The 57,671-nt window shown below is 45.4% G+C and carries 45 protein-coding genes and 1 tRNA gene (1 of these 46 running past the window's edge); 25 read left to right on the forward strand and 21 right to left on the reverse strand.

Annotation, left to right across the window (positions count from 1 at the left end; translation table 11 throughout):
• The first annotated feature begins 47 nt into the window (after window positions 1-47).
• From O3C43_04405 to O3C43_04420, 4 genes are all read left to right on the forward strand, one after another.
• Window positions 48-464: a HupE/UreJ family protein gene (locus tag O3C43_04405; GenBank protein ID MDA1065725.1), complete on the forward strand. Its 417-nt coding sequence runs from the start codon at window positions 48-50 to the stop codon at window positions 462-464.
• Between the two features lie 61 nt (window positions 465-525).
• Window positions 526-1,635 carry an ornithine cyclodeaminase family protein gene (locus tag O3C43_04410; protein ID MDA1065726.1) on the forward strand — a complete coding sequence of 370 codons (1,110 nt, stop codon included), beginning with the start codon at window positions 526-528 and terminating at the stop codon, window positions 1,633-1,635.
• The gene (locus tag O3C43_04415) at window positions 1,632-2,588 is read left to right on the forward strand and encodes an acyl-CoA dehydrogenase family protein (protein MDA1065727.1); all 957 of its coding nucleotides are present in this window, start codon (window positions 1,632-1,634) and stop codon (window positions 2,586-2,588) included. Before O3C43_04410 ends, O3C43_04415 begins: the two co-directional genes overlap by 4 nt.
• 406 nt (window positions 2,589-2,994) lie before the next feature.
• Window positions 2,995-3,417, forward strand: a complete 423-nt coding sequence (locus tag O3C43_04420) for a hypothetical protein (protein MDA1065728.1) — start codon at window positions 2,995-2,997, stop codon at window positions 3,415-3,417.
• 80 nt (window positions 3,418-3,497) lie between these two features.
• On the opposite strand, the gene O3C43_04425 is transcribed toward O3C43_04420, so the two are convergent.
• Window positions 3,498-4,688 carry a HupE/UreJ family protein gene (locus tag O3C43_04425; protein MDA1065729.1) on the reverse strand — a complete coding sequence of 397 codons (1,191 nt, stop codon included), beginning with the start codon at window positions 4,686-4,688 and terminating at the stop codon, window positions 3,498-3,500.
• 23 nt (window positions 4,689-4,711) lie between these two features.
• Window positions 4,712-5,647 (reverse strand): DUF4198 domain-containing protein, encoded by a 936-nt coding sequence (locus tag O3C43_04430; protein MDA1065730.1) that lies wholly within the window; start codon window positions 5,645-5,647, stop codon window positions 4,712-4,714.
• An 85-nt stretch (window positions 5,648-5,732) separates the two neighbouring features.
• Here O3C43_04430 and O3C43_04435 point away from each other — a divergent pair, with 85 nt between their 5' ends.
• From O3C43_04435 to O3C43_04445, 3 genes are all read left to right on the forward strand, one after another.
• Entirely contained in the window at window positions 5,733-8,066 is a 2,334-nt protein-coding gene (locus tag O3C43_04435; GenBank protein MDA1065731.1) for a M1 family metallopeptidase, read from the forward strand.
• A gap of 114 nt (window positions 8,067-8,180) precedes the next feature.
• Window positions 8,181-8,612: a DUF4399 domain-containing protein gene (locus O3C43_04440; protein MDA1065732.1), complete on the forward strand. Its 432-nt coding sequence runs from the start codon at window positions 8,181-8,183 to the stop codon at window positions 8,610-8,612.
• A 38-nt stretch (window positions 8,613-8,650) separates the two neighbouring features.
• Window positions 8,651-10,516: a DUF4153 domain-containing protein gene (locus O3C43_04445; protein MDA1065733.1), complete on the forward strand. Its 1,866-nt coding sequence runs from the start codon at window positions 8,651-8,653 to the stop codon at window positions 10,514-10,516.
• On the opposite strand, the gene O3C43_04450 is transcribed toward O3C43_04445, so the two are convergent.
• Entirely contained in the window at window positions 10,499-11,713 is a 1,215-nt protein-coding gene (locus O3C43_04450) for an MFS transporter (GenBank protein MDA1065734.1), read from the reverse strand. The two genes, O3C43_04445 and O3C43_04450, sit on opposite strands and share 18 nt — an antisense overlap.
• An 82-nt stretch (window positions 11,714-11,795) precedes the next feature.
• Here O3C43_04450 and O3C43_04455 point away from each other — a divergent pair, with 82 nt between their 5' ends.
• Both O3C43_04455 and O3C43_04460 read left to right on the forward strand, forming a co-directional pair.
• Entirely contained in the window at window positions 11,796-13,214 is a 1,419-nt protein-coding gene (locus O3C43_04455) for a PQQ-dependent sugar dehydrogenase (protein ID MDA1065735.1), read from the forward strand.
• A 9-nt stretch (window positions 13,215-13,223) separates the two neighbouring features.
• Window positions 13,224-14,648 carry a PQQ-dependent sugar dehydrogenase gene (locus tag O3C43_04460; protein MDA1065736.1) on the forward strand — a complete coding sequence of 475 codons (1,425 nt, stop codon included), beginning with the start codon at window positions 13,224-13,226 and terminating at the stop codon, window positions 14,646-14,648.
• A gap of 16 nt (window positions 14,649-14,664) precedes the next feature.
• On the opposite strand, the gene O3C43_04465 is transcribed toward O3C43_04460, so the two are convergent.
• Window positions 14,665-15,786, reverse strand: coding sequence for a redoxin domain-containing protein (locus O3C43_04465; protein MDA1065737.1), 1,122 nt, complete (start codon window positions 15,784-15,786; stop codon window positions 14,665-14,667).
• Window positions 15,787-15,984: 198 nt separating this feature from the next.
• Here O3C43_04465 and O3C43_04470 point away from each other — a divergent pair, with 198 nt between their 5' ends.
• Window positions 15,985-17,292, forward strand: a complete 1,308-nt coding sequence (locus O3C43_04470) for a PQQ-like beta-propeller repeat protein (GenBank protein ID MDA1065738.1) — start codon at window positions 15,985-15,987, stop codon at window positions 17,290-17,292.
• A 9-nt stretch (window positions 17,293-17,301) separates the two neighbouring features.
• Here O3C43_04470 and O3C43_04475 read toward each other — a convergent pair whose 3' ends face one another.
• The 3 genes from O3C43_04475 to O3C43_04485 form a co-directional block, all read right to left on the reverse strand.
• Complete coding sequence (locus O3C43_04475) at window positions 17,302-18,576, reverse strand: hypothetical protein (GenBank protein MDA1065739.1); 1,275 nt, start codon at window positions 18,574-18,576, stop codon at window positions 17,302-17,304.
• 141 nt (window positions 18,577-18,717) lie between these two features.
• Entirely contained in the window at window positions 18,718-19,803 is a 1,086-nt protein-coding gene (locus O3C43_04480) for a hypothetical protein (GenBank protein MDA1065740.1), read from the reverse strand.
• 29 nt (window positions 19,804-19,832) lie between these two features.
• Complete coding sequence (locus tag O3C43_04485) at window positions 19,833-21,317, reverse strand: sulfatase (protein MDA1065741.1); 1,485 nt, start codon at window positions 21,315-21,317, stop codon at window positions 19,833-19,835.
• A 56-nt stretch (window positions 21,318-21,373) separates the two neighbouring features.
• Between O3C43_04485 and O3C43_04490 the strand changes: the two genes are divergently transcribed.
• The 4 genes from O3C43_04490 to O3C43_04505 all read left to right on the forward strand — a co-directional run bounded on the left by O3C43_04490 (window position 21,374) and on the right by O3C43_04505 (window position 28,535).
• Window positions 21,374-22,192 carry a glycosyltransferase gene (locus tag O3C43_04490; protein ID MDA1065742.1) on the forward strand — a complete coding sequence of 273 codons (819 nt, stop codon included), beginning with the start codon at window positions 21,374-21,376 and terminating at the stop codon, window positions 22,190-22,192.
• 274 nt (window positions 22,193-22,466) lie between these two features.
• Window positions 22,467-24,398 (forward strand): cobalamin-dependent protein, encoded by a 1,932-nt coding sequence (locus O3C43_04495; protein MDA1065743.1) that lies wholly within the window; start codon window positions 22,467-22,469, stop codon window positions 24,396-24,398.
• A 327-nt stretch (window positions 24,399-24,725) separates the two neighbouring features.
• Window positions 24,726-26,231, forward strand: a complete 1,506-nt coding sequence (locus tag O3C43_04500) for a sugar ABC transporter ATP-binding protein (protein ID MDA1065744.1) — start codon at window positions 24,726-24,728, stop codon at window positions 26,229-26,231.
• A gap of 9 nt (window positions 26,232-26,240) precedes the next feature.
• Complete coding sequence (locus O3C43_04505; protein MDA1065745.1) at window positions 26,241-28,535, forward strand: substrate-binding domain-containing protein; 2,295 nt, start codon at window positions 26,241-26,243, stop codon at window positions 28,533-28,535.
• Between the two features lie 20 nt (window positions 28,536-28,555).
• Here O3C43_04505 and O3C43_04510 read toward each other — a convergent pair whose 3' ends face one another.
• Window positions 28,556-29,524, reverse strand: a complete 969-nt coding sequence (locus tag O3C43_04510; protein ID MDA1065746.1) for an RDD family protein — start codon at window positions 29,522-29,524, stop codon at window positions 28,556-28,558.
• Window positions 29,525-29,674: 150 nt separating this feature from the next.
• Here O3C43_04510 and O3C43_04515 point away from each other — a divergent pair, with 150 nt between their 5' ends.
• Window positions 29,675-30,604: a gluconolaconase gene (locus O3C43_04515; GenBank protein MDA1065747.1), complete on the forward strand. Its 930-nt coding sequence runs from the start codon at window positions 29,675-29,677 to the stop codon at window positions 30,602-30,604.
• Window positions 30,605-30,689: 85 nt separating this feature from the next.
• Here O3C43_04515 and typA read toward each other — a convergent pair whose 3' ends face one another.
• Window positions 30,690-32,522 carry a translational GTPase TypA gene (typA, locus tag O3C43_04520; GenBank protein ID MDA1065748.1) on the reverse strand — a complete coding sequence of 611 codons (1,833 nt, stop codon included), beginning with the start codon at window positions 32,520-32,522 and terminating at the stop codon, window positions 30,690-30,692.
• 309 nt (window positions 32,523-32,831) lie between these two features.
• On the opposite strand from typA, the gene O3C43_04525 reads away from it, so the two are divergent.
• Genes O3C43_04525 through O3C43_04535 form a run of 3 tightly spaced genes read left to right on the forward strand, consistent with a single transcriptional unit; the run spans window position 32,832 to window position 38,424 of the window.
• Window positions 32,832-33,941 carry an efflux RND transporter periplasmic adaptor subunit gene (locus O3C43_04525; GenBank protein MDA1065749.1) on the forward strand — a complete coding sequence of 370 codons (1,110 nt, stop codon included), beginning with the start codon at window positions 32,832-32,834 and terminating at the stop codon, window positions 33,939-33,941.
• 29 nt (window positions 33,942-33,970) lie between these two features.
• Window positions 33,971-37,078, forward strand: a complete 3,108-nt coding sequence (locus tag O3C43_04530) for an efflux RND transporter permease subunit (protein MDA1065750.1) — start codon at window positions 33,971-33,973, stop codon at window positions 37,076-37,078.
• Window positions 37,075-38,424 (forward strand): TolC family protein, encoded by a 1,350-nt coding sequence (locus tag O3C43_04535; GenBank protein MDA1065751.1) that lies wholly within the window; start codon window positions 37,075-37,077, stop codon window positions 38,422-38,424. Before O3C43_04530 ends, O3C43_04535 begins: the two co-directional genes overlap by 4 nt.
• Before the next feature lie 20 nt (window positions 38,425-38,444).
• On the opposite strand, the gene O3C43_04540 is transcribed toward O3C43_04535, so the two are convergent.
• The 5 genes from O3C43_04540 to O3C43_04560 all read right to left on the reverse strand — a co-directional run bounded on the left by O3C43_04540 (window position 38,445) and on the right by O3C43_04560 (window position 46,529).
• Window positions 38,445-39,089, reverse strand: coding sequence for a tetratricopeptide repeat protein (locus tag O3C43_04540; GenBank protein MDA1065752.1), 645 nt, complete (start codon window positions 39,087-39,089; stop codon window positions 38,445-38,447).
• A 47-nt stretch (window positions 39,090-39,136) separates the two neighbouring features.
• On the reverse strand, window positions 39,137-40,717 hold the full coding sequence (locus tag O3C43_04545) for an arylsulfatase (protein ID MDA1065753.1): 1,581 nt from the start codon (window positions 40,715-40,717) through the stop codon (window positions 39,137-39,139).
• Window positions 40,718-40,843: 126 nt separating this feature from the next.
• Window positions 40,844-44,011 (reverse strand): efflux RND transporter permease subunit, encoded by a 3,168-nt coding sequence (locus tag O3C43_04550; protein ID MDA1065754.1) that lies wholly within the window; start codon window positions 44,009-44,011, stop codon window positions 40,844-40,846.
• On the reverse strand, window positions 44,012-45,109 hold the full coding sequence (locus tag O3C43_04555) for an efflux RND transporter periplasmic adaptor subunit (GenBank protein MDA1065755.1): 1,098 nt from the start codon (window positions 45,107-45,109) through the stop codon (window positions 44,012-44,014).
• A gap of 19 nt (window positions 45,110-45,128) precedes the next feature.
• On the reverse strand, window positions 45,129-46,529 hold the full coding sequence (locus O3C43_04560) for an efflux transporter outer membrane subunit (GenBank protein ID MDA1065756.1): 1,401 nt from the start codon (window positions 46,527-46,529) through the stop codon (window positions 45,129-45,131).
• A 207-nt stretch (window positions 46,530-46,736) separates the two neighbouring features.
• Between O3C43_04560 and O3C43_04565 the strand changes: the two genes are divergently transcribed.
• Window positions 46,737-47,285, forward strand: coding sequence for a peroxidase-related enzyme (locus tag O3C43_04565; protein MDA1065757.1), 549 nt, complete (start codon window positions 46,737-46,739; stop codon window positions 47,283-47,285).
• 45 nt (window positions 47,286-47,330) lie between these two features.
• Here the strand turns inward: O3C43_04565 and O3C43_04570 are convergent, their stop codons facing one another.
• Entirely contained in the window at window positions 47,331-47,804 is a 474-nt protein-coding gene (locus O3C43_04570; GenBank protein ID MDA1065758.1) for a hypothetical protein, read from the reverse strand.
• Between the two features lie 20 nt (window positions 47,805-47,824).
• Entirely contained in the window at window positions 47,825-49,180 is a 1,356-nt protein-coding gene (locus O3C43_04575) for an MBL fold metallo-hydrolase (GenBank protein MDA1065759.1), read from the reverse strand.
• A gap of 194 nt (window positions 49,181-49,374) precedes the next feature.
• Between O3C43_04575 and purH the strand changes: the two genes are divergently transcribed.
• From purH to O3C43_04590, 3 genes are read left to right on the forward strand one after another with little or no spacing between them, the layout of a single operon-like run.
• Window positions 49,375-50,928 carry a bifunctional phosphoribosylaminoimidazolecarboxamide formyltransferase/IMP cyclohydrolase gene (purH, locus tag O3C43_04580; GenBank protein ID MDA1065760.1) on the forward strand — a complete coding sequence of 518 codons (1,554 nt, stop codon included), beginning with the start codon at window positions 49,375-49,377 and terminating at the stop codon, window positions 50,926-50,928.
• Between the two features lie 42 nt (window positions 50,929-50,970).
• On the forward strand, window positions 50,971-51,771 hold the full coding sequence (locus O3C43_04585) for a M48 family metallopeptidase (protein MDA1065761.1): 801 nt from the start codon (window positions 50,971-50,973) through the stop codon (window positions 51,769-51,771).
• A complete protein-coding gene (locus O3C43_04590; GenBank protein ID MDA1065762.1) occupies window positions 51,768-53,138 on the forward strand; it encodes a M20/M25/M40 family metallo-hydrolase in 1,371 nt (456 codons plus the stop codon). The genes O3C43_04585 and O3C43_04590 overlap by 4 nt, the downstream gene beginning before the upstream one ends.
• 56 nt (window positions 53,139-53,194) lie before the next feature.
• On the opposite strand, the gene O3C43_04595 is transcribed toward O3C43_04590, so the two are convergent.
• Window positions 53,195-53,767, reverse strand: coding sequence for an OmpA family protein (locus O3C43_04595; GenBank protein ID MDA1065763.1), 573 nt, complete (start codon window positions 53,765-53,767; stop codon window positions 53,195-53,197).
• A 124-nt stretch (window positions 53,768-53,891) separates the two neighbouring features.
• Here O3C43_04595 and O3C43_04600 point away from each other — a divergent pair, with 124 nt between their 5' ends.
• A complete protein-coding gene (locus O3C43_04600) occupies window positions 53,892-54,734 on the forward strand; it encodes a cobalamin biosynthesis protein CbiX (protein ID MDA1065764.1) in 843 nt (280 codons plus the stop codon).
• On the opposite strand, the gene O3C43_04605 is transcribed toward O3C43_04600, so the two are convergent.
• Window positions 54,731-55,135: a LuxR C-terminal-related transcriptional regulator gene (locus O3C43_04605; GenBank protein ID MDA1065765.1), complete on the reverse strand. Its 405-nt coding sequence runs from the start codon at window positions 55,133-55,135 to the stop codon at window positions 54,731-54,733. The two genes, O3C43_04600 and O3C43_04605, sit on opposite strands and share 4 nt — an antisense overlap.
• Window positions 55,136-55,253: 118 nt before the next feature.
• Window positions 55,254-55,329 (reverse strand) — tRNA-Lys (locus O3C43_04610).
• Between the two features lie 318 nt (window positions 55,330-55,647).
• Between O3C43_04610 and O3C43_04615 the strand changes: the two genes are divergently transcribed.
• Together O3C43_04615 and O3C43_04620 are read left to right on the forward strand one after the other, a co-directional pair.
• Window positions 55,648-56,250, forward strand: coding sequence for a sigma-70 family RNA polymerase sigma factor (locus tag O3C43_04615; GenBank protein ID MDA1065766.1), 603 nt, complete (start codon window positions 55,648-55,650; stop codon window positions 56,248-56,250).
• On the forward strand, window positions 56,247-56,873 hold the full coding sequence (locus tag O3C43_04620; GenBank protein MDA1065767.1) for a hypothetical protein: 627 nt from the start codon (window positions 56,247-56,249) through the stop codon (window positions 56,871-56,873). The genes O3C43_04615 and O3C43_04620 overlap by 4 nt, the downstream gene beginning before the upstream one ends.
• Before the next feature lie 12 nt (window positions 56,874-56,885).
• Here O3C43_04620 and ruvA read toward each other — a convergent pair whose 3' ends face one another.
• Together ruvA and dapB are read right to left on the reverse strand one after the other, a co-directional pair.
• Window positions 56,886-57,506, reverse strand: a complete 621-nt coding sequence (gene ruvA, locus O3C43_04625) for a Holliday junction branch migration protein RuvA (protein MDA1065768.1) — start codon at window positions 57,504-57,506, stop codon at window positions 56,886-56,888.
• Between the two features lie 3 nt (window positions 57,507-57,509).
• Window positions 57,510-57,671, reverse strand: the 3' end of a protein-coding gene (dapB, locus tag O3C43_04630; protein ID MDA1065769.1) for a 4-hydroxy-tetrahydrodipicolinate reductase. The gene runs 570 nt beyond the window's last position; 162 of the gene's 732 nt are visible here — the last part of the coding sequence; its start codon lies off the right edge, out of view; the stop codon is at window positions 57,510-57,512.

Raw genomic sequence — 57,671 nt, forward strand, 5'->3', positions numbered from 1 at the left:
GCTTCTCATTCACATGCACATATTAATTAAAAACCATCATTTAGCACTTGCTCCATGACACAGTTGCTCTTGGTTTGGCGGCATTGGGTTATCTATCCGTATCCGGACGAATTGTTGAATCGATGATTGCCGCATCCATAATACTGGTTGCCGCCAACAATATTTTTCCAAAATTCAAGGAAGGAAGCGCGTTGATTATTTTTAGTTTCGGCCTTTTTCATGGCTTGGGATTTGCTTCAGTTATGGGTGAAATACCTTTCCGCATAAAAGACCTGGTAAAGGTATTAATTGGATTTAATCTTGGAGTTGAAATCGGCCAAATCGTGATAGTGATCTTGGCTTTCGGTATTCTTTATGTCTTCCGTAGTTTTCAATTTTATGTACCGATTGTACTTCGATTCGGTTCTGCCGCTGCGGGTCTTGTAGCAACTTTCTGGCTTATTGAACGAGCCGTTGGTCTATAGCGAAAGGTCCTCCTTGAACTCCCGAGTCATTCGAAATATTTCGCTTCCACAATTTTAAGTTATGAAAACACCCATTTTACTCTCCAACTCAGATATATCTGAAATTTCCAGGCAAATGGGATTAGATGCTCAAATGGATGGTCTCATTGAACGCTTGGAAAGAGCTTTTTGTGAATACGATCAGAAAACATGCGACATTCCAACTCGGGATGGTTTTCACTACGAGAAACCGTATATTGGACTTGTTGAGTGGATGCCTCTGATGTTGCGTGGGAAAAGTATTATGATGAAGATGGTAGGTTATCATCCAGAAAATCCGACCATTCACAAACTACCGACAATTCTTTCGGCAATTTCTCTATTTGATGCTCATACCGGTCAATTGAAAGTAATGGCAGATGGAACATTCCTGACAGCTTTACGAACCGGCGCCGCATCCGCTGTAGCGAGCCGAATACTTGCAGATCCTGAAAGTGGAACGATTGGTTTGATTGGAACGGGTGCTCAGGCTATGGCACAATTGCATGCTATAAGTCGTGTTTTCCCTATCAAAAAGGCACTGATTTTTGACAATAATCCTACAGTAGCTAGGTCTTTTCTGGGGCGCATTGCTCCGCTTGGAATGGACTCTATTTCTATCAGCGTCGAACCATTGGAGCGGGTAGTGTCGGAAGCGGATATCCTTTGCATAGCAACTACCGTGGGGAAAAACCAGGGACCCGTTTTTCAGGATTCTATTCCCATCAAGAGAGGATTGCATATCAACGCTGTCGGTTCAGATCTTCCCGGGAAGACGGAAGTTCCGGTCGGCCATTTGAAGCGGAGTTTTGTCTGTCCTGATTTTCGACCCCAAGCGTTGATCGAAGGAGAATGTCAACAACTGGAAGTAACCGAAGTGGGTCCCGAACTCCATCAGCTAGTGAAGAATCGATCCCATTACAGGGGCAAACAAAAAGAATTAACTGTCTTCGATTCAACCGGATTTGCTCTGGAAGACCATGTAGTTCTAGAGTATTTTCTTGAGCTTTCAATTCGGTTCGGGATTGGGACACCCCTGGACTTAAATAACGTACCCGAAGATCCATACAATACTTACGAATCGGTGTTTTCATCTACAGGTAGGGATAAGAAAGAGAGTCAAAAACATTTTCTTACGTCCTTTGGAGTATGATAAACAAACCGAGTGATATACCCCATGCAAGTTCGGAGGCAGCTGGCCGCTTTCGGTATGAGTGCACGCCGGAACAGCATAAAATAAAAAAAAGTGCAGTTGAATTTGCCAAAAAAGAGCTAACTGATGATGTAGTTCAACGAGATCAGGAAGGAGTCTTTAATAGAGAATTTTGGAGAAAATGCGCTGAATATGGGATCTTTTCGATGGGTCTTCCTGGTGGGTATGGAGACATTGAAGGACTCGATTTTGAAAACCTTGTGCAATTTATCGAAGGCCTTGGATATGGTTGCAGAGATAACGGATTCGTTTTCGCAGTTAGCGCTCAAATTCTAACCATTGAACACACTATTGCGAAATTTGGTTCGAATAAACAGCGAAGTATGTTTTTACCAAAACTATGCTCTGGCGAGTGGATTGGTGCAGAGGCACTGACAGAGCCCGATTCAGGATCGGACGTTTTCAACATGCGAACAAAGGCTGAAAAGTGCGAAGGGGGTTATCGCCTTTCCGGTTCAAAATGTTTGGTAACCCTTGCACCGATTGCAGATATGTTTCTTGTATATGCGACTACAAATTCTGATCTCGGAAAATGGGGACTAACGACTTTTGTAGTTGAAAGGAGTTGGAGTGGAGTCGTAGCGCACCCTGCTAACGCCAAGATGGGTTTGCGAACCGTACCAATCGGCGAAGTGTCTTTTGAAGGATGTTTCATTCCCGAGACTCATAGAATTGGAAGGGAGGGAGCGGGTTTTTCAATTTGCTCCGTTTCTCTGGAGTTGGAACGCTGTGGAATACTTGCGGGGCAGTTGGGTTCAATGGAACGCCAATTGGAGGAAACGATTTCCTATGCGAAGGAAACGCATCGGTTTGGAAAACCGATTGGGAGTTTTCAATCAGTATCCAATAGGATCGTGGATATGAAACTACGTCTGGAGACCGGGCCTGATTAATCCTGCTTTGAAATGCTTGGTGATTCTCATAGAATGCGTAAGTCCCTTTCTAATTTATTTTGGAAGAAGAATGGCATTGGTCATTCTTGGACTTCTGATTTTGTTTCATGTGGGAGTTTTAGGGCTTTCTGGGATATTTTTTTGGCAATGGATTGGAATCTGTTTCTGTTTAATAATACTGATGTGGAAAACAAAATGGTATGAAGCAGTTTAACTGGATTCTCTCTTTAAACGGATCTTGGGTGCTCTCTTGATTTTATTAAGTCCATATTGGGTACTTGGTACTTCTCTTTCCTGGATCGATTCAAAAGTAACTTATGTTTATCGTTTCAATGGGAAAGGGGAAAGTGGAATTGTCTATTTGCTGCCTCCCAGTTATTTCCTACCCTTCGAATTTCCCTTCACTATGAGCAGATTCGCCTATTTATCAGAAGAACCAACATTTCCAGTAATGTGGGGTGCTACGTCACCGAAGCTGGCACGCCGCCTTAGAGAAGTAAAAACCGCTGAAGATGCCTTAGCTCTAGAGAAGGAAATAGGACGTAACAATTATAATGAAACTATGCGCCAATGGTTTACGGTATTCCTGCATCGTTTCGTGGGAAACATGAATGCGGATGGTGGAAAACGGAAGACCACGGGAATTTTTTCAGCTCCACCATTACTATGGACATTCGATGGCAACGGGGCCTACCAGGGGCAGGAGCCTATTGTAAAAGTGGAGGTTTCACGGGAGCTTTGGTTTTACGATGGTAAGATCCCAAAAATAATTAGTAACTCCAAGGTTTTCGTTACTGATATACCGGAAAATGAATACATAGTAGATTAATTGTCTGGCGATCGAATTTGTTTAGAAAAGGCCACCAGCTTTTTCCGGTTATGCTAGATATGCCACTATCTTGCCCAGCTTTAAAACGGCATAATCTTCAGATTGAATACTCGATCAATTATCCAGCCGCATGCAATGAGGGCAATTACCACCGAGCCGAGGCGGAGTATAATCGCTTGGTAGAATGACTTTTTTCGGAGAAAGAAAATTATGGGGAAAAAAACAGCGACGATGGCTATTTGTCCCAGTTCAACTCCGACATTAAAGCTGAATAATGCAATCGCGAGTATCTCCGTTGGCAGTTGCAGATTGGCCAATACATTCGCAAATCCGAAGCCGTGAATGAGGCCAAATCCGAATGCCACGGTCCAGACGCGATGGGATACAATCGGAAAGATATTGTTTAACGCGGCCAGGACCACGGAGAGAGCAATGACTGACTCCACGAATCTGGAAGGTAATGTCACAACATCCAGGGCGGCCAGAGTCAGGGTAATTGAGTGAGCAAGAGTGAAAGCGGTTACCACTTTAAGAACATTGAAAAATGCTTCATTAAAACTGGAAGTGGGTTGCCATTTACGCTGTTCAAATCGCAATACCGAAGGCAGCAACAATGCGATCAAGAAAAGTATATGATCAATACCTATCCAGATGTGCCACACACCTTCTTGAGTGAACCTGAGAAACTGCTGCCAAGGTCCCGGGTTTTTAAGTGAACCCAACCATGAAGGATCATCAAGTGTCAGAATCCCAACATCTGTCTCGCCAGTTTTCTGGAGACTTATTACCAGTTGGTGCTGAGGATCGAACTGGAAGAAGGAAAGCAGTTTAACCTGCAACTTGTCTCCATTTAGTGGTTCAGTAGTAAAAGGAATCAAGGTATGCAGATTTCCGTCTGTTGTTAATCTGAGAGGCTCACCGGTTTCAAATTTTACTGACTGGTCGTCGACCAATAATTGAAGAAATGGCAACGATCTCACTCCTTGGGTCTGAAAATCAAAAGTGGCGGTTGGATTATCTCGATTGGATCTAAGGAATCTGTCTTCCAATAATAAATTTAACGATTCAAAGTCCACATCGGCTACATGATATTCCCCGCTCAAAGTGTTGTCGGCATTTAGTACCAGCACAAGTGAACTGTTACCTGGCTGATGTGCATTAAGTAATGCGGGAAACAAAACAACAGCCAACAAACCTCCAAGGTAAACGACACTGTGATTGAAGCGTCCACAGAAAGCCGGTAGTAGCTGTTTCGTGGAATATATTTTCATACCAAACCCAGTCGTTGTTTCGGTTATTGAATCTCAAACGTCAGGGAAGCCCAACGGGAAAAGAAGTCCATGCGGTCGTCCTCCGGGGCAGGGGCTAACTTGATGAATTTCATGTACCAGATGCCGGATTTCGAGACGTGTAGGGTGACGATTCCCTGACTGTCGCTTTGGAGGACAAGGCGATCATCCTCCAGACCCGAGTCCAGACCATCTTTTCGTCCAACGATGACTGGATGGTTTGCTACGGGCTCTCCTTCTTCGAGTAATCGAAATTGAAGTTTATCCCCGACTTTGGCTGTTGAAGGTTGGGTTAATGGAACAATTTCAACCACCAGCCCCATCGGTTCTGTAGCGTGAATGCTGATTTCATTCCCAACGCTGATAATTGTTTTCGCCGTTTTGGTATAACGTTCGCGGACGAGCTCCTTCGGATCAGTAAATCCGTAGGTCGACATGTCCCATTCAAGAGCTGCCTCTGATTTTAAATACTCGATGAATTCTTCCAGGCTGAAGGCAATACGGAATTCGTAGATAGTAAGTCCGAGCACCTGGCTTCCTGTAGAATCTGGGGTAAATTTAAACGAGCTGGTATGTGTTAGGTCAACCCCGCTAAGGATTCCCTCCTTTTTCTTTGTTTTGACCCAAAGCGGTGAATCCTTCTCAACCGCCGACCATGAACCAGTATCGGCAATGTTGATGCCATTTGAATTCGATATTTGAAGGTGATCTACACTACCTGTTGTTATGGCGTACACGCTCTTGTCGAAGTCTCCATCAAAGACGATCACCTCAACTTCCTCCCTTTGCTTTACATCGTAAGCACTGGGCCTGAGGAAAACATCATGAGCGTGTGAGATCGGGACCAAAACGAATCCGATAAAAATAAACTTAATCGAAGGGGCCGAATTCTTAAGAAAAATCATACACATCCGCAGATATAGGCGAATCCAACTTAGCATAACAAGTAGAATTCTGAGGGTTCTGATGGACAAAATACCAAGCAGTAGCCTAGATATCCTGAAATACTCTTCTTTGTTTTTCTCTATGAAACAGATACTCCCGTTATTGCTCATCTCTAACATTCTCCATTTAAGTCTACTTTGCGGCAGCGAAAACCGAAACTTCGAACAAATAACGACTTTACTTCCGACACCAGGCGAGAACCGTCTGGCTACAGGTGCTCCGGGACCAGCCTATTGGCAGCAGGAAGCTAATTATAAGATCAAGGTTGAGCTGGATGAGAAGCGGTCCCGTATTCAGGGATCAGAGACTATTGAGTATGTAAATCATTCCCCTCACACACTGAATTACCTCTGGGTTCAATTAGATCAGAATGCTTTGGCTCAAGGATCGAAGAGACAAAGAAGTATTCAATCCCTTAAGATGGAACCTGTTGATTCAAAGCCAGCAGAGATTGAATATGAAAGTTTTCGTGGCTTTTTATATAACCAACAGTTTGAGGGAGGCTATGATTTACGATCGGTCCAGGATCTGAAAGGGAACGATCTTCAGTATACGGTCGTGAATACAAATATGCGCGTGGATTTGAAAAAACCTCTTAGATCTGGTGAGTCATTTTCGTTTAATATCGAATGGGCTTTCACGATTCAGGATGACTCGATGAGCTTTCGTCATGGGAAAAGAAAACTAAAATCCGATGAGTATACCTACCATGTTGCGCAATGGTATCCACGGATGTGTGCCTACTACGATCAGGAAGGTTGGCAGACAAAACCTTATATTGGAAATGGTGAGTTCGCCCTCGAGTTCGGAAGCTTTGAAGTCGAAATAACAGTTCCGGCAGATTATATTGTAGCCGCTACCGGGCAATTGGCCAATGCCAATCAAGTTTTGAGCTCAACCATAAGAGATCGATTGGATAGAGCCAGGACAAGTTCCAAAGTTATCGAAATCATTACCAGCGACGAAGCTGCGGAGAAAATCGGGAAAAAGGAAAATGGAACCAAGACTTGGAATTTTAAAGCTGAACAGGTTCGTGATTTTGCCTGGGCGGCTTCCCGCGCTTATATCTGGGATGCTATGGGCGTGGACATTGATGGTAGTAAGGTGATGACCATGAGCGTCTATCCGGACGAAGCAATTCCGCTGTGGAAACGATTTTCAACTGAAGCTGTAGCTCAAGCGATTAGAGTATATTCTGAAAGTGTCTACCCGTATCCTTACCCGGTCGCATGGTCGACCTGGGGAGCTGAAGGCGGCATGGAGTACCCCATGATTTCTTTTCAAACAACCAAAGAAATTGATGATAAAGAAACGTATCCGGCTGGGCACCGGAGCTATGTCATCGGAGTGATTATTCATGAAGTGGGACACAATTGGTTTCCGATGATTATCAACAACGATGAACGTCAGTGGCAATGGATGGATGAAGGCTTGAATAGTTTTATGGATTTCCGCGCCGGTAATCTAATGGATCCCGTTCTTCAGAAAAGTAATCTTCTCAACGATCGAAGGACTATTAGGACCATGACCGGCGAGAATGACCCGATAATTATGACGGCGGCTGATAATCAAACCTCCAGGGGATTTCAAGCATACAGCAAACCATCGCTCGGGCTTCTCCTTTTGCGTGAGAGTATACTGGGCCATGATCTTTTCGATTTTGCGTTTAAAGAGTATGCACGTAGGTGGGCGTTTAAGCGGCCAACACCGGCGGATTTCTTTCGGACAATGGAGGATGCGAGTGGAGTCGATCTGGATTGGTTTTGGCGAGGATGGTTTTACGGAAACGATCATGTGGATATGGAGATCGATGAGGTAAATCTTTACCGTTTGGATGACGGTGAACCTCGCTCAAGCAAAGCTCTCGACGAAGCCGAAGAAGAAGCGATACCGGATACTCCTTATGAATTATTTTTGAAGGATGTTGGGACTCTGGCGGACAAGCAAACACACCTTCAGGATTGGTATTATAGCTACGACCCCTATGAACCAACAGAACAGGAACTAGCGGCTTACAAAAAGACGAGTGAGAAGCTAGAGGACTGGCAGAAGGAGCTGCTCGAATTCGCTGATCTGGCTTACGTGATTTCGGTCAAAAACACCGGTGGCATGATAATGCCCCTTGTATTCGATATTGAATTCAAGAAAGGAGCATCTCGTCGACTCCAAGTGCCCGTCGAGGTTTGGCGTTTTGGGGATAAAATAGTCAAAATCCCCTTCTTGACGGATCGGGAGGTTGTTAAAGTAACCTTGGACAAAGACAACACATTCGCAGACGCGAATCTGGATAACAACGTCTTTCCTCAGGAAATTGAAGAAGGGCGTTTCAAATTGAAGCCCACAAAGCCGCCGGCGAACCCTATGCAAAAAGCCCTTTTCCCTGATTCAGAGAAAGAAGAAGATAAAAAAGAATAACGGTTTTTCCCTTTATTTTCAATATTGAGTAAGCCATTTTCACGTTTGCCAATAGCGCAAATGGAACCTTAGCTTCTCCGTAAGAATCATATCGTTATCAATCAACTTTAAATTATGAAAAAAATAAACGCCATACTCATCCTCTCTGCCTTATTCTTCGCGACCTCGCTATTCTCAGCAGATTTGCCCAAAACGCCTTCTGCAGAAGGAGCAAAGGTCTACTTTATCGGGCTCAAAGATGGAAAAACAGTGAATAAGAATTTTACTGTACGGTTTGGATTAAAAGGCATGGGTATCGCACCTGCCGGAGTCGTCCTACCAGACACTGGCCATCATCACCTACTTATAGACACCGACGAGTTGCCAGACTTCAATGTTCCTTTGGGGGCTTCTGAGAAATTGGTTCATTTTGGTAAAGGACAAACGGAGACTCAACTAAAGCTCTCTCCGGGAAAGCACACACTGCAGTTGGTTTTCGCTGACTACATTCATCTACCACACAACCCACCAGTGGTTTCAGAAAAAATCACGATCACTGTTAAATAGAGTAGTGTGAATTACCAAATGCACAGGTTTAGAATGCGATGAAAGTATTCGGCCTGGCGTTTTGGTTGGAGATTATTGGAGGACTTGTTCGCGTAGCGAAACGCTTTCCTTTATCTATTCTATCAGGATTACTGTGTGCTACTTCACTTAGCGTTCTGGTCGACTCCAGCATTCAAGGCAATGAGCTTTGGCAGGAACGTTGGATACGTTTAGGTTTTACCGGTGGATTCGGGATTTCCTTTTTCACCCTGCTTGAGTTGATTCGTGAAAGGGTGGGAGGAAGGACCTCGATAAAGGGCATCGTGGTGACCGCTTTGGCGTTTCTGTTTCTCTTCATTTTCTATCGATGGATCCCAATAGATTACGGGGAAAATATTCACCAAGTTTTGTTAATACGTTTCGCCACGTTTGTTGCTGTGGTTCACTTGGCGATAGCAGTGATTCCTTTTTGGAGCGTTAAAGATTCGGATATGGGGTTGTGGGAATATAATAAATTGCTGTTTTCCAGGTTTTTGCTCACCGGATTTTTCAGCGGCATACTTTTTGTGGGGATTGCTTTAGCATTGGCTAGTATCGATCAATTGTTTGGAGTTGATATTGATGAGGAAAACTATCCACGAGTGTGCTTTTTTTGTGCCTTTGTATTAAACCCTTGCCTATTCTTAGGTGGTTTCCCGGCTCAGGACGAGATTCTGGATTTCCAGCTTGATTTCCCCATATGGATACTTTTTTTGAGCAAATTCATTCTGCTGCCTTTAGTCATACTTTATTTCTGTATTTTATACGCTTATACAGGAAAGATTGTTTTGAATTGGACGTGGCCTGATGGCATGGTGGGCCTACCTGTTTTCATTCTATCGGCTGTCGGCGGGCTAACAGGATTACTCGTTTGGCCACTCAGCCGAAATCCGTCAACCGCTACTTGGGCGAAACGTTTCTGGCGCTTATTTTTTCCGCTGTTTGTTCCGCTTTCCATTTTGTTGTTACTATCGCTTCAACGAAGGATTTCTGACTATGGATTTACGGAAATAAGGTTTCTTGGAGTTCTATTGAGTATATGGGTACTTGGAATCAGTGCATACTTCTCCGTCAAGCCGGCCAGTTCGTTTAAGGTAATTCCGTGGAGTTTGTTGGGACTGTTTTTCGTTACTGCTGTCGGTCCTATAAGTCCTGCTAGCATTGCCCGGAAAAGTCAGTGGAACCGACTTACCGCATTTTTGAATGAAAAAGAACTTATCAAGGATGGTACTTTGGTTTCGCATCCCCAGGAAGTTGACGCTGCTGAATATAAAGACATTTTATCGATGGTCGAATATCTGCGGAAAGGCTATGGCCCTGGAGATTTTGAACCCCTGATACGTGGAATATCAGCTGAGGATAGGAAAGATGAACATGGTATCGATTGGTTGGATCTGAATCCATGGGATTTTCGAAAAATGTTTTTGGACTATACTGGAATAATCTCGAAGGAATTACCTGATAGAACGTCTCTAAATATCAAACTGAATCCTAACGATCCCATTTCAGTGCCTCAATTCACTGATATTTATACCCACCAAAAATATGCAAGTCCCGACAAGATTCTTATTACATTTAATGTTCATGAAGAATCGGTACAACTACTTCACGGGACTGATCCCTATCGATTGAAATTTCAGGATTCAGTTGGACAAGTTCTCGCCACCTTGGATCTCGATGCATGGGCTACATCTATTGGACCGCAAGACCTCATGCTTGGCGAAGGTCCTTATCCATCGATGGGTCGAGAGTTTTTAAGTTTTGATGTCGATCTAGTTTCGCTTGGTAAAATCGAAGTCGTATTCCTGGACATATCTCTGAGAAAACGGAATGATGTTTGGAGAGTGCAGAATGGTAATTTTTGGATACTAGTTCCCCGCAGTTGATCGCCGCAGTATTAACAGACTGACACATCCTATGGCCACAATTGCTATGGCAACGTCTGCTACAAGGTGAGGAGCCATTCTTGTTAAAAGCCAATAGGCGAAAATAGGAGCAACAATGCCCCGAATGCCATTCATCATTGAGTATGCGCTAATATAGTCTGATATCCCTTCTGCTTGCACAATCTTGGTCAACCAGAGTTGATTGAGAATTTTCTGCGCCCCGAAAGCCATGCCGAATAATGTCATTGAGAAAAGCATCCAATAGTAGTTGGTGCTCAGGAAAAACAGAGACATGCTAAGGATGGCAAAGCCACCCATGGCGGCCTGCATGGTTTCGATTCTTAGACGGTCAAACAGGCGACCCCAGCTACGACTACTTAACATCGATACAGTGACCGGGACAATTGCCACCAGCCAGGTGATTTGCGTAACGCTCAGGTTTAGCTCGAATCGATTGTTAGCTGCATACTCAATTCTCAAAAGGACCATTATTAAATTTCCAAATTCGATCAGAGACCAGAATAAGGCAATTTTTGAGAAGTTCAGGTCTCGCCAAAAAAGACTTATAGTATGGTAGGGAAATCTGCTTACAGGCTTAGACAAGTGCCTGGATGGAATACGGAAATAAAAAAAAGAAGCGGCAAAATACCCAGTGCCCGCGGCAGCCAGTATCCATACATAGTTTTGTAAACTTTTGTCCAGTAATAGTCCAAAGACTTGTGATACTATGAGGTAAGTTATCCCATGAATCATGATCGTCGTGCCAACCCGTCTCCCGCGAATACTTGGATGATAATTCTCAGATAGTATTCTTGGCAAAAGAGTGAACCCTTGGACTCCGAGGATCATGACCGCCACCATTATCAGAACAAAGTGGTTAGCCGATTGAGCAAATGTGCTTAGAAAAAATAACAAGCCGGTAGTGAAAGTGTAACACACGCAAGCATTGTTACTTCGAAGCCGCAAGGAGGACACAATCCATAGGAATACCGGCATCAGAAACATCCCTGCCCACAGTGCTCCGGTGAGGATGCTCTTTTGCATGCTGGAGGCATCGAAGACACGAATGGCGATCAGTAACAGGAACGTGCCAAAGACGGATTCATTTATCCCGGCCGAAATTCCACGGAATCGATCCCAAAAGAAGGTGACTCTTTCCAGATGGGCGGGGTCCTGTTTATTTGAAATTTCGGGCACGTTTTCTTTCTAGAAATAAGATATGAAGGATTGATTGAAGCGGAAGATTTATGATTCAATTTGATTACAAATCAGATATTTCATGAAAAAGACCATACCTCTTTTGATTTTTCTCACATTTACAGTCGGTCAACTGCTTGCCCAGAAGACTGAGAAGCCCGCCATCGACGCAGCCCAGCTCTACCAAACCTATTGCGCGGCATGCCACGGAGTAAATATGGAGGGTGCACAGCACGCACCGCTACGTAAAGATTACTGGGTGCACGGCCGTGATCGCATCCGCGTATTTCGCAGCATCATGAATGGGATTCCTTCCACCGACATGATCCCTTGGTCTCAAGTTTTTTCCGACGATCAAGGTTATGCTTTGACGGATTACATTTTGGAAAACCAGACAGGTACACCGATTGAACTCAGGCCGATACCTACCCAAGTTCAAACGAAGGATTATCTCTTAAAGGTTGAGACACTGGCTCGTGAGGGGTTTTCCTCTTCGCCTTGGGGGATTGAGTTTGTTGATGAGAGGCGAGCCCTCATCACCGAACGACGTGGAGGTCTTCGTTGGATGGTTGATGGTGAGTTGGATCCGAAAACCATAACCGGGATTCCTCTGACCACTCAATATGGTGACTCCGGTATGCACGACGTCGCCTTGCATCCGGACTATAAAAATAATGGATGGGTCTACATCAGTTATGTCCATTCTTTGGGCGATGGCTCTACCAAAGATACTCCTGCCATGACCCGTGTCGTGCGTGGACGTGTGAACGGTCATAGCTGGGTGGATCAGGAAGACATTTTTCGCCTTCCCGATTCACTTCATTTTTCCAAAGGAACTCGATGGGGAAGTCGTCTTCTTTTCGACAAGGAAGGTTATCTCTATTTGAGCATAGGAGACATTGGTCGCAATGACGACGTTCAGCAGTTGAATAAGCCGGCAGGTAAAACGTACAGGGTTTTTCCCGACGGATCAATTCCTCCGGATAACCCTTATGCTGGCCATCCGGATGCGATTGAAGAAATATTCACCGTCGGTAACCGTAACCTGCAAGGCTTTGCCCAGCACCCTGAGACCGGGGTAATTTGGGGAACCGAGCACGGACCCATGGGTGGGGACGAACTCAACGTTATCGCAAAAGGTAAAAATTATGGATGGCCGGTCATCTCTCACGGTATCAATTACAATGGGGAAAAAGTTTCAGAATTGACTCACAAGGAAGGCATGGAGCAACCGGTTAAATTCTGGACGCCTTCGCCCGCTCTTTGTCCACTCGAGTTTTATACAGGAGATCTGTTCCCGAAATGGAAAAACCACGCGTTCATTGGCGCGTTGGCTTTTGAGCAAATCAAACGGCTCGATCTTGGTAATTCGGAAGTGCTCTCGGAAGAAGTGTTGTTTGCAGGTTTTGGACGCGTTCGGGATATAAAAACTGGTCCAGAGGGTGCGCTTTATGTAGTGCTAAATAATCCTGATGCGGTGGTTCGGCTAACTCCAAATTAAACGCCTATAATGTGCCGACTTCTGGTCCTCCTCCTATTCGTTTCTTCGACTCATGCTCAGGAAGATGAAGAAGAGTCGAAAGCTTCAATCAACCCAGCCATACTCTACAAAACGTATTGCGCGAATTGCCATGGCGTAAACATGGAGGGCGCTCAACACGCACCTTTGATAAAAGATGTTTGGCTATACGGTAGAGACAGAACCCATATGCTCCGCAATCTCATGTATGGCATAGCGAATACCGACATGATTTCCTGGGCACAGGTTATTGGTGATGCAGAGTGCGAATCGTTAATTGATTATATCATTGAAAGCCAGGATCGTCCACCGACAGAGATAAAGACATTTCCAACGGTCTTGCATACGGAGGATTATGATTTGCAGGTGGAGGCGCTGGTTGAGGACGGATTTCGTACTGCTCCGTGGGGGATCGAATTTGTGGACGATCGGAGGGCGTTGATAACTGAGCGACGCGAAGGACTTCGTTGGATGGTGGATGGCGTTTTGGATCCTGAACCTATTCACGGCATTCCGGTTGCTACTCATTACGGTGACTCTGGAATGTTTGATCTGGCGTTGCATCCAGACTATTCGACCAATGGGCGGGTATACATTTCCTATGTTCATCCATTGGGAGATCCGGATTCTCGAGACACGCCTGCCATGACTCGTGTAATACGTGGTCGAGTGAACGGGCACCAGTGGGTCGACCAGGAAACTATCTTTAAGGTCGACGAAAAACTGCATATTAGTCCGGGGCGGGGACCTTGGGGAAGCCGTATGCTTTTTGACAAAGACGGATATCTTTTATTTTCGATTGGAGACAGTACCAAACTGGATCACGTGCAGCTTCTGTCCAGGCCGAGTGGTAAAGTGTTCAGGGTTTTCGCGGATGGAATGATTCCGGAGGATAATCCATTTGTCGGATACGAGGGAGCATTTGAAGCGATCTACGCTATAGGAAATCGCAATATCCAGGGAATGGACCAGCATCCTTTGACGGGTGACTATTGGACTACCGAACATGGCCCCATGGGAGGCGATGAATTGAACGTCATTGAAAAAGGAAAAAACTATGGATGGCCTGTGATCACTCATGGTAGGGATTACACAGGAGAGCCTATATCTCTGTTGACTCATAGAGAAGGCATGGAGCAGCCAGTAAAATATTGGGTGCCATCGCCTGCGCTTTGCCCGCTGGAATTTTATACAGGAAATTTGTTTCCCAAATGGAAAAACCACGCGCTTTTAGGAGCCCTCAAGTTTGAAGAAGTACGCCGAGTAGTCATCCAGGGAGTTGAGGTGGTTTCGGAAGAAGTTATCCTAAAAGGCTATGGTCGTGTCCGTGATGTGAAATTCGGACCCGATGGCGCTCTTTATCTTTGTATCAACCGTCCGGAACTCATCGTTCGATTAACGCCGATGAGTCATTGAAACCGTTTTGAAATTTCTAATCGAAGTAGGTTCGTCCTAGGTAGCCTACTATTTTCTTTTTTAAGGTCATTGTATCAAATTGACCTTCGACGCGATAAAGCACTTCGCCTCCAGGGGCGACCAGCATGGTGTAGGGCAGGGAGCCTTCCCAATTATTTCCATCCAGATGATTGATTAGCTTAAACCTGTCTGTGCTGTTAAAAAGATAGTTGGTCATCGACGCATGTTGCGATGAAAGAAACTTTTGAGCTGCCGGCTGCTTGTTGGGAAGATCCATAGTAATAGATATTACTTCGATTTCTCTTTTCCGGTATTGGCGGTGGATATCTACCAGTTCAGGGAATTCGATTGTGCAAGGTCCACACCAGGTTGCCCAGACGTTAATCAGGCGCAGGTTTTCAGTGTCATTGGCTACCAACGCTTGGACCTGATCCGGTTCCAACAAGCCTAAAACGGCTTCCTCTTGATTCCATTTGGCAAGAGACCGGGAAACCATGGGACGCTTGGCAGCCCATTTAACGGAGCAGCCAAAGACTTTGGTTTCCTCGATCGGCACAGGCTGACCGGCCAACAGCGCATCAATAGCATTCCGGGTATCATGCGAGGTGACCTCAGCGGGGTTATCATTGTCGTCTACGCGGCCATTGTATCGCAATTTTCGGTTTTCATCAAAAATGAGGATATGGGTGGTGACCCATGCACCGTATGCCCAGCTTGTTTCTTGGTTTTCTCCATCGTACAAGTAGGGGAATTTGAAGTCTTGTTCTTGAGCTCGCAATATCATCTCCTCCAGAGAGTCGTTGTATTCGGTGTATCCAAGCTCATCGATGCGAACCGCTTTATCGTCGTTGGGGCTAATGGCTACCAGGGCAACGTCCTCTTTAGAATAACGGGTAGCCAGATCGTTGAGTCGTTCTTCGTATGCCTGCGCACTGGGGCAGTGATTGCAGGTAAAAGCAATTACCAGCAGCTTCGAGTCCGCATAGTCTTCGAGTGTATGCATTTCCCCATCAATTCCAGGGAGATTAAACGGGATAGTGTCAGAACCTATGGGAAGTCGTGGAGCCTTGTCATTATCCGCAGCCAACAAGCTGCTTGCAAGTATCGCGGTTAGAATTGTTAGGATCGGTGTTTTCATTTATAAAGATTTCCGGTGTTGAATGTTAATCAAGCAGTGCAGGATTCTGAGTGCTAATTCGTTCAGGTCAAGGTATACGCAGCAAGCTCAGGTGATCCTGGTTTAGAAATATTCCTGTGAAAAAGGGTAGATTGAGCTTTGTTTCCGTTAAACTACTCGATTGCGAATTGGAGCATTCTGTGCAATTTCTACCTTTCTATGGTCAATTTACGAAAAATTCCTTCTGTCGCCGCCTTCTCATGCACCGTTTTATTAACAAGCTTGTTTTCAAGTGATTGGCCGCAATGGCGTGGCCCTGACCGTGACGGGACATGGAATGAAACTGGAATTATTTCCAGCTTCGATTCACCCAAGCTTAAACCAAAATGGAGCTCACCCATTGGATCGGGTTACTCCGGGCCTACTGTTAGTAATGGTCGCGTTTATCTGACCAGTCGATTGGAGGAACCAGATCAAGTAGAGCAAATTCATTGCGTCGACGAAACTACAGGAAAAGAAATCTGGAAATATGTCTACGCCTGCGAGTACCAGGATATCGGGTACCCGCTTGGCCCGAGAGCGGCTGTAGCTATTTACGACGGCAAGGCTTATGCACTCGGAGCGATGGGGCATTTTCACTGCCTGGATGCAAAAACAGGTAAGCTCATTTGGAAGAAGGATCTGATTGAAGACTATCAGGTCAGTACACCTGTTTGGGGTATCACCGCCTCTCCGGTAGTAGACGAAGAAAATGTTTACCTGCAAGTGGGTGGTGAAGGAGAATCTGTTGTCGTCGCATTTGATAAAGATACGGGTGTAGAGCATTGGCGATCATTGGATGGTCTGGCCTCCTATTCGTCTCTGAAATTTATTGAACAGAATGGCGAGCGACTTCTATTGGCTTGGACAGGTGATTGGTTTTCAGCACTCAATCCGAGTTCAGGCAAACCAGCCTGGAAGCATGTTTTTAATCGGGCTAAAATGGCGATCAATGTTGCCGATGCGGTTTTGGATCCTAAAACAAATAGAATCTTCCTAAGCTCCTTCTATGATGGTTCCTATCTCTACCAACTTGATTCGAATTCATTGAGCTCCGAACTTCTTTGGGAGCGTCGTGGCAGAAGTGAAGTAAGTACGGATGCACTCCACAGTATTATCAGCACCTCAGTAATCCGGGGAAATTATGTGTATGGTATTGATAGTTACGGTGAATTCCGCTGCCTCGATCTTGAAAACGGCGATCGTGTATGGGAAGATCAGACCCTGCTGGAAAATGGACGTTGGGCCACGGCGTTTTTGGTTCAGAACGGGGAACGCACCTGGATCTTCACCGAAAAAGGAGATCTTGTGATAGCTCACCTGACACCAGAAGGATTCGAACGTATTTCTACTACCCATATTATTGATCCAACAACTTTCCTTCCAAGACGTAATGAAGAAGTCCTGTGGTCACACCCCGCTTTTGCCAACAAGCATATCCTTGCGCGCAACGATAGAGAACTGATTTCTGTGAATCTTTCGCAATAAATATTGAAGCTAATTGATGCTTTCCAGGAAATCCTTGGTGACGATGTTAATAGCTTTAGACAGGTCTTTGATGTTTAAATTTGAGCTTACCCCTGAAATTGTGTTCGAGGCCAGATAGTCTTGGTCATCCGCTTCAATAGAAAAGGGCGATAACTCAAAAATTCCTTCACCCTCTTCCTGGTGATTTAGGAGCAGCTCATCCAATTCATTCATGGCCGGACCGAACTTTAGCTGAAGGTTTTCAATAATTTCTTTCGCTTGGTTCTGATCCCGGTAGATCAAGCGTCTCATATGCTCCTTAACGTTTTTGTTATTGGGAAAAAGAAAATGATTTTCCATAGCCCATTCCAGGTTTTTGGAAAGATTCGCCGCTCGCCATGGGTTGTCCTCCATTAGGATTCTTTCAGCCATTTTACTGGCGACTTCACCATCTACCGTGAACCGGTTATTCAGGACCCATGTTCGAGCCGTTTCAGGATTTTCGTACATCTTTGTTTGAGCAATTGTGAGGAAAGATTGCTCAAGAATTTTCTTGGGCAAGTTATCTGCCAATAAGGATTCGTAAACCTCATTACCATATTCGTCATATAAACTTCTAATCGAATTTTGAAGAATGTAACCTACGTCCTCTCGCTCACCATACCGGATAAGAAATCCGTAAGGATCTTCCTCTGCGTAGACGGTAAACAGTGGAATTGCCAGTTCTCTCGATAGCTCATGGTTTTCAATTCGCTCAAACCAATCCAGGACCCCTTCACCTTCTTTATCCATCCAGAGGCGAAGTGCATTTTCATAGGTTTCGTCGTCATATACAAATTCAGAACCGGTCAACAGTTCAATCGCTTTTTCAGCATCTGAAGAGGCGATTTGTGTGATAAGAAATGAAGCATAAATTTGAATATCCTCATCGTATTCCTCAGGCATGGTTATCAGTGTAGCTAGATACTCACTAGCCTCGTTCACGTCCAAACTTACTAAATGCCGAAATTCCAAAATCCTATCTACCCTGCACGATGGAGTATCTTTATAACTTTTTTCTGATAGTAAAGTTGACCAGTATTCCCGGAGGATATCCTTTCTTTCAGGAGACGAAATCATGCCTTTTGAAGCGAAAATTATTTCTGTTATCTCGGACGTTTGATTTGCAAGTGTAGAGTTGTTTTCAAGATTCAAATCAACTGCCGGTTGGGCCGTTAACGGTTTTATGAATTTTGATTTCGAAACATTTAAGACTGCATAAATAACGAGCGCTGAAAGAATGAGTACAGTTGAAAGCTTCTTCATGTCCGATGAGGGTGGGGTTTAACAGGTGAATTAGTAGTAACCTACTAACGGGTTAGAGCTGGAATATATTAGTCAGTCTCTCTTACGAAAACCTCAGCGGTTTGGATGTAGCACAGAGTGAAAAATATGATACATGAGGAATTACCTGGCCGAAGCTTCGGGAGTAATCCCCCAGCCAGGTTTGTCACTAAGGTAGAGGTAACCATTCTCCATTTGTTCACCATATAGGTTTCGCGAGCCGGAACTATCAAAGGCGTACTCAAGGGAAAAAATATTCTCAGGATAAAGTGCAACTGCGTGAAGGCTGGCCGCCGATGAAACCGGTCCAGAAGGATTGTGCGGAGATAATTCGATATTTCCCTGGGTCCTGTTCAGGACTTTCAGCAATGGCCCAAACCCGCCAATGTGTTTTACGTCGGGCATAATAACATCCACCCACTTGCGCTTCATGATGTTTAGAAATATTTCATCTCCCCAAAATAATTCTCCACCTGCAATGGTGAGGGAAGTTCTCGCTTTCAATTCTGAGTAAGCTTCGCCCATGGCAAACGGTTCTTCGATCCAATCCAAACGGAGGGTTTCTAGCGTTGGAAGTATTTTGAAAAAATGTGTTGGTGAAAACCGTTCATGGAAATCTACTTTTATGCCGAGATCCGGATAGGTATGTCGAAGAGAATCCAGCGTTGCCAATCCATGGTCGGCATCAGCTTCGCTGCTACTTGCACTCTTTACTTTTTCAAATGGAGCACACTTAAAGGTTTTAAAACCCAATGCATTCACTTTCCCGACTAGCTCGTAATACTCCTCATCACTACGAGTCTTTAACGCACGGTTAATCGTTGTATAAAGTGCCAGGCGATCTATTCCGGGCTTGTTTCTGAATAGTTGCCAAACCGGAACCTGTTCCCGCTTGGCTAACAAATCGTAGAGTGCCTGATTAATACCGGACCAGGCAGTTGCCGTAACAAAATCGGGGTTCGTTGACGAAAGATCTTGTTCCAGAATCTTTAAGGATTCCAGCGATAGGTTTATCGAGGAGACGTGTTTATTAAAAAGAACTTCTGCTGTTTGCTTACAGGCTTCGTCTTGTTTGCTATGGGACGCTTCTCCGTAACCAGAGTGAAATCCGTCACTGATTTTAAAAATGAGCCAGTCTCCTTTTAAGCGTAGACTGGGATGCCAACCATCCGGATCGGGTATCGTGAGGAATTCGAGAGTTTGAATCATTTGAAGGCTACACCGGTGGAAAGAAAAACTCAGATATTCAATTCGTAGGGAATACCATCTACATCGAACTTTTGCCGGTTGGGTTTACTTGGCCAGGCCGGGGGAGGCATTTGTCCAAGCCACTCATCAAGAGATCCTTGAAGGATTTCCAATACGTCTGGTTTTTCCGTAGCGAGGTTGTTTGTTTCTCCAATGTCTTTGGAAAGATCATACAACCAGAAGTAGTCGCCCGATTTGACCAGTTTCCATTTGCCCATACGAATTGCTTTGTTTGGGCCATTGCTCCAGAAGAGGGTTCTGTGTGGATCTGCGGGATTTTCACCTTTCAGGTGTGGGAGCAAATCGACTCCGTCGAGAGGAAGTGCATCCGGTAATTCAATTCCAGCGGCTGCGCACACAGTTGGGAAAACATCCAATGAACTGGTTATCCTGGAAAAGTTTTTTCCGGCATCCAGTTTTGCAGGCCATGAGACTATCATCGGGACTCGAACGCCTCCCTCAAAGAGGAAAAGTTTTCCCAGTTTCAACGGGCCGTTGCTTTGGACGCCCGTATAAATGGGACCGCCATTGTCATCGAGGAAAATGACGAGCGTATTATCCAAAAGCTTGTGTTTTTCCAGGGCATCAACAATAGAACCAACCGCATCATCAAGAGCGCTGGTCATGGCATTGTAGTCGCGTTGGGTTTCATTCTTTTCGTTTGGAAAACGCTTCTGATATTTCTCAGTCGCCTCTATGGGCGTATGAACCGCGTTGAAAGGAACGTAAGCGAAGAATGGAACATCTCTCTTCCGGTTAATAAAATCAACGGTCTCTCTTGCAATGGCGTCCGTGAGATATTCCGGTTCGATGATAGGTTCATGGCCTCGCAATATCGATTGGTAGCCAGGCTGCATTTTGTCTTCCGGCATGAATGAATGAGCACCGGCGAGAAAACCATAGAATTCGTCAAATCCGCGTTCCTGCGGATGCATGTAGGAACGGGTTCCTAGATGCCACTTGCCGAACATTCCCGTCGCGTAACCGGCTTTTTGTAACACTTCGGCCATGGTGATAGCTGAAGGCATGAGACCACGACCTTCTTGATGCGTCTCGGCTGCGCCGGATGTATTGAATTCAAATCCATAACGTTGCTGGTAATTGCCCGACATCATTCCAGCACGTGATGGACTGCAAGTGCCGGCAGTAACGTAGGCGTCGGTGAAGCGGATTCCCCGTTTGGCCAAGGCATCGATGTGGGGAGTCGGGATGGTTTTGGAACCGTATACCGCTGTATCGGCATAACCCAGATCATCGGCAAAAAGCAGGACAATATTCGGTGGTCGCTTGTCGCTTCCTGTTACTGGTTTTATCTGAGAGAGGAGAGCCTGCTTTTTCGCCATCAGCTCAGGCTGAGGAGCAATAACGGCATTGGTTGCAGGGTCGGGATTATTTTGAGCCTGAGCAAACGCGTTTACTCCAGCAGACAACAGAATAAGGGTAGAAATCAGGTAACTATTGAGACAGCGATTCATATAGAGATTGAGTCTAGTTTTTGATCTGAGACTATCAATAGGATTCTTGTCTTTATATGTCTTCGGTCTCTGCAGTGATATCCACCTTCAATCGTCGGCGCACTTTAACTCGATGTATCGATTCCGTTTTAGCGCAAACAATACCTCTTGCCGAAGTGATAGTGGTGGACGACGGTTCAACCGATGGAACCGCTGCCTGGCTGATGAAAGATTATCCGCACGTTCGACTTATCGAGCAAAAGAACCAGGGAGTCAGCGCGGCGCGGAATACGGGAATACGAAGCGTCAATTCTGAATGGATTGCTTTTCTTGACTCGGACGACGTCTGGCTTCCACAAAAGTTGGAAAAACAAATGGCCCTTTTGAAGACCCATCCCGCATTCAAGATTTGTCACACGGAAGAGCGATGGATTTTCAAAGGCAAAGAAAGGCCTGTGGCTTTGGAATATATCAAAAGGGGCGGCTGGATTTTTGGAGACTGCCTTCCACGTTGCGCAATCTCACCATCCACAGCCTTGATTCACCAATCCGTCTTCAAAGAGGTAGGGCTATTTGATGAATCACTACCTGCTTGTGAAGATTACGACCTGTGGTTGCGCATTTGCTCTCGCATGCCAGTTCTTTTAGTAGATGAACCGCTCATCGAAAAACATGGAGGACATGAGGATCAATTGAGTGCGGAACCCGGATTGGACAAATTTCGAATCCGGGCGCTGGAAAAGCTCCTAAGCGAAGATCATCTTTCCGAGGTGAATCGAAAACTTGCGATAAATCAGTTTCGCGAAAAATGCCGGATTTATTCATCCGGATTAACCAAACACGGTAAGTTTGATGAGGTGGAAAGGTATTTGAATCTCATAGGGAGACTCGATTAACCTCTACACAAAGTTTCATGTAGTCCCGTAGGCTACTTAATTTCTCTGTGTAAACGATTCTTCAAAAAAGTTAAGATATGCCCGAATGATTGACTTTCAGTAGGCTTTTCGAGTTGAATAAATATTTATGCAGAGATGAAATTCTATCATAATGCAAAAATCATCGAACCTTCTTATCGATGCTTCCAGTTGTTCTCCTCTCCCTATCGCCCCCACTTCTGTATCGAGGGCCGCTAGCAAATTAATTCCTAATAGTAACCCTGTAAAATAACGTGTGAAGAAAACTGTTACCATTGTTGAGATTGGCATCTACGACGAAATGCTCCCACTTGTTTCCGGCTATTTGGAATGTTATGCCTCTAAGAATCCGGAAGTGAAAGCCAGGTATTGCTTTGATTATTACACCTCGCACGTAAACGCAAACCTGGACAACATCATCAATGACTTGCTGCAAAAGAGCAGCGATGTCTTCGCTCTTAGCTGTTACATCTGGAACATGGTGGCGATGCTGGAGATCAAAGAAAAACTGGTTAGCCGACACCCCAACGCAACGATCGTTCTTGGTGGGCCGCAGGTCATGAATTATGCTAATGAATATTTGAACCCTAATCACGAAAGATCAGTTGTATGCAACGGTGAAGGTGAACGGGTGTTCGCAAATTTACTCATGGAATTGCTAAGCGTAAAACCTGACTTCTCAAATGTCAGAGGGATCAGTTTTTTCAAAGATAATGAGCTTATCAAAAATCCACCCGAGGAGCGTATTTCGGATTTGAATGAAATTCCGTCTCCATTTCTCAATGGAGTGTTCGACGACAAGCGAGGTAAACTGGCGATTTACGAAACCAATCGAGGTTGTCCTTATAAATGCACTTATTGTTTTTGGGGTGCAGCAACCAACGACAGTGTCTACAGGTTCGATGAAGATCGGGTTCGAGATGAAATCACTTGGCTCAGCCAACATGGCGTCCCACTGCTTTATATCGCGGATGCCAATTGGGGATTGATCAAGCGCGATATTGGCCTTTCTCAGCATATTGCGGACTGCAAAGAGAAATACAACATGCCAATATACGTCTATTTTTCTTCTGCTAAAAACTCGCCCAGCCGAGTGTCAGAAATCACTCGCATCTTTGCCGAAGCGAAGGTGATGAACCACCAACCAGTTTCCATGCAGTCTCTCAATCCGAGGACTCTGGAACTTGTCCAGCGAAGTAACATCAAACTCTCCGCTTATGGAGAGCTTCAGGATGATCTCAATGCGCGGAAAATCGATTCCTACATCGAATTGATCTGGCCTCTTCCCGGTGAAACCCTCGAATCCTTTAAGGGGGGTGTTCAGGATCTTATAGAAAGAAAAGCCTCGGTCATTGAAACCTATGCGCACATCCTTCTTCACAATACGCCGATGAGTAAGAATCGAGAGGCGTTCGGATTGGTAACGAAATCTATAAAGAATGATACCACGGAAATCGTAGTGGGAACGGCAGATCTTAGCCATGAAGATTTCCAGGAAGGAATCTGGTTTTATTATGCTGTCGTAGCACTCTTCAACACTCGAAGCATACACTTACTGACCTATTATCTACGTCGTCATGAAATCATGGGTTCAGCCGAACTATACAGCCGTTTCATGAGGTACTGCCGGGAGGAACATCCCGAACACTTTTTTACCTCGTATTGCCGGGAAACGATTCGTTCCTCCCAGTACTACGATATTCATATCTACCCGATGGTGTATTTGATGAGCCTGGAAACTAAGCGGGAAGAATTTTCACAATTGCTCTACGATTTTGCATCATCACAGCCTTGGTGGGGTGATCCTAACGCTCGGGTTATGTTCGAAGCCGACATGCTAAATCGCATATACCTGTTCAGTAATTCGGACTTTCTCGCACCCACCACACCCTTTGAGTTTTTCCGGGTTTTGTCTACGGACAATCGAACGTATTCGGTCGATATTCCGTCCAGCCATATTTCGATCCTGAATGAAATCGGTAGAGATCTGAAACGAGACACTTTGAACAGTGGAAACGGTCACCGTTGTGCTTACACTATTAATCACAATCAGGAGCAGCTCCCGGTTAATATGAAGATGGATGAAGCCTATTTAGCCAATCATTGCTATGGTGCCATTATGCGCGGGGCAAAGCACCTTCCTTCTTGGGAAGCGGCCAAAGGGCCAGTCCAAGTATTCATGAGTTAGCTTTTTCATGATCACTTGGTTCTTATTCTATTTTTCCATAGGCGTTAAAATGAGTTTGAGGGATCGGGAGTACGTGGTCACTCTTCATATAATTGATCTGGTTGGAAAACACGGAGATGCAGAGCAAAGTTGGAATATATTTCTCCGGTGTTATTAAATCCAATAACGTTTTCTTTGGCGTTTTGTAGAATCAATCGGCATGTCACTTTTCGAGGTTCATTTTTCTCTGTGCGAGAATATGGATTAGGATAGTAGTTGTGGTGTTATTCCGGATTAATTGGTCTTGTCTATTAATGGACTAAACTTGTTTATTGAAACAACACTTCAATGCCCGAGCTCGTTACCCCAACTCCGCACATTTTACTTCAGGTAAAACAGTTATCCAAATCGTTCCCTGGTGTTCGCGCTTTGGATAAGGTTTCACTGGAACTGGCGGCGGGCGAGGTTCTCGCTATGGTTGGTGAAAACGGAGCGGGCAAAAGCACTTTGATAAAAATTCTGGGAGGAGCTCATCCTGCAGACTCCGGTGACTTTAGGATCCACGGAAACTCGACCGTTATTGCGTCGCCTGCGGATGCGCAGCTTCAAGGCATTTCAATTATATATCAGGAGTTTAATTTAATCCCTGATCTCAGTGTTCGTGAAAATATTTACCTTGGGCGCGAAGATAGGGCGGCCTTTTTCATCGACGAAAAAAAAGAAAAGGAAGGCGTAGAATTACTATTCAATCAACTGGGCTTGAATCTTGATTCTGAAACGTCCTGCAGAGAATTAAGTATTGCGGAGCAGCAGTTGGTCGAAATAGCAAAAGCATTGTCTTTGGACGCTAAGATATTGGTCATGGATGAACCATCTGCCACTTTGACTCAACAGGAAGTCGATCGCCTTTTTAAGATTATCCGCGATTTGAAAGAAAAGGGTATTGGTATCATTTATATCAGCCACCGCTTGGAAGAAGTCTTTGAAATCGGTGATCGGGTGATGGTACTTCGAGATGGTCAGAACGTAGTGACAAAACCTGTCTCAGAAGTGGATCGATCCAAATTGATTGAATGGATGGTAGGCCGTTCCCTTGAGTCTGAATTTCCCCCAAAGACAAGCCAGGTAGGAGAAGAATGCCTGAGGGTTGAAAGCCTTTCTCGAGGCAATGTCGTGAGTGATGTCAGTTTTTCACTTAGGACCGGTGAAATTCTTGGGTTCGCCGGTCTTGTCGGTGCTGGCAGAACTGAAACCATGCGACTGATTTTTGGCGCTGATAGAAAAGACTCAGGTGAGATATTTCTCAATGGAAAATCGGTAACCATTTCCAGCCCTCAGGATGCCATAGACAAAGGAATCTGCCTACTGACGGAGGACCGGAAGAATCAAGGCCTGGTTCTGGTTCATTCTGTTTTGGAAAATTTTGGATTACCCAATCTTGCCGATTACTCAGGTTCTCTTTTTCTGGATGAAACTACCGAACGAGAACATTTTAAGAAATTTCAATCCGACATTCAGATAAAAGTTTCGAATGCAGATCAGGAGGTGGGACAATTATCTGGCGGCAATCAACAAAAAGTGGTGCTGGCAAAGTGGCTGGAGCGCAATGCCGATATCTTGATCTTCGATGAACCTACCCGCGGAATTGATGTGGGCGCGAAGTACGAGATTTACCAATTGATGAACTCCCTCGCTGAAGCAGGAAAAGGAATCATTATGATAAGCAGTGAGCTTCCCGAGGTCCTGGGGATGAGCGACCGAATTATTGTCATGCGCGATGGTCGTATTCAGGGAGAACTTAACGATGTCAGTCAGGCTTCGCAGGAAGCGGTTATGCAACTCGCGGTGGAATAATTTAGAATTATGAAAAAACTTTTAGACAATTACGGAATATTTTGGGTGCTAATTGGACTGTGCGCTTTCTTTAGTATCCTCACATTGAAGCAACAGACTCCCAGTGGATCAGCTGCCATTAAGGAAGTAGCCGAGAAGATTCAAAACGAGGGTTCCAAGGATTCAGGTATCATTGTTGTTGGGGCGCTTAATCAAGGATCTGCCAATTTTGCGAAATCTCTTGCTGATAAACTTTTGTCCGAAGGTTATACCAAAACAGTAACCGTTATTGGGTCTCCCATTGATTTCAGGAATACCGTAGAGGTTCAAAAAGTGGCGGGAAAATCGATTGATATAATTGCAACAACCGAAGACCTGCTCAAGTGGACCATAGTCAGCTCTCTGGGAGATTATTATCCTGAATTCTCGAACGCAAAAATGGTGATACCGGAATCTTATCTTTGGCCGGATTTTCTAAAGCGGGCTAACCTATTGGCCATTGTAGACAGGATCGTGGTTATAGCCATCATCGCGATCGGTATGACCCTGGTCATTATTACAGGTGGAATCGATTTATCTGTAGGAAGTTTGATCGCGCTTTCAGCTGTCATAGCCACTGTAATAATGCAGAGTTTAGGCGGATTGGAGGCGTCGGCCTGGACCATCCCATTGGGATTTTTGATAGGGATTCTCTGTTGCGGAGCTGTTGGAGGTTTCGGTGGATTTTTGGTCCATCGATTTAAAGTGGCACCCTTTATTACCACCTTGGCGGTTATGATGATGGCTCGAGGTTTGGCCTATAAAATAACCGGTGGATTTTCGATTTATCAAGTACCTGCAGGGCTACCTTGGCTGGGTCGTGGAACGACTATGAGTATCCCCAACACGGTTATACTCCTCATCGTACTTTTTATTGTTGCTCATTTATTTATGAGCCGAACGCGGTTTGGCAGGTACATTTACGCCGTCGGAGGAAATGAGGAAGCAGCTCGCTTGTCTGGTGTGCCGATTAGATCTGTCCTCATTCTGGTGTATGTTGTGAGCGGATTAGCGGCTGGATTGGGTGGATGTATTCAAGCTTCCCAGCTAAACACTGGAACACCGAATTCAGGGTTGATGTATGAACTGTTTGTTATCGCTGCGGTTGTGGTTGGAGGAACAAGTTTGTCTGGTGGAAAAGGAAAGATTTTCGGTACACTTATTGGAGCTTTTATTATTTCTGTTCTGCAGAACGGTTTGAATTTGACGGGTGTGGATTCCTACTCGCAACAAGTCATCCTGGGTGCAGTCATTCTCGCAGCTGTGTTAATTGATAAAATGCGAGGAAGTGAAGTCCGTTCTTTTTCCAAAATAAAACCTGCTCAACTAAAGAAATGGACCTTGGTGACAGCGACTGTTGTAATTTGCATCGGTGCAATCCTGGTGGTTAACAAGAACGGACGGTCTGACTCCAAAGGGAAAATCGGCATGACCTGCATGGATCTTACCAATCCATTTTTTAAGCTCATAGGAAACAAGATGGAAGCGGAAGCGGCGAAATATGGTTATGATTTCGTGGCTCTCAGTGGTGAGATGGACGCGGCCAAACAAAACAATCAATTAGCCGATTTCGCAGCCCAAGGCTATGATGCTATTTTTATTAACCCAACCGATTCACAAGCTGTAGGCGAGGGGGTAAAAAACGCTTGGGGGGCAGGTATCCCTGTTTTTACTTTTGACGTGCAGGTGAGTGATCCCGAAGCAAATTCCAAACTCATATCGCATATAGGCAGCGACAATTATCAAGGCGGAAGACTGGCGGGAGAGAGCATGATGAAAGCCACGGGTGATAGGGGAGATATTGCTATTCTAAGTTTTCCTGAGGCATCGTCCTGCATTTATCGAGTTCAGGGGTTTCGAGACTATCTGAAGGAAAACAATAGCCGCCTTCGTATCGTTTCAGAATTGAGCGCAAAAGGAAATCGAACGGAAGGCTATTCAGTTGCCACGGATGTTCTTCAAGCTCACCCCGATATAGTCGGCCTATTTGCTATTAATGATCCTTCGGCACTTGGAGCTTATGCTGCCATCGAGAAAGCCAATAAATTGAGCCAAATCACCATTGTTGGTTTCGACGGTTCTCCGGCCGGAAAACAAGCGGTATTCGAAAAAAAGTTACTCGATACGCCTCAACAATTTCCCGCGAGAATGGCGATTGGAACTGTGGCAGCATTTTTTAAATACCTGGCTGGAGAAGCACTACCTAAAGATATTTTTATTCCCTGTGAACATTACTACTTTGAAGGCTCAGAAAATGACGAGAGCAGGATAAATGAGCAGTGGTAAACAATTAGGAATGTAGAATATTATTTAGATTCTAGGATTATCTCTCGCCATTGATCTGGTGTCTTTAATCTGACTTGGCTAAACCTACCTGAGGCAATTCCAATATCGTACCCATAAACGCCAGAAATCAGAAGGGTATCTCTTTCATCAATCTCGGAAAAATTCTCCAGCGCAATTTCAGCGACTTCAAGGAACTCTTTCTCATTGTTTGATAGTTTGTTCTTTAGAATTAAAGTTATGGCCAACTGTCGTGATTTATTACCGTTAAAATTATTTATTCGATCAGAAACACCTGAGTTTCTGACGTAATCCAGTTTTTGAATTTCATTTCTCAGATCTATCAGAGATTCGAACATTTCGATTTTTGACAGCTTGGAAACCCCGTATGTGAGGAGTCCCTCAATTGTGATTGCCGTTATGACACATATAACCAGATGTCCCTTCCATATCGATTGTTTAAAAATGCCATGAGTTTCTTTTTCTACTACATAGGAGGAGGCTGCGAGATCGTGTAAGGACTGCCTCGTTTTTCGGTTACTCAGGTAAAGATACAAGATACAAAATCCTACTGAAAAAATTATGAACCCTGAAATGTGAGACGTATAGGCGCCCCAGCCGTGTTCTGGTAGCGTAGCGCCATTGAGAAAGTAAGGAACAAGTAGGATTAAACTCCTTAAGAAAGTCTTTTGGAGGGATAGACATTGTCCGTTTCGATCAACCACCTTTATATTCAAGAGTCGTTTCCCTGGGGTCTGCCCATTTCCTAATTCACTGTTAAACCAACAAAAGTATGGAATAGCTACAGCGATGCCTAGGAGTCGTCCGGCTGGTCCAAGACTAACATAAAAATCAAAAAGAAAAATGCCTGAAACAAATCCTACCAGTCCAAGGATTAAAGAATCGATTAATAAAGCAAAGGGTCGTTTCCAGAATCCACATGGTATTATTACTGATTCATTCACGACACTGATTGCTTGAGGCTCGGTCATTTAGAAAGGACTTTTATTTTGTGTTTCCGTTTACTTGGGTAATGAAATTAATTCTGCTCGCCTGCATGGTTTTATCCAGCTTTTTCATCGACATGATTTGTGTCGGAATCAAAATCGGAATCCATCTTTTAACCCCTGAGTACTGATAAAATGAGACATTCGATTTTAAAATCATTCATCCAAACATTAATATTAGGTCTAGTATCTTCCGTGTTTGTCGGTTGTTCCTGTGACTCGACGGGGCCGAAGACTAATTTCCCTATCGATGTTGGACAGCGTCCGGAGAGTATCACCAAAGGGTGGGGCGGACTTTATTACGTGACCGTGATGAATGGTCAGGAAATTGGAGATGGTGTTATCAAGGTTATTCAGGGTGATGACGTGTCTGTGTTCGCGACCGGATTGAATGAACCCAAGGGAATTGCATTTGTGGGCGATTTTCTTGTGGCATCAGATATTGACCGCGTAGTCAAAATTGATTCAAAAGGGATTGTTTCTGTTTTGGCTGGTCCAAATGCTTTCCCACATGCCCCGAGTTACTTAAATGATGTCGCTTCAGATGCAAATGGGACAGGTGTGTATGTTACCGATATGGGGGCAAATACCAAAATGCGAGGTCCCGACGGCTTGTGGCCATTGGACAGTGCAGAAGCTGCGGCAATGCCAATCATCGGGCGCGTCTATCACGTTAAGATGGATGGTTCGGTTTCTCTGACAATCGATTCAAATCCACTCATGACCAACCCGAATGGGGTCGGTGTCGGTAACGATGGACAGCTTTTGGTGGGTGCATTTTTTAAAGGTAATTTCCTTATCCATAAAAACGGTAAGCTCTCCGTATTAGTTGCCGATCAATTGCGCGGTGTGGATGCCGTCGAACAGGATAGTCATGGAAATTATTACGCCTCCAGTTGGTCTCAAGCCAAGGTGTGGAAAATATCTGAAGACGGTTCTTCGGTTCAAATTCTCAAAGACGGATTCCAATCAGCGGCCGACTTTTATCTGGATGAAACTAACAATCGCTTACTGTTACCGGATATGCTGGCAGGTAAGATCTATGAAATATCTCTTGGTAACTAAATATCTCTATCACCTAGTTCCGTAAGCCCATTGGACTGCTTCCAATGTCTTGGATTTTCTCCAGGATTGAAGATATTTTTATCTACTAACCTCTTGCTTCGACCACTTCTCCTCTGCGCTTTTCTTCCTTGCGTCGTTGGTTGGCATCGAGAGTGCGTTTACGGAGTCTGAGAAAGTTAGGAGTAACTTCTACTAACTCGTCTGTTTCGATATACTCAATCGCACGCTCAAGGCTGAATCGGATAGGAGGAGTAAGTGGAATCGTTTTGTCGTTACCACTGGATCTCATATTATCCAGCTGCTTCTCCTTCGTTGGATTGACCGGTAAAGTTTGGTTACGTGGATTTTCACCTACCACCTGACCGGCATATACTTCGTCTTGAGGTCCTATAAAAAGCTTTCCGCGCGTTTGTAGAACTTCCAGTGAGTAAGTGGCCGCTTTGCCCTGGTCCATAGAAACTAATGTGCCAGATAAGCGTGTTATAATTTCACCACAGTAAGGACGGTATTCAAAAAACAAGTGACTCATGACTCCATGGCCACTGGTTAAATTTACCAGTTCGCTTTCGAAACCAATCAATCCGCGTGTAGGTATTTCCGCTTCAACCGTTACGCCGGCATGGTGATGTTCCAGATTTGTAATGGTGGCTTTGCGTTTACTCAACGATTCCATCACTCCACCAAGTTGCTCACCAGGAACTTCTACCCAGACCTTCTCGATGGGCTCACACCGTTGTCCATCAATTTCTTTATAAAGCACATTGGGACGAGAAACCAATACTTCAAAACCTTCGCGTCGCATGGTTTCAACCAAAACGGCGATCTGCATAGCTCCACGAGCATTGACCTTAAAAGTTGTTGCTTTGTCTGTGTCTTCAATACTGATCGAGATATTGGATTGAGTCTCGCGTATCAAACGTTCACGTATCTGGCGGGAAGTGACTTTCTTGCCATCCTTACCTGCCAATGGACCATCGTTGACAGAGAATTCCATTTGAATGGTTGCAGGATCGATTTCAACAAACGGTAATGCTACGCCTTCAATCGATGCTGCTAATGTATCACCGATGTCGATATCATCAAATCCAGCCAACCCTATAATATCACCAGCTATACCTTCAATAGAATCAGAGGATTTTACTCCGCTGTAGGTAAAAAGTTTGGTGATTTTCACCCGCTGCTTTGTACCATTTTTTCTAATAGCGTGGATGGTTTCGCCTTGCTTGATAGATCCGCTGAGAATCCGACCAACCGCCACACGTCCAACAAAGTCATTCCAGTCGATGTTGCTAACCAACATGCGGAAAGGAGCATCCTCAACTGTTGGAGCAGGAATGGATTCCACAATGGTTTCAAACAGCGCATCCAGGTTTTCGCGCGGGCCCTTGAGGCCCCGGTCGGCCCATCCTTGTTTCGAGCTTCCGTAGAGAAAGGGCGCGTTAAATTGGTCTTCGTTAGCTTCCAGGTCTAAAAATAGCTCCAACACCTTGTCGTGAACGCCTTCAGGGTCTGCGTGGTCACGATCGATTTTATTAACTACCACGATAGGCTTAAGACCATGTGAAAGCGCTTTGCGCAAAACCCAGCGGGTTTGTGCCTGAGGTCCATCGACGGCGTCAACGAGCAAAAGAACGCCATCTACCATTTTCATCACACGTTCTACCTCGGCTCCAAAATCGGCGTGACCGGGAGTGTCTACGATATTAATGGTGTAACCCTTCCAAATAACCGCAGTGTTCTTCGCTTTAATAGTGATGCCTTTTTCGCGTTCAAGATCCATTGAATCCATGACACGTTCTTCAACTTCCTGATTCTCGCGAAAGGTTCCCCCGTGTTGTAGCAACTTATCAACCAAAGTTGTTTTGCCGTGATCAACGTGAGCTATGATAGCTATGTTTCTTATAGTGCTGGAATTCATCTCTAAAAAAGTGAAGCCGCCAAGGTGACAAGGCTTTGCCGGATAGCCAGCTAAAAAACGCCGCTTTTATCCCGTTCACATTACTATTATTCGATGGTGCGATAAGGCCATAATCATAGAGATTTCGGGGCAAATCGGGCAATTAAGGTAGGTTGATTTGCTCCGCCCCATTTTTTTATAGGTCTTGGTTGCCAGAGATGAGTTTTCCTACAATATCGCCGGACAATACTAAACTTCAACTGATCCACCTCAACTTTTTGACCTGTTGAAAGAAGAAATATTTGGCTTGGGAGATATGTGAAATAGACGATGTTAAAGAAGATACTCATAACCTTTTTTGGACTTTTGGTAGTCGTTGGCTCTATAATAACGATCAAAGGACTTCAAATCAGGACTTTAATGTCATCTGGTGATTTTCAGCTGCCGCCGGAGTATGTTACCAGTGCAACCGTAACTGAAGAAACCTGGAATCAGACCTTGGATGCCGTCGGTTCACTCACTGCGGTTCAAGGAGTCACAGTTAGCTCTGAGGTGCCGGGAAAGATTACTAAAATTCACTTTGAATCGGGAGAAACCGTAACAGAAGGGCAACTGTTGGTAGAATTGGACACCACAGCTGAAGAGGCACAACTGGCAGCGGCAGCAGCCGACGTTCAACTAGCTAAGGTAAGTCTGGATCGAACTGAAAAACTTCGAAGCACCCATACGGTTGCGCAGGCTGAGTTGGATTCTGCGCGGGCGACTTTTTTATCTGCTTCCGCTCAAATGGAAAACCTGAGTGCGGTTATTGAGAAGAAAAAGATTTCCGCTCCATTTACCGGTCGCTTGGGGATTCGGCAAATTGATAAGGGTCAATTTTTAAATAACGGCGACGCAATTGTGTCCTTACAATCCCTGGATCCGATATACGTCGATTTCTCGTTTCCGCAAAAATGGATTTCCCTGGTAGCATTAGACATGGAAGTTGAGGTTAAAGTGGACTCGTATCCTGAGCTGTCGTTCAAGGGAAGAATATCAGCCATAAATCCTGAAGTTGAGATATCGACCCGAACCATAAGCTTGCGTGCAACTCTCGATAATTCGGATGACAAATTGCTTCCGGGTATGTTTTCGCAAGTTTCGGTGAATCTTCCGGACGAGAAGTCTTTCATGGTAGTTCCTTCTACAGCGATTCTCTACAATTCTTTCGGCGACTCCGTTTTTGTGATTACAGAAAATGACGGTCAAAAAATGGTTGAACAACATTTCGTTCAATTAGGAGAAGCCAGGGGAGATTTTGTAGTAATCACCAAAGGCCTGGAGGTTGGCAAGGAGGTAGTTTCTACCGGAGCCTTTAAGCTACGCCACGGAGTTTCGGTTATTGTTAATAATGACTTGGCTCCGAAAGCTGAGATCAATCCGAATCCTTCAGACTCATAGATATCAAGTTTTTGGGGCATGGTTGAGTTATGAAGTCATTTACGGAAATATTTATAAAACACCCTGTATTGGCGATAGTGGTAAACCTTGTCATTATTATCGCTGGTCTTCAGGCAATCAGTTCGCTCAACGTGCGTGAGTATCCCAAAAGTGAAAGCGCGGTCATCACTATCAATACCGTGTATGTAGGAGCCGATGCTGAACTGGTTCGAGGATTTATTACGACTCCCATTGAACAGGCGATTGCTGAGGCAGATGGGATCGACTACATTGAGTCGATCAGTGCGCAGGGGATGTCCACTATCAACGTCAGGCTTAAACTAAACTATGAAGGCAACAAGGCTTTGGCTGAAATCAGTTCTAAGGTAGATAGAGTTCGGGCTGATTTACCGCCGTCAGCAGAAGTTCCGTCGATTAATATAACACCTGCAGACAGCCAATTTGCGACGGCTTACCTTTCGTTTTCGTCCAGGACTCTTGAGCAAAATCAAATCACAGATTATTTACTGCGTGTTGTGCAGCCCCGTTTATCCGCAATTCAAGGCGTACAACGAGCCGAAATAATGGGCGCGCGTACCTTTGCTGCTCGTATTTGGCTGAAGCCAGACCGAATGGCCGCACTCAACATTAGCCCTTCCAAGGTAAGGCAGGCGGTGGCCGCCAATAATGTGCTGTCGACACCCGGGAGCACTAAAGGATCTCTGATTTCAGTAGATCTGACAGCCAACACCGATATGCGCTCGATTGAAGATTTTAAGAGCTTGGTTATTAAGCAGGACGGTAACGCGATCGTTCGCCTCGAAGATATCGCAGACGTGGTTCTTGGTTCGGAGTTTTACGATATCGATGTCCGTTACTCCGGGACTCCTTCGACGACGATTGGTATATATGTTCTACCTAATGCAAACGCGTTAGATACTTTAAAAGGAGTCGTAGATGAAATGGCGGCCCTGCAAAAGGATTTGCCAGCCGGAATCGAAGCCTTGGTTAATTACGATGCTACGGAATATATCCGGAGCGCGATTTCAGAAGTTATTAAAACTCTAACCGAAACATTGTTGATCGTAGTTTTTGTAATCTTTCTTTTTCTTGGATCGATTCGATCGGTAATCATTCCGGTAGTTGCGATTCCAGTTTCTTTGATCGGTTCTGTTTTCATTATGCAGCTATTTGGATTTTCGATCAATTTACTGACCTTATTAGCCATCGTTCTTTCCGTGGGTCTAGTGGTGGATGACGCGATTGTAGTGGTTGAAAACGTGGATCGAAATTTGCATAAAGGAAAGCCGCCTCTCGATGCGGCAATATTGGGAGTAAGGGAATTGGTTGGTCCTATCATCGCGATGACGATCACTCTTGCTGCGGTGTATGCCCCAATCGGATTTCAGGGTGGGATAACCGGCGCATTGTTTAAAGAGTTCGCATTCACACTCACAGGTGCAGTTCTGATTTCAGGGGTTGTTGCTTTGACTTTGTCACCGATGATGGCGGCTGGTCTTTTAAAACCTAGTGACCAAGACGGTTGGCTTAAGCGAAAAATGAATGATCGCTTTGACGGTCTCAGACGTATCTATGCTCGAGTCCTGGATGGTACCTTAAGTTCCAGAGGATTCGTCTATTTTTCTTGGATCGTGCTCTTCGGATTAACTTTGTTTATGTTCAATTACGTCCAACAAAACCAAAACGAGTTGGCGCCGACTGAAGACCAGGGAATCATTATAGGAATTCTGAGCACTCCATCTAATTCAACCGTCGAACAGACGAGTTTGTCTGCCGCGGAAGTGAACCGGATCTGGATGAGCTTTCCCGAGACTGACTTTACCTTTCAACAAACGTTACCCACTTTTGGTTTCGGGGGGATGATCGTACACCCTTGGGATAAACGGGAGAAAACTGTTTTCGAGCTACTCCCCCAGGTTCAACAGCAGTTGTCTACCATTCCAGGCGTTCGCGTAACCCCAATTCTACCACCTGCCTTGCCTGGAGCCGGTGTTTTTCCGGTGGAATTGGTGATCGTATCGACTGCCGAGAGTGAGCAGATCCTAAGATTCGCGGACGAGCTCACTCAAAAGGCCATGGCTAGCTCCTTTTTTCCATTTCTAGATGTAGATGTTAAAATCGATAAACCTCAGGCCGAAATTATAATAGATCGAGATAAAGTCGCCTTGTTGGGTTTGGACTTAGCCGATGTTGGAAATGACCTTTCGTCCATGTTTGGAGGCAACTACGTTAATAGATTCAACATTGACGGTCGAAGTTATAAAGTAATTCCGCAGATCAAACGGAAGGAACGACTGAATCCCGATCAGCTAACCTCGATTTATGTGACCGGTCCGGGTGATCAATTGATTCCCTTGAGTTCAATTGCTACGATTGAACACAAAACGGTTCCGCGATCGTTAAATAGATTTCAGCAATTTAATTCTGTAAAAATCGCGGGTGTTACTCGCCTGCCATTGGATTCCGCCTTGTCGTTTCTTGAAGAAGAGGCAGCAAAAATCCTTCCACAGGGGTTCAATATTGATTACACCGGTGAGTCCCGACAGCTCCGAGCGGAAGGTAATACCTTCCTGGCATCATTTGGTTTAGCGATTGTATTGATCTTCCTGGTACTGGCTGCCCAATTTAACAGTTTCAGAGACCCGTTCATCATTTTACTAGGTTCCGTTCCGTTGGCAATGTTCGGTGCGGTGATTTTTATGTTTTTAAAATTCGAGAACCCCCAGATGCCTTTTTGGACAGACCCTTGGACGACTAGTTTAAATATCTATTCGAAAGTCGGTTTGATAACCTTGGTCGGAATCGTTTCCAAGAATGGTATTTTAATCGTAGAGTTTGCCAATGAGCTTCAACGAAGCGGGCTTACGAAGATTGCAGCGATAAAAGAAGCTGGATTGACGCGATTACGCCCTGTGTTAATGACGAGCGCGGCGACTGTTTGCGGACACTTTCCTTTGGTTTTGGTAACGGGAGCTGGAGCCGAAGCGCGTAACAGTATCGGTCTGGTTATTGTTGCCGGAATGGCAATTGGGACATTTTTTACGCTGCTGATTATCCCTTCAATTTACATGTTGATTGCAAAAAATCACGAAGGAGAGATAAGCAGCATTCATTTTTTGGAGGCGGACCAGGTATGAAGACAAAGCTGTTAGCTGGTATCTCAATTTGTTGCCTTTTGTTTCAGGTAATTTCTATTGGCCAAAACAGAGTTCCGGTAGCTATTCCCGACAGGCTTGATCTTCCGACGGTCCTGAACTATGCGTTGCAAAACAATTTCTCCATCCTTCAGGCTCAACAGCGGATCCGTGAGCAAGAAGGTCTGATTGTTGAAATCCGTTCGCAGGCACTACCCGAAGCAACGCTGAACGCTAACTATAATCAAATAGATAGTGGATTGAGCGAAACCTTCGGAGGGTTGTTTGACCCGAACACCGAGAACTGGAATATCGCACTGAACGTTCGCCAGGCTCTTTATAAGGGAGGAGGGGTTAGGGCTGCACTGCGAGTTCAAAATTTACTGGAAGAAGCTATTTTGTATGATTTGAAGGCCGCGATTAATCTGGCTGTTCTGGATGTTAAAACGAGGTTCTACGATGTGCTTTTGGCCAGAGAAAGTATTGGTGTTCAGGAGCAAAATATTGAGCTGCTGGACAATCAACTTCGGGACGCCAAAAATAGATTCGAAGCGGGAGCAGTTTCGCAATTTGAGGTGCTGCGTGCGGAAGTCGAGCGCGCCAACTCCCAACCTGAACTGATACGAGCTCGCAATGGGTTTAGAATTGCAATTGAAGAACTCAGGCAAGTTATGGGTTTTACCGGTGTACCTGAAGATGCGCATAAATATCCTGAGTTCGTCGGCAGCTTGGAATTTACTCCTTCCGAAGTGGATTTGGTCAGAGCGCTTGAAATTGCAAGAGCGAATCGGCCAGAATTACAACAGCTTCAGTTAATCGTTGAAGCCCGTGAAGAGGGCATCGTCATCGAGAGAGCAGGCAACCGACCCGATGTAGATCTGGTAGGGAGTTATCAATTTAATAAGTCCACTGTATCAAACAGTTTTGGCAACGCTTTGAACGGATGGACAATCGGCATCCAGTCAAGTTGGGCCATTTTTGACGGAAGATCTACCGAGGGAAAGGTCCTTCAAGCAAAATCACAACTTGAACAGGCTCGCCTGGATCTCGGACAAACAACGCTCGAAGTAGAAGTGGAAGTTCGCAGAGCCATTCACCAATTGCAGCAAGCGTCTGAACTTGCTCAGGCCTCTTCAAAAGTGATTGATCAAGCCGCGGAATCATTGCGACTTGCGAATGAAATTTATGCCGCCGGTGGAGGCACGCAGCTCGATGTCTTGCAATCGCAAGTAGCCTTAACCGAATCGCGACTCAATCAGGTAGAAGCTTTCCATGGATACAATGTGGCTTTGGTTACTTTATCCAAAGCACTAGGCAATGCGATTCCCTACGAGCAATCTGAACGGTAATAATAGATAGAAAACCTACTTTAGTCTTTCAGTGTTTTGGCATGCACCTGTGCGACCATTCCCATGTAATTATTCATAGAATAGTCGTTCGCGGCCAGAGCGATATGGCGCTGTGCCAGGTCTTTTTTTTCCAGTGCTTCGAAATACAAACCGAGATAGAGATGCGCGTAGCAAAGTTGTTGTCGCTTGTAGGGGGAGGGGCGGTTGGCAGCCTCCAACACAGCTTCGACGGTTCCTTTACCGGCGAACAGATCCCAAACTTTATCCATGGGGACACGGCTATCGTATTGGATGGGGATGAGTTGCTTTCTGGCAGTTTCGATTCCGTTGAGTCGAACGTTGCAAATGAAGTGCCAAACGGCGTTTTCCACATCCTGCGAATTGACGGTCTGGTGTAGCTCGAATTGATCGACGCCTTTCTGGTATTCCTTGGCGTAATAGTAGGCGATACCGCGTTGCCAATGCCGTGGCTCAAGTCGTGGGTCTAACTCAATGGTTCTATCCCAGTCTGCAATCGCTTCTTTGAATTTCCCCAATTCAAAATACTGAGAGCCTCGTCTTTGATAAAAACCGACCGATTCTTCTTCGATTCGTTGTGCGAGGGAGAAACATGGAAGGAAGAAAATTCCTGTGAATATTAAACAGCACAGCGAGGACCAGCTCATGCTAAAGCTTCGCCAGGCTCGGGTGGTTGGCCTACCAAAATAGTTTTTCATTTGCTCACTGGCCTTTCATCTACACCCCCGGTCATTTTGCTGGCGTTAGCGCCTTGGGGAGCTTTAGGCCAGGGAGTTTCACCTTCGGCCCAGGACTGAGGTTGGGTTTCTCTTATCGCGTCTACATGATCTTTAAGCCACTGCGGAGGATTCAGGTTTTCTTCCTGCCCGTAAACATAAGGAAGAGGTGGATCCATCAATAAGGGTTTGTCTCCTAACGGAGGTCTTTCGTCACCCACTATTTTTAGTCGGTTTTTTAACTGCGTAACCAACTTCGGGTGCTGATCGGCGACGTCCGTAGTTTCGTAAGGATCTGTTACGATGTTGTATAAGGCATCGCCCATAAGCTTGTAGTCACCCTTTCGGATAGTTGGAAGTCGAACACTCCCTGAAACGTCATAAAATATTTCGTCCCTCGGACTGTCTGCTCCGTGAAACAACATTGGGCTCATATCCAAAGCGTCTACCTGGGTCTCCTGTTTATGGGACCCACCAGCCACGGAAATGAAGGTGCTGAACCAATCCGCGACAAACATCATTCCATTGGTTTTACTACCGCTGGTTGTATGGCCCGGCCAACGAACAATTGCTGGCGATCTAACTCCGCCTTCAAAAGTGGTGTTCTTCGTTCCCCGGTAAGGCTTACTCAGTTCTTCCATGACTGGTCCGTTGTCATTGGTAAATACAAGCAAGGTATTGTCACGCATTTGATGTAAATCCAACGCTTCGACAATTTGGCCAACTCCATCATCGAGAGCCTTCAGCATGGCATCGCGGGCATCCAGGTGTTTATAGCGGCCTGGAACGTTGAGTGGACCGTGAACTGCGTTATAGGCCACGTATAAAAAGAAGGGTTGTCCCATCTTTGAGCGGTCAGCCTGGTTGGCGATTAGTTTGACCGTTTCCTTCGTAAATAAATCGGTCGAATATCCAGATTCCTGAACTGGTTTCTGATTTCGATGCCAGTCGTAAACCGCAAAAGTAGCTGGCGCGTTGTGCTCAATGGTTTTCTGAAAATAATCAATTCCCCACGCGTAGTGACCGTATTGGTACATGAATCCCTGGCCCATGGGGAGGTGCTCAGGCAGCCATTCGCCTGCGTGCCATTTGCCGATGATTGCAGTAAAGTAACCAGCTTCCTTGAGTGCCTCGGCGATCGTTCGTTCATTGGTGTCTAAACCATGAATGCGTCGGGTTGGTTCTCCTCGGTCGTTGTAGGCCAGGGTAAGTCCCAGTTTAGCAAGGTAGCTCGCCTTTCCGAAATCTTCAGTCCGCCAGTCACTCCAGGTTCGGAAAGCGTATTTACCGGTCAAGAAGGCGGCTCTCGTTGGAGCGCATACTGAGTGCGTGTAATATTGGGTCAACTGCAACCCTTCCTCGGCCAGTTTGTCGATGTGAGGAGTTAGCTCCTTGTTGCCTCCATTGAAGCCCGATTGATTCCAACCCATATCGTCCGCCATGATGAAAATGATATTGGGACGGATGGGTGCTTGACCAAAGCTTTCACCATGAAGAAGTAAAAGTATTGGAATTAACAAATAGATACTTCGAATAAAATGATCCCGGTAACGTTGCATGGTAATTTTTTAAACCTTCTTCTCTTAGCTTTTCAATCACCATCAGCAATAACGACTTTGAAATCTGAATAGAAGCAGATTGCAAGGATGACCAGTGGACACTATTAATGTGGCATGAATTTCCGCCTACAGCTGGCCTGAGACAGGGGTGGCTTTAGTAAAAAGCCTGCTCGTAATTTTCAAGCAAAGTACGAGGAATGACGGAAGAAATACCAAAGTAACAAAGGTCGAAAATAGTAAGCCGAACAGCACAATTGCTCCAACCCCTCTATATAATTCGGTTCCAGCTCCGGGAAATATAACCAATGGCGCAATGCCAAATACTGTCGTTGTTGTGGACATCAGAATAGGTCGTATCCGAGAGAGAGTTGCATCCCTGACAGACATCGCCACCTGGCCGCCTGCTCTTAAGCGATCGATTGTGCCGCTGACGATGAGTATCGGATTATTTACCACTGTGCCTAACAAAATAAGAAAACCCAGCATCGTTATCATGTCGAAAGGCTGTTGTATGGATTTCATTCCAAGTAGCCCCAGGAATGCACCTCCGTTATTCAATAACCAGAGTCCGCCAATACCTCCTGCTATTCCAATTGGTACCGTTGCCAGAATAATCCAGGGAAATCCCCAGTGCGAAAATACAGCACTCAAAAGGAGATAGGATAATATCACTGCAATCAGGAAATTTCCCAAAAGTGCTTCCCGAGTTTTAAGTAATTGGTCGCCAGCCCCAGTGACATCGACGGCTACTCCCTGAGGAACAAGATCCTGGTCTCGCATATACTTTACCAGGTCCTTTCGAACGACTTCGACCGCGTCTTCCAAGGCTACCGATTTGGGAGGAATAATGTTCAATGTAACGGTTCGGTCACCATTGAGTCTTCGTATTGAATCGGTATCTACGGTCTCTACCAACTCAGCAAAAGAATCCATGGAAACCACGCCTCCGGCCGGAGCATAAATGGGAAGATTTGCCAGTGCATCCAGGCTTTCAACTTCGCCTTTTCCACTGTAAAGAAACATGTCGACCCGACGTCCATCCAGGAGAAATTCATCCACATAGGCACCATCTGTAAGGGCCCGAATTGTGAATCCTAAAGAAGCGTTGGTAAATCCAAGCTCGGTGGCACGAGCCCAATCGGGTCGAATTTCAACCATTGGTTGTTGGAGACTGAGGGCGGAAGGTGTGGAATTGACCGAAGGCTCATCGAATACTTCAAAGGCCCGCCGATAGGCCGCTTCTGCAACCTGATAAATTTCGCCCAAATCAGGTCCGCCAATATCGAGATTTACGCTTCGAGAGCCACCATCATTGCTGGAAATGATGGAACCTTTGCTGATAAAACTGCGAATTCCGGGAAATTGTTTAAGGTAGTCTGAAAACACAACTCGAAGTTCATCGATTCGATTCGGATCCCAGGTTTCAGCCACCACCAGGCTTCTATCGTTGCTGATGGTGACGCGTAGTCGAATAATTGGGGGGATCGATTTGTCCAGCGATTCATTTTCTAAAGAACCATTTTGTACCAAGAAGGGACTGAACTTTTCGTTTATCTCCTTTGCTATAGTCTCCAGTGTTTGAAGGTTGTAACCAGGCGGCGGTAATATCCGGCAGAATATTTTGGCTTCCTCTCCTTCCGGAAGATATTCAGCTGCAGGAGTCATAAAATAAATGATGGAGCTGCTTACACCAATGGTGGCCATAACACCGACTAGGGCTCCCTTGGAGGAAGTAACCAGTTTCTCGATGAGAGAATCAAAGAATTGAAATAGACGGGGACGTTGCGTACCTATTTTCGCGGTTTTCCCCAAAGTTTTAAACCGGATACTGGCGGTAGGAATGATGGCAATAGAAACCAGCATCGAAGCCAAAATAGCGCCGGATATCGCGATGGAAATATCGGAAAACAATTGCCCGGCTTCTTCTTTGATGAGCCAGACGGGCGTAAACACGATGATGGTGGTCATGGTGGAAGCGAGAACGGAGGACCACACTTCTTTGACGCCAATCAAAGCAGCATCGATTCGACCGTGGCCTTCGCGTCGCTTCTTTTCGATGCTCTCCAGTACCACAATCGCATTGTCCACTGTCATTCCAATGGCGAAGGCCACACCAGCCAGAGAAATAACATTGATGGTTCGGCCTGCCGCCTGGAGTCCGATAAAGGCGGCGATGGTGCATATCGGGATACCAGCCACGCAGAGTAGCGTTCCTGAAATGGATCTTAGAAACAGCCACAAAACGATGCTTGCTGCGATGGCACCTAGAATGAGATTCCGCCAAACGTTTTGTATGGAAGCCTCCACGTAGCGCACATCGTCGCTGGTCTTAAACATTACAAGTTGTTCGGGACCCAACACGTCCTGATTGATTTCCTCCACTACCTCCATCATGGCGTCGCGGATATCGATCACATTGGAACCAATTTCCCGTGACACCGAGGCAAGAATACTTGGAAAGGTATTGAGATAGGCCAGGGACCTTTGCTCGTATAATCCAAGTTCTACTTCAGCAACATCACCCAAGGTCGTTACTGAATCTCCGGTCCGACGCAAAATGATGGATGACAATTCCTCCGGTGATTCGAAGCGACCAACTGTCCGGACGAGGTAACGACGTTTTCCACTACTTATATCTCCTGCGGAAATATCCCGGTTGCGGTCACGAATCGAATCTCTTACCTCCTGCATCGTTATGCCCACCGCGGCAAGGCGAGCCAGATCCACGTTGATACGGATCTGTTGTTCCGGAGCGCCCTGTATGCGAACGTCCGATACTCCCGGAACGCGCCCCATACGCGGCTTTACTCTTTGAACAATGAAGTCGAACATACGTAGCACATCTTCCGGTGTTCTTTTCCCTGAAGTATCCTGAATCGCAAAGAACATGAAGTTGTTGGACGAAAACGATGTAGCTATCACGAGGGGTTCATCCACGTTTTCCGGATAGCTGGGCACTTGGCTTAGGGCGTTTAAGACACGGATGAGCGCGTCGTTCACGTCGATTGTTGAAGGAAATTCGAGTTCAATGCTGGCGGAGCCCATGGAGGCAGATGAGATCATGCGCTGAAGACCCTGGACATTTTGCAGGTAATCTTCCTGCTCAATCAGGATTTCTTTTTCCACGTCCTGCGGAGTGGCGCCGGGCCAACCTGTAACAACGGATATGGTGCGTATATCAAGATCTGGAATCATCTGAACCGGTATCCTGACGGCAGCCACTACTCCCAAAACGCAAATGAGCAACGCGATAACTGCTACCTGGGTGGGATGTTTTATGCACCAATCAAACATCTAACGACTAAACGTGGGGATTATGGAATCTACGATATGGATTTCCTGACCTTCTTGAAGCGATTCATTACCTTGGTATATCACTTCATCCGAAGCCTCGAGACCTGTTATTACTGCTATGATGTCACCACTTGATGCACCAAGTTGAACGCTTCGTTTGGATGCCAGAGTTTTGGGACCACTTGTTTTTGCCACCCAAACGATTACTTTGGAGTCGGATGTTCTTAAGATCGCGTCTCGTGGTATAAACAAGTTTGCCGAATCCGAAACAGGTTTGAATACAGCCTCCGCTGACATGCCGGGTTTTACAAAAGCAGGTGGATTATCTAGACCGATGCGAACCTGAAAAGTCCGTGTCTTAACGTCCACTGTAGGTGATCGTGCTTCGATATGTGCATCGAAAGGATCTCCAACGGCTCCAGCGATGTGTACGGTCACAGCGCTCGATTTTAGAATGAGACTCATTTGTTCCTGAGGCACTTGTATATCGAAGCGAAGGTTTTCGGTGTCGACAAAACGCAATACTGGATTGCCCGTTTGCACCCATTCTCCTACCTCAGCATTTTTTTCGATAACGGTACCCGTGTATGGTGCAATGATACGGTGCCGCTCAACAATTTCTCTTTGAGTTTCGACCATGGTTTTCATTCGACTGACCGCAATTTCTGCCATGCGATAAGTGGTCTCCCGGTTTTCTCGTTCGGATCGGGGAAAATTGGAATCGCCTAATTCCACAGCTTCATCAAAGCGGCGCTTTGAATTGGCCAGCTCGGCCAGAGCCGCTTCCAGATTCAGCTCCTTTTCCTTCAGCTCCATACGTGCCAAGGTGTCATCGAGGCTCACCAACAGGTCTCCTTTTTTTGCAAGGAAACCCATTTCTGCGTCTGCTTTGGAAACCAATCCGGCTACTCGAGGAGAAATGGCCGCTTCGCGTTCGGAGGTGATGGTTCCGGTAAATTGAAAGCGAGATTGAGATGTTTCTACCAGAGGTTTAGCTACCGAGACCGGCGTTTGACCAAATGAATGAAACAAAGGCAGAAAGATCAGTAGGATCTCGGGAAGTCTGCGGGTTCGTAAAAGTATATTTCTAAGGGTCATAGTTATTTAGAAAAGGACTTTACCACGCGCCTCCCAAAGCACGCACAAGATTGATAGCCGCTAAATATTGAGCGCGCTTCACTTGGACAAATTGCTGCTCGGCATCGAGTGCAGTTCGTTCGGCATCCAGAGCAGTTATAAAATCAGACAGTCCACGTTGGTACTGTAGTAATGAAATCCGTCGGGCCTGTTGAGAAGCTTCTACGGCTTTACCGATTGCTATTCGTTGTTGGTCGAGCAAGCGAATGGACTGCAGCATGTCTTCCGTCTCCGTCACGGCGGAAATCACAGTCTGCATATAGAGTTCAAGATCCTTTTTATAGAGTGCAAGTGCTTGTTGCTCGTTCGCTCTTAATCGTCCGCCTTCGAATAGGGGGACCGTAACACCAGGCCTTAAGCTATCAAAGGAAGATCCAGAATTGAAAAGATTATTCCAATCACGAGATGCGTATCCCAGGGTTCCACTTAGAGTGATGCTTGGAAAAAAGGAGGCTTTGGCGACTCCGACAAACTCGTTTGAGGCAGCGAGTGATCGTTCCGCTGCTCGAATGTCTGGACGACGTGAAAGCAGATCTCCGGGAATACCAGCTGGAACTTTCGGTGGATCGTCGTCCAAAGGAGAAGGGATAAATCGGAAGGTCCCTGGAGTTTCTCCCAGCAAGGCTGCCAATGCATATTTGAGACTGTTTTGAGTTCGCATTGCACTGTAGAGCCGTGATTCTGCGTTCGCGAGGAGTGAGGTTGTTTGAGCAACTGCCAGTTCACTTACCGTTCCTGCTTGAAATCGCTGTTTGATGAGGTCGAGCGATTCTTGTCTGGTTTCCTGGCTTCTTTGCAACAACTCGATTTCAGACTGAAATGATTGAATTTGAAAATAGAGCGATGCCACATCCGCCTGCAGAGTAAACAAGAAATCTTGGTAAAGCGCTTCCTGAGCATCTGCATTCGCTTCTGCCGCTTGCACGCTTCGCCGTATTTTTCCGAATAAATCCAACTCCCATCTGGCTAGCACATCGGCGTCATATCTTTCACCAGAGTCCCCCGATCCGTCCTGTGCAACGGCGTCCGAATTGTTAAAATAATTTACGCTTAGACCGGTGTCTACTTGAGGTAGGCCTTCGGCCTTGAACCTGCGGGTAATGGCGCGCGAGGCAACCACAGACTGCCAGGCTGCTATCAGAGTGTGATTATTTCTCTCCGCTTTTTCGATGAGAGCTATCAGTTCGGGAGATTGAAATAGTTGCCTCCAACCGCCCATTAGGCTGGAAGCCTGATTGGAAGCTGCGTTGTGGTATGCCGAAGGAGTATTCAGTTCGGGTGCTTCATAATCAGGGCCAATCATACACCCGGAAATGAACAGAGTGATGGAACTGAATACCAGTAAAAGAGATTTGCAGGGAACGTTAATGAAAACTTTCAACTTAGGGTTAGTTAGAAAATACAGTCACCAATAGATAGGATAGAGTAGTTAGGTTTAGGGGCATTCCTCCTGGGTTAAAGCACTAAAATTCCAAACTGTAAAATCTCCTTAACTCAGATCACGTTTTGGAGTCGTTTAGTGTTTCCTTTCTAAAGAAAATTGGGATGAAGTGTGGACAGCTGTTTAGCTCCTCCACATGTAAGAGTTATGAGCTTTTTCAAAAATCATGGGCCATTGGTTGGAGTGAAGGATATTCTCCAGTTAAATTCAATAGCAGGACGGGCGTTGATTCATTACCATACAGCAGTGATGCGGCAGGAATCGGAAATTTCACAGAAGGAACGTGAGCTGATAGCAGCATACGTTTCGGGACTCAACGCCTGTGAATATTGTCACGGCATCCACTCAGTAACGGCTGAGTCCTTTGGATTGGAAGCAGGGTTGATAGTCAAGCTACTGGAGGACCTTGATTCGGCTCCGATTGATGAGCGTATGAAGCCGGTTCTTGTTTATGTAAAGCAACTAACATTACAGCCATCGAGATTGACCCAGGAGTTAGTCGATTCCGTGTTGGCGGCTGGTTGGTCGGAACAAGCCTTGCACGATGCAATTAATGTGGGAGCTTTGTTTAACTTTATGAATCGATTGGTCGAAGGACATGGAGTCGCCGGAACGCAAACTCTATTTGAGGACCGAGGTAGAGCGCTGCATGAAAATGGTTACAACGGTTTACTTTCATTTTTGAAGGAGGATTAAATCCTTCGAAAGCAGGTTTTTGAGCCAGGCAATCTGTTCAGTTTTTTAGATGATCTGAACGATAATTCCTTCACCATCTGGAAGTGTCACTGAATCGCCAACTTGCTTGTTCACTACTTTCTGTCCAAGCGGTGAATGAAGCGTTAGAACCAGAATTGGCAAATTCTCAACTATCACTTCCATGCCACCACCTCCGGATCCCAATAAATACCAAGCTGAAGTATTGTCGGACTTTATTTCAAGCAATGAACCTAAATTCGCTCGTTGGGTGGGAGGTTGAATGAATTGTTGTGTCCTCAATAATTTGAAAGCCTGCAATGCATCTCCCAATTCTTTGATGATTTGAGCTTGGCCGCTCGCAAGGTAACTCGCCTCGAGACTCCGCGTATCGTATTTGCCATCAGAATAGGCATCTTCATCCGTGGCGGCTTCGAACGTTTCGTGCTGTGCCTTCATTGCCAACGCTATTTCTTCCTTCAGCTCAGTTATAACTTTATCGATGACATTGATTTTATTCATGCGGGAAAAGGTGTGAACCGTTAAACGGTACAGGGTTCGCATGGCTTGGGATTCATAACCCGAACGGTTTCGATGGCATCATTCAATGCACCATTGAACCATTCACGAGCTTCGGGATCGCCATGGGAGAGAACAATACTTCTAGGTTCTTTTACTTTTGCAAAGGTGAGAAGTTCGTCGCGACTTGCATGACCACTGAGATCAAATCTACGTAGACGTGCACGTAATGGCAGTTGCAGGTTCAAGGTATCAAAACCAAATTTCTCTCCTGGCTTTGTATCAAGCAGTTTTCCGCCGGGTGTGTCAGGATCGCAATATCCGACAAAGCAGATAGTGTTTTCATTAAACGGTAGAAGCGAGGCTGCGACTTTCCATGAAGGTGTGTGTTCGACCATCATACCACTACTACAAACAAAGATTCCTGGCAGGGGGACACGTTTTCCTGGACGTAAGTTTTTTACCGGTTTCACACGCAGTTCTCGAATTACTTTGCTTGAAAAAGTACAGAGTTCGGTTCGCTTGGTTATCTTGTCAATAAATTCGGCCAATTCCATCCCAAGGCCAGATGAGAAAACAGGAGTAATTGGAATAGCTCCTCTTAAACGGGCTTGATACAAGATACTGAGAATTTCCTGCATCCTTCCCAATGCAAATACAGGAATGAGTACAGAACCACCTCCTTTGATGGTATTGTTTACCGCTTCAAGGAGATTTTTTACCTCTACATTTCTGTTGTAGACGGGGTCCGATGGTTTTGCTCCATGAGTTGTTTCCATTACCAGTGTGTCGATGGTTTCATGAGAAAACCTGGCACCAGGTAAGGTGCTTTGCTGCGTGAAAAGAACATCTCCGGTAAAAAATATTTTTCTGTTATTGTAGACTAACTCAATACCCGCAGCACCCACCACATGGCCTGCCGGGTGCAGGGTGACGGAGAGCTGCTCGCCTTCTTTTTCAAGAACCTTTGTTTTACCATACATGATTGGGTAAACATGATTTGCCAATCGATCAATATCGTCCCGGTCATAGAGAGGATACTCAGGTATGTAGCTTTCTTCGCGCTGACGCCGCATGACATTCACTGAATTCTGAAGCATACGTTGATAGAGCATTTGACTGGGAATACTCATAATAATCTCGATGCCGGGAACTTTTTTAACCAATAGGGGAAGTGCTCCCAAGTGGTCCAAATGACAATGAGTTAAAATCCCCAAATCGATTACATGGCCGTCCAGTAAATCAAGGTTAGGGATGGCCGTAAGGCCTACGTTCTTAGGGTTAATCCCACAATCGATGACTAACTTGAAGGGACCAATCTCTATGAGGGTACAATTGGCTCCCATTCCCATAAAAGGATTCAAATCGGTGTATCTCATAGGTGGAGTCTAAAGCCTGGTGGTCTGTTGATTGAAAATTTGTTTTAGCAATTGTGGATACTTTCTGAATCGAGAATGAAAAATCAGGCTATGGCGAGTGCTCTTTGCAAACATTCATATGCGAAGGACAATGGAGCGAAGTTGAATGCATTTCGGCATTGTTCTGAAAACAAAAACTCCCACACTCGCCATCAATGAGTAAATTAGCGCTCCTTTCAGTGTTCGATAAAACCGGTCTGGTAGATTTTGCCCGGGTACTATCTGAAAAACATGGGTATACCATTTTATCTACAGGAGGTAGCGCCAAGACGCTGCGTGCAGCCAATATTGAGGTAACTGATGTTAGTGAATATACCGGATTCCCTGAAATGATGGAGGGTAGGGTAAAGACCCTTCATCCTAAGGTCCATGGTGGACTTCTATGCAGGCGTGATAAGCCGGACCACTTGGCGGAAGCCGAGAAGAACGGAGTATCCATGATCGATTTGGTTGCGGTTAATTTGTATCCGTTTGAGCAGGTAACGGCAAATCCGAATTGCAGTTATGAGGATGCCATCGAGAATATCGATATAGGCGGACCATCCATGTTGAGAAGTTCTGCAAAAAATCATGCCAGCGTTACAGTGGTCTGTGAACCAGAAGATTATAGCCGAGTTCTCGAATCTTTGACCTCGGAAGATGAGGACGCAAAACTGGATCTACGCAAACAACTGGCGTTGAAGGTTTATCGACGCACTTCTGAATATGACAAAGCGATTTCGGACTATCTGGCACTTCAGCAAGTGGAACCCGACATGGAGTCCATTAGTGGATATCCTAAAAACTGGGAACTGAGTCTGCCTAAGGTTTCAAACCTTCGCTATGGTGAAAATCCACATCAGCAGGCGGCGCTTTATGGAAATTTCTTTGATGTGTATGATCAGCTTCAGGGCAAGGAACTCAGCTACAATAATATTCTCGATATTACCGCTGCAACTTACCTGATCGGCGAGTTTGAAGAGGCAACCGTGGCTATTCTGAAGCACACCAACCCCTGTGGTGTAGCAAGTGCGCGCACCATTATGGAAGCTTGGCATCGTGCCTTTGAAACGGACAAACTCGCTACCTTTGGGGGAATTATTGTAGCCAACCGAACCGTGGATGAAGAACTCGCTCTGGCCATAAAAGAAATATTTTGCGAAGTCGTTATTGCCCCCCGTTTCACCGATGAAGCCTTGGCCCAGTTTGCCAAACGCAAGAACGTGCGCCTTATGGTAGCCAAGGATGGTGTAGGAGCTGAAGCCCTTCGCGAGATACGATCGGTGGTCGGAGGACTATTAGTCCAGGACAAAGACATGAAGAAAGCCAACCCCATGGAGTATCGAGTTGTTACTGAGAGGGAACCGACAGAAAATGAATGGGCTTCGTTACTTTTTGGCTGGCGTGTGGTTAAACACGTAAAATCGAATGCCATAGTATATGCAGGAAACAAACGGACATTGGGTGTCGGAGCAGGTCAAATGGCACGGGTCGATAGCTCACAAGTTGCGGTCTGGAAGTCGAAGGAGGCTGGCCTTGATCTGCAGGGTTCCATTGTTGCTTCCGATGCATTTTTCCCGTTCGCTGATGGTTTACTTGCTGCGGCTGATGCTGGTGCTACCGCTGCCATTCAACCTGGTGGATCCGTCCGCGACAATGAAGTGATCGCAGCAGCGAACGAGCGCGGTATGGCTATGGTTTTTACCGGCGTAAGGCACTTTCGTCACTAATTGCAGTCCAATCAAAAAAAATCTCTTTCAACCAATAATCTAATGATTCGTTCATTCACTAAATTTCCACTGCTTTGTTTTACAGCATTCATTTTGGTTCTGGCTGGTTGTTACACGGTTCCTGAAACCGGAAGGACTTCTCTGAATTTTATTTCTGTGGGAAAAGAATTACAGCTTGGAATATCTGAATTCGAAAAACTGAAAAGCCAGGCCCCCATATCGTCCGACCCTGTGCTAACAGGTCGCCTCCATAGAGTCGGACAACGGATTTCGGAAGCCGTTGGGGATGATTTGCCGAGTGCTGAGTGGGAATTCGTCTTGTTTGACGAACCGAACACCATCAATGCTTTTGCCTTACCGGGCGGAAAGGTAGGAGTCTATACAGGAATTTTGGATATTGCCACCTCCGACGATGAGTTGGCCACCGTCATCGGCCATGAGATTGCGCATGTCACCGCGCGCCACGGATCTGAAAGAATGTCTCAGGGCGTCGCTGCGGCGATCGCTGGTGTTGCGCTAAATGTAGCACTGGAGGACGATAAAAACCGCGATGCCTGGACTGCCGCTTATGGGGCCGCTTCCGCCTATGCACTGGCGATTCCTTTCTCACAAAGACACGAATTGGAGGCGGATGAGATTGGGGTCATATATGCGGCCCGCGCAGGTTATAATCCCCAAGCAGCTGTGGATTTTTGGATGAAAATGAGTTTGGTTAAACAAGGGAAAGAACCATCACCTTTCTTTTCCACGCACCCTTCGGACTTTAAACGAATTGATCGACTCGAGGCACTCATGCCAAAAGTAAATCCCATTTATGAAGAAAATAAAGGTCGTTACCAATGATTCTTGACCCACTTACCATATTAAAAGACCTGATCCGATTTCCCAGTGTTTCCGCTGACTCTGCTTTTAAACAAGGGTTGGCAGATACGCGTGACTATCTGGAGAGGCAACTGAAGACGATCGGGTTTGACGTTGAAATCATCAAAACTACCGGTCACCCAATTATTTTGGCAGAGCATTTGGTAGAACCGGAAGCACCGAAGGTTGTCATTTATGGACATTATGATGTACAACCACCCGATCCAATCGATTTATGGAAATCCGCTCCATTTGAACCGGAGATTCGTGGAGATAGAATTTACGGGAGAGGCGCTGCCGACAACAAAGGGCCGGTTTCGGTTTATCTGAGTGTCTTATCTGAACTTTTAGATGAACGGCCCGATCTGCGTTTAAATATTGTTATCATTCTGGAAGGTGAAGAAGAGATTGGCAGTCCTAGTTTTATGCACGCACTTGAACCCTATGCCGCCAGGGTCACCGGTGATTTTGTTTTTGCTTGCGATTCCGGAAGTCTGAGACCCGATCAACTTAGCGTAACCACTGGCTTGCGTGGGATCAGCTGCCTGGAAGTTTCGCTCGAAGGGGCGTCCAAGGACTTACATTCCGGCCTGTATGGAGGAGCGATTATGAATCCTATTCACGCACTTACAAATTTGTGTCAGTCACTTCACAATAGCGACGGGACCATCAATATCCCGGGTTTCTACGATTCCATTGAAGGTATCGAACAATGGGAGCGTGATGAACTTGTAAGGGCTGAAGAAAATTTGGATGATTTAAAAACATTTTTAGGGGTTAATGAATTCTATACAGTGCCTGGGCTCAATGCCTCTGAAGCGCCTCGTCTGGCCCCCACCTTAGAGTTTAATGGTATTGGTGGAGGTTACCAAGGCAAGGGGTCCAAAACAGTGATTCCCAGTAAGGCGTTCGTTAAGATAAGCTGTCGATTGGTGGCCAATCAAAACCCTGATCGGATTCAAGAACTGTTAATGGAAACTATCAAGGAACGTTGCCCCAAACAAATGCGGTTGAGCTTTGAAATTGAACACAATGGAAACCCATACCTGGTTGTTCCTCCCGGAAAACCAAATACACCAGCCGACATGAATCCCGTTTTGGCCAAGGCCTTTGAGTCGACCGAAAAACATGGGGCAGCATTATTTGGAAAGAAACCCGTTTACCTACGTGAAGGCGGAAGCATCCCCATTATAAGTGACATAAAGAAAGTCTTTGGGATGGATACGTTGTTGGTAGGATTGTATTTACCAGAAGATGGTATGCATGCTCCGAACGAAAGCTTCAGTCTAACCATGATGACTAAAGGCAAAAAGCTGATTAAGAACATTCTCAGCGACATCGCAGACTAGAAACCAAAAGAGCCCGCTCCAGGGAAGCAGGCTCTTTTGAAAAAGTATTTAGGCGCTTAGGGAATCAGGATGATATTTGCCCGGCGGTCTAGTTGACGTCCAGCGTCGTCAGCACCTTCCACCGCATCCAAATCGCCCTTTGACAGGATTTCGATTTTGGAAGGACCTACACCCAGTTGAACCAGGTAGCTTTTAACCGAATTTGCACGACGGTCACCAAGTGCCAAATTGTAGTCGGTTGTTCCTTTCCAGTCGCAATGACCTTCAACCACAATCCTTTGCGAAGTGTCTCGAAGTAGGAACTTGGCGGTTTCATTCAGCTTTGAACGCTCAGACTCACGAATATAAGAACGGTCGTAATCGAAGTAGACGACTTCGTAGGAATCGGCGTTTGCGAGATTGCCGATTGAAGAATCGCGTTGGTCAAGATTTTCACCGCTTTCAAATCCGAAACCAGGAACATTACCAGAGTTTGTTCTTCCTCCAGCTTGGTCACCATCAGCCCCTCCAGGCCCGGTACCTAAGCCCATACGGGTCATTTCAGGAGTAGGGCGACCAGAACTTTGGCAACCCATCCAAGATAGGGTAATAGCAAACAAACAAATTAGATAGGTGATTTTTTTCATCATCGAAGCGATGGGTGTACAAATGTTAGCGTTTTTAACTAAAAAGGACTCAGCAAAATTTAAACTATTAGGAGTAGACTTTTAGGATGGGGTTGCGCAACTAAGATTTCTATTTTTTTAGTAAAGAATGATATTTCTTGTAGATAATGGTTCCATTCGAGCAGATGCCTATTTGAATTTGTGCCGAATAGCAGATGATCTTTCAAAAGTTATTGGAGAAAAAGTGATACCCGCGCCACTGCTCCACGGTGATAAAATACCTCCTGAACAGCTGGATGGTAAAGTTGTTAAGGTTTTGGAGAAACAATTGGTTGAAGCGATAGAGGAGGGGAGTCACTCATTTACAATTCTTCCGTTCTTTTTCGGTGAGTCCGGGGCAATTCATGATTATCTTCCGCGTCGAATAAGAAAGGTTGCTGAAAACCATCCCACCTTCAGGGCAAAGATTTTGGGCTCTCTTTATCAAAGCAAATCAAATGGCGGAGACATTTTGGTAAAAATCCTTCGGGACCGAGTTCTGGAAACCATGGAAATACGGGGATTGAAGCGTTGTAAAGTCGTTTTAGTGGATCATGGAAGTCCCAGGGAATCCGTCACCACGGTAAGAAATGTACTTGCTGAACTCCTTCAGGAAGAAATGAACAGCCGGGAGATTGATGTTTCACCAGCTTCGATGGAACGTCGCAATGGCTCTGCTTATGATTTTAACGAACCGCTCCTGGAAAAGATATTGAATCAGCCTCCCTATAATTCGGGAGCCGTCATTATTGCCCAACTGTTTTTATCTCCAGGTCGGCATGCAGGACCAGAAGGAGACATAAGTGCCATTTGTGAATCGTCGGAAAAAGATAACAAAGACCTCAACACCTACCGAACAGAATTAGTAGGTACTCATCCTTTATTGATAGACCTGTTGGTTCGAAGGTGGGGAGAGGGCAAAAAGCTATCATTCAAAACATTCAATACCTAATCGAATAAGGGTGTATTTTCCACAAATCCCATATCGACCGCATAACGTGTGAGGCCCGCTGCATTATGCAAATCAAGTTTACGCATTAAATTTGTCCGATGGTTTTCAGCAGTTTTGATACTTATACTCAATTTTTCTGAGATCAACCGAGTGCTAAGTCCTTCAGCAACGAGTTGCAGTATTTCACGTTCCCTTGCAGTTAATATTTCTGAGGACCTGGATGATTTGGGGTTTTTTGAAACGATGTTTAGGATTTTGGTATTATCATCACCAAAACAGGTGGCTCCATCCGCTACGGGAAGCATAATATCCAAAATCACCAGGTCTGGTCGATTCTCAAGGCAAATATTGTAGACATGTTGACCATTCGTATTGTAGTATCGCAATAGAAAGTAATCCACGAAGGATTAATCCAAGGTAGAACTATTCTCAATTCCCAGCATCTTGGTGGTTGGTTCAATTGGCTCCGTTGGGATGGACGCGACGTCCAGAACCTAAATCTAAAAGCCATAAAAACTGTGGTAGGCCGGCGGGGACTTGAACCCCGAACCAAGAGATTAAAAATCTCCTGCTCTACCGATTGAGCTACCGACCCATAAAAACCACAATTCCTCACTTAATAGTGAAGAAGTTGGGAAGAAATGCCGCAGAACTTAGCATGTCAACGTCAATTTGGAATAACTTGAGGAGCTTTCTCAAGGAATTAATCAAAGAGGTTATTTGGTGAATATTTGAACGCTCTTAAGGTTTATACATCTAAAAATACAACTAAGGAATATCTCAATAGCTCAGATAAAAAAATCTTGAAACTCATTACTCCTTTTAGGGTTTATTTATAAAAAGACGTAAACTCTGGAAACTACCCATCGCCAAGGAACAAACCTTCAATAATCATTTCCAACTCAGAAACCTTATGACAAATAAAGCACAGGAAGTAGCCATCGACCGTATGCTTGTAGAGAAGTTTAAAAACGGCGATGAAGATGCATTTACCGAAATAGTTTCCCGTTACTGGGATAGGATTTACTCAAGAGTCCACCAGATGCTTAAAAACAAGCAAGACGCGGAGGAAGTAACTCAGGATGCATTCGTTCGCGCGCACCGTGGACTCGAAAAATTCCGTGGTGATAGCGCCTTTTCCACCTGGCTGTTTCAAATTGCCACAAACTTGGCCCACAACAAATACTGGTATTGGTTCCGCCGTAAACGGGGACAATCAATATCTTTGGAGCAAACTTTAACCGATGAAGGTGATTTTAGCCTGATCGATATTTGCCCGGTTGAAGGCCAATCGCCTAGCGAAGCAACAGTTACTCAAGAATTTGTAGATAAGGTTGCCGAATGCATGAAAGATCTAACGGATAAACATAACGAAATACTTGTTATGCGTAATGTTAAGAACATGTCTTACGAAGATATAGCGAACGAATTAAGACTTTCAATTGGCACCGTAAAAAGTCGTATAGCTCGTGCCCGCATGAGTTTACGAGAAAAAATGGGTAAAGACTTTCAATGACAGATGATGTTTTCGAAGACCTCGTAAACCTTTATTTAGACAAGGAAATCAATCCTGCCCAACTCACGATCCTGAAAGACGAGTTGGGGAGGAATTGTAGTCGTCAGAAAACATTCGAAAGTTACTGCCGTATGCATCAGGCGACGCACTTTGCGGCACTGACTGCAAGACCTGTTATTCCTTTGATATCACCAGCCTTGGTTGGTGGCCGGAATAAACCTGCTTTCTTTGCATTAAATCGTCAGGTGTTTGCTGCTGCGGCTTTGATAGTTGTCATTGGATCTTTCGCCACTATCTACTTCAGCGGTCCTTTTGGATCCGCCCGCATGGTACGGGCGGATAATTCCAGTTTACAAAAAATCGAAACTTTTGCCGAGGCAACTGTTCCAAATCAATCTGAACCACCTCTTGAATTTTTCAGAGCACTTAAGGCCCAGAATGAGAGTCCAAGTTGGTCCTATGTTCAGGAGCTACGGCACGCGAGGTCTAACTCCGGCTTGCGGACCATCACAGAAGCACCTTCGTTTTATACAAAAAATGAGGACCAGCCCAACCATAGGGAAGGTATAGGAGAAATACCAGACTTTGAACTGGAGTATTCTAGTTACGAATTTAAGCGTTAGACCGTTTTCCTACTAAGGATTTAGGGCTGCTTTAATTAGCTCTTCCACGCTGACAGAAGGTCCTAGTTTATTTATAGCTCGATTTACTGCCTTATCAGCTTCGTTCAGTTTGTAACCAAGAGCAATAAGTGCAGATATTGCGTCCTGGAACTTGCTGGCCTCTGCGTCACCTTCGACGGAAGGTCCGAGGCTGCCAATTTTCCCTTGAATCGGTTGAGAACCAAAACCGCCTTTAACTTTATCGCGAAGCTCAATAATAAGCCTTTCCGCCGTTTTTTTGCCAATCCCTGGACACTGAGACAGCAATGTTGCATCTTCATTGATTATGGCTACCTCAAGCATTTTAACACTCAATTTTGAAAACAAAGTGAGTGCCATTTTCGGACCAACACCGGACACTTTCTCTACAAGAAGTTTAAAAAACTCTCTATCGCTTCGGTTTATAAACCCATAAAGTGCCTGCGCATCATCACGATAAACTGCGTATGTATACAATTTAGCCTGGTGTCCAAGTCCTGGAAGCTTCTCGGAAGTTGTTATAGGGACATTGACCTCATAGCCGACGCCTCCAGCCTCAATGACGACCTGCAAAAGTCTGCTTTCGACAACAATACCGTTTAGAGACGCTATCATCGATTATTTAAGGCCAAGCACATCCTGCATATTATAGAGACCGGGCTTCTGATTAATGAGCCATTCTCCTGCATGGATAGCCCCCTTTGCAAAAATCATTCGGTCCGATGCTTTATGAGTTAGCTCCAGTCGTTCACCTGGAGTTGAAAACATTACTGTATGGTC

This window comes from Verrucomicrobiota bacterium (assembly GCA_027622555.1).
In the GTDB taxonomy this organism is placed as follows: Bacteria; Verrucomicrobiota; Verrucomicrobiia; order Opitutales; family UBA2995; genus UBA2995.

What these genes read in the sequence shown, in the direction of transcription:
- O3C43_04585 (MDA1065761.1), top strand. Translation starts at nt 50,971, where the DNA reads ATGATTCGTTCATTCACTAAATTTCCACTGCTTTGTTTTACAGCATTC.
- O3C43_04510 (MDA1065746.1), bottom strand. Translation starts at nt 29,524, where the DNA reads ATGACCGAGCCTCAAGCAATCAGTGTCGTGAATGAATCAGTAATAATA.
- O3C43_04500 (MDA1065744.1), top strand. Translation starts at nt 24,726, where the DNA reads ATGCCCGAGCTCGTTACCCCAACTCCGCACATTTTACTTCAGGTAAAA.
- O3C43_04530 (MDA1065750.1), top strand. Translation starts at nt 33,971, where the DNA reads ATGAAGTCATTTACGGAAATATTTATAAAACACCCTGTATTGGCGATA.
- O3C43_04535 (MDA1065751.1), top strand. Translation starts at nt 37,075, where the DNA reads ATGAAGACAAAGCTGTTAGCTGGTATCTCAATTTGTTGCCTTTTGTTT.
- O3C43_04440 (MDA1065732.1), top strand. Translation starts at nt 8,181, where the DNA reads ATGAAAAAAATAAACGCCATACTCATCCTCTCTGCCTTATTCTTCGCG.
- ruvA (MDA1065768.1), bottom strand. Translation starts at nt 57,506, where the DNA reads ATGATAGCGTCTCTAAACGGTATTGTTGTCGAAAGCAGACTTTTGCAG.
- O3C43_04475 (MDA1065739.1), bottom strand. Translation starts at nt 18,576, where the DNA reads ATGAAGAAGCTTTCAACTGTACTCATTCTTTCAGCGCTCGTTATTTAT.
- typA (MDA1065748.1), bottom strand. Translation starts at nt 32,522, where the DNA reads ATGAATTCCAGCACTATAAGAAACATAGCTATCATAGCTCACGTTGAT.
- O3C43_04620 (MDA1065767.1), top strand. Translation starts at nt 56,247, where the DNA reads ATGACAGATGATGTTTTCGAAGACCTCGTAAACCTTTATTTAGACAAG.
- O3C43_04550 (MDA1065754.1), bottom strand. Translation starts at nt 44,011, where the DNA reads ATGTTTGATTGGTGCATAAAACATCCCACCCAGGTAGCAGTTATCGCG.
- O3C43_04465 (MDA1065737.1), bottom strand. Translation starts at nt 15,786, where the DNA reads ATGAAAACACCGATCCTAACAATTCTAACCGCGATACTTGCAAGCAGC.
- O3C43_04545 (MDA1065753.1), bottom strand. Translation starts at nt 40,717, where the DNA reads ATGCAACGTTACCGGGATCATTTTATTCGAAGTATCTATTTGTTAATT.
- O3C43_04575 (MDA1065759.1), bottom strand. Translation starts at nt 49,180, where the DNA reads ATGAGATACACCGATTTGAATCCTTTTATGGGAATGGGAGCCAATTGT.
- O3C43_04420 (MDA1065728.1), top strand. Translation starts at nt 2,995, where the DNA reads ATGAGCAGATTCGCCTATTTATCAGAAGAACCAACATTTCCAGTAATG.
- O3C43_04600 (MDA1065764.1), top strand. Translation starts at nt 53,892, where the DNA reads ATGATATTTCTTGTAGATAATGGTTCCATTCGAGCAGATGCCTATTTG.
- O3C43_04555 (MDA1065755.1), bottom strand. Translation starts at nt 45,109, where the DNA reads ATGACCCTTAGAAATATACTTTTACGAACCCGCAGACTTCCCGAGATC.
- O3C43_04410 (MDA1065726.1), top strand. Translation starts at nt 526, where the DNA reads ATGAAAACACCCATTTTACTCTCCAACTCAGATATATCTGAAATTTCC.
- O3C43_04525 (MDA1065749.1), top strand. Translation starts at nt 32,832, where the DNA reads ATGTTAAAGAAGATACTCATAACCTTTTTTGGACTTTTGGTAGTCGTT.
- O3C43_04460 (MDA1065736.1), top strand. Translation starts at nt 13,224, where the DNA reads ATGTGCCGACTTCTGGTCCTCCTCCTATTCGTTTCTTCGACTCATGCT.
- O3C43_04435 (MDA1065731.1), top strand. Translation starts at nt 5,733, where the DNA reads ATGAAACAGATACTCCCGTTATTGCTCATCTCTAACATTCTCCATTTA.
- O3C43_04540 (MDA1065752.1), bottom strand. Translation starts at nt 39,089, where the DNA reads ATGAGCTGGTCCTCGCTGTGCTGTTTAATATTCACAGGAATTTTCTTC.
- O3C43_04565 (MDA1065757.1), top strand. Translation starts at nt 46,737, where the DNA reads ATGAGCTTTTTCAAAAATCATGGGCCATTGGTTGGAGTGAAGGATATT.
- O3C43_04615 (MDA1065766.1), top strand. Translation starts at nt 55,648, where the DNA reads ATGACAAATAAAGCACAGGAAGTAGCCATCGACCGTATGCTTGTAGAG.
- O3C43_04595 (MDA1065763.1), bottom strand. Translation starts at nt 53,767, where the DNA reads ATGATGAAAAAAATCACCTATCTAATTTGTTTGTTTGCTATTACCCTA.
- purH (MDA1065760.1), top strand. Translation starts at nt 49,375, where the DNA reads ATGAGTAAATTAGCGCTCCTTTCAGTGTTCGATAAAACCGGTCTGGTA.
- O3C43_04445 (MDA1065733.1), top strand. Translation starts at nt 8,651, where the DNA reads ATGAAAGTATTCGGCCTGGCGTTTTGGTTGGAGATTATTGGAGGACTT.
- O3C43_04425 (MDA1065729.1), bottom strand. Translation starts at nt 4,688, where the DNA reads ATGAAAATATATTCCACGAAACAGCTACTACCGGCTTTCTGTGGACGC.
- O3C43_04485 (MDA1065741.1), bottom strand. Translation starts at nt 21,317, where the DNA reads ATGAATCGCTGTCTCAATAGTTACCTGATTTCTACCCTTATTCTGTTG.
- O3C43_04490 (MDA1065742.1), top strand. Translation starts at nt 21,374, where the DNA reads ATGTCTTCGGTCTCTGCAGTGATATCCACCTTCAATCGTCGGCGCACT.
- O3C43_04430 (MDA1065730.1), bottom strand. Translation starts at nt 5,647, where the DNA reads ATGCTAAGTTGGATTCGCCTATATCTGCGGATGTGTATGATTTTTCTT.
- O3C43_04415 (MDA1065727.1), top strand. Translation starts at nt 1,632, where the DNA reads ATGATAAACAAACCGAGTGATATACCCCATGCAAGTTCGGAGGCAGCT.
- O3C43_04590 (MDA1065762.1), top strand. Translation starts at nt 51,768, where the DNA reads ATGATTCTTGACCCACTTACCATATTAAAAGACCTGATCCGATTTCCC.
- O3C43_04570 (MDA1065758.1), bottom strand. Translation starts at nt 47,804, where the DNA reads ATGAATAAAATCAATGTCATCGATAAAGTTATAACTGAGCTGAAGGAA.
- O3C43_04470 (MDA1065738.1), top strand. Translation starts at nt 15,985, where the DNA reads ATGGTCAATTTACGAAAAATTCCTTCTGTCGCCGCCTTCTCATGCACC.
- O3C43_04455 (MDA1065735.1), top strand. Translation starts at nt 11,796, where the DNA reads ATGAAAAAGACCATACCTCTTTTGATTTTTCTCACATTTACAGTCGGT.
- O3C43_04515 (MDA1065747.1), top strand. Translation starts at nt 29,675, where the DNA reads ATGAGACATTCGATTTTAAAATCATTCATCCAAACATTAATATTAGGT.
- O3C43_04480 (MDA1065740.1), bottom strand. Translation starts at nt 19,803, where the DNA reads ATGATTCAAACTCTCGAATTCCTCACGATACCCGATCCGGATGGTTGG.
- O3C43_04505 (MDA1065745.1), top strand. Translation starts at nt 26,241, where the DNA reads ATGAAAAAACTTTTAGACAATTACGGAATATTTTGGGTGCTAATTGGA.